Source organism: Porphyromonas endodontalis ATCC 35406 (assembly GCF_000174815.1).
Classification (GTDB): Bacteria; Bacteroidota; Bacteroidia; order Bacteroidales; family Porphyromonadaceae; genus Porphyromonas; species Porphyromonas endodontalis.
Window position 1 is genome coordinate 115,344 of the sequence record NZ_ACNN01000020.1, and the last position, 57,266, is coordinate 172,609.

Below are 57,266 nucleotides of genomic sequence, written 5' to 3' on the forward strand. Positions count from 1 at the left end.
GTAGTCGCTTGGGGTAAGCACTACTCGGCTCTAAGTTGTCTCTCCAAGTTTAAGCTTTTATTCTTTTATGCAGCTATCATACAGATATATTGCACGTCTCGTCTCTTTGGGAGTTTTGCTCCTTTCTCTTGTGGCTTGTAGCCCCAAAGGGGAGGAGACGATAACGTTACACATCTTGCATACTACGGATGTGCATGGCAATTTCTTGCCTTTCGACTATGTGAAGGAATGCCCCACGACCGGCTCTATGGCTCGCCTTGCTTCTTATGTGGGAGCCTTGCGAGCTGGGGGAGAGCAGCCTATTCTATTGGATGGGGGAGACCTATTGCAGGGAGAGCCTATTACCTATTACTACAATTATGTAGACACCACAACAAAGCACGTTGCGGCTCGTATGCTCGACTACTTGCAGTACGACGCGATGGCTGTGGGCAACCACGATGTAGAGACGGGGCACCGCGTGTACGACCGCTTTGTAAGGGAGACTGTGTGCCCTCTTTTGTCTGCCAATATTTTGCGAGACCCCAAAAATCCCGAGGCAACCTACTTTACGCCTTATACAATGGTAGAGCGTAGTGGAGTACGTATCGCCATCCTAGGGCTTACCACTCCGGCTATCCCTCAATGGCTCCCTAGTGAGCTTTACGAAGGGATGTACTTTGCCGATGGGCTAGAGACGGCACGCCATTGGCTCCCAATTATCCAAAAAAAGGAAAACCCCGATGTGGTTATTGCTTTGCTACACGCAGGGCGCGTGGATAAAGAGGGGGAGAGCAATGAAAACTTTGCTACTGCTCTTGCGGATTCCGTTGCAGGTATTGATCTCATACTCTATGGGCACGATCACCAGCAGCACGCCGAGCAGCGTGTAAACCCCAAGGGTGATTCTATTTTCATCATCAACCCTGCTAATCATCTCGATAGGGTGAGTGATGTCTCCATTACGTTGCACAAGAAGGATGGCAAGGTGGTCAGTAAGAAGGTCGAAGCTCGCTTTACGGAGCTGGATGCCTACGATCCGGATGAGGAGTTTATGAAGCAGTTTGCTCCCGATGCTACGGCTCTTGAGCACTTCGTTAAGCAGCCTGTTGTCAACCTCCTTACGGCTATCCGCACGGAGGATGCTCTGTTTGGTTTTTCGGATTACCTTGCCTTGATACATGATATTCAACTCACCATTACAGGGGCAAAGATCTCCTTTGCAGCTCCCCTCTCTGTTACCCAAACGCTTCCGCGAGGGGAACTAACGATGGGGCGGATGTTTGCTTTCTACCCTTATGAAAACTACCTCTACGTGATGAAGTTATCGGGGCAGGAGATCAAAGATTATCTGGAGTATTCTTATAGCCACTGGGTGAATCAAATGAAGTCGGCAAGTGACCATATCCTTCTATTGGAGGAAAATGCGGATTCTTCTTCCCGATTCAAAACAAAATACCCCACGTTCAATTTTAGTAGTGCTGCGGGGATTGACTATACAGTGGACGTGAGTAAGCCCGCAGGTCAGCGCGTCAAAATAGAGAAGATGTCGTCGGGAGAGCCTTTTCTTTTGGATGATATTTACACAGTCGCTCTCAATAGTTATAGAGGGAATGGCGGAGGCGGCTTGCTTACAAAAGGGGCAGGTATCCCCAAGGATCAGCTGGCAGATCGCATTCTCTGGTCTACAATAAAAGAGGTGCGTACCTATATGATCGATATTTTACGCTCCAGAGGCTCAGTTCTTCCTCCTCTTGCTGCTCGTCCTAATTGGCACTTTGTTCCGGATTATTGGGCTGAGAGTGCCATCGTTGCAGATCGGCAATTCCTCTTCGGTAAGCAGTAATTTTTTCTTTCCATTGCGCTGTGGCTAATGCACTAAAAGGTCTGGTAAAAGACACTGCCGTATATGGTTTGTCCAGTATTTTGGGGCGCTTCCTCAACTGGGCTTTAACTCCGCTCTATACCCGTGTCTTGGTCTCCACAGGAGAGTTTGGTGTGCAAACCAACCTCTACGCCTGGACGGCTCTTCTTATGGCTATCCTTACCTATGGTATGGAGACCGGCTTTTTCCGATTTGTAAATAAGGAGCCCAATCCTCAGCAGGTCTACTCTACAACCCTTATCTCGCTGGGGACTACCTCCTCGCTCTTTGCCCTCTTGTCCCTCCTCTTTTTAGCGCCGATTAGTTCGCTATTGGGGTATGCCAATCGGAGCGACTTGGTGGCAATGCTCATCTTTATTATCGCCACAGATGCCTTTATGGCAATCCCCTTTGCCTACCTTCGTTACAAGAATCGCCCTTGGCGTTTTGCTACCATAAAACTGACTTTTATCGCTCTTTCCATTGGGCTTAACCTCTTCTTTTTCTTGGTTTGCCCTTGGATTTGGAGAGTCGCTCCCGAGTTGATCTCTTGGTTTTATGACCCCGAGTTTGGCGTTGGGTACATATTTGTTTCCAATCTCATCGGCAATGGCGTTATCTTTTTGATGCTGCTGCCGTATATATTGCCCGCAGGATGGCATTTTTCATCACCCCTGCTCCGTCGGATGCTTGCCTATTCGTTGCCTCTTCTCCTCTTGGGAATTGCCGGAATCTTCAATCAAATGGCGGACAAAATACTCTTCCCGATTATTCTTACTGACCGCGTGGAGGCTGAGGCGCAGCTCGGAATCTATAGCGCTTGCTTCAAGATTGCTATGGTTATGGTGATGTTTACACAGGCCTTTCGCTACGCATACGAACCCTTCGTCTTCAACAAAAGAGAGGAAGATGAGGCTGAGAGACGACGCTCGTACGCCTTGGCTATGAAATACTTCCTCATCTGTAGCCTATTCGTTTTTGTGGGCGTAATGGCGGGGATGGAGATCTTGCAATATCTCGTAGGAGCCGACTATCGGGAGGGCTTGAAGGTCGTGCCTCTGGCCATGTGGGGCGAACTGATGATGGGGGTTTACTTCAACCTCTCGCTCTGGTATAAGCTCGTAGACAAAACTTGGTGGGGAGCTCTAATCTCCTCTTTGGGGTGCCTCTTTACCATTGTCATCATCTGTTGGGGGGTACCTCGCTATAGCTATATGGCTTGTGCTTGGGCAAGTGCTATCAGCAATACAGTGATGGCTGTTGTATGTTATTTGCTCGGACAGAAATATTATAAGGTGGAATATGAACTAAAAAATGCTCTATTCTATTTTATAATAGCAGGTATTGCGGTGGCTATCGTTGCCCTGAACCATCGCTATATAGCCCCTGTGATGCCGTGGCTCATGTGGGCTGTGAATATAGCAGTAGTGGGAGCTTTTCTTTTTATCATTATCAAAAAGGATGTGCCCCTTAGGGCTATCTTACAACGAATTAGGAGATAACTATGACTAATGAACCCAAAGGGCGAGACGACGAAGATCTCGACGAAATTTTCCCCGATAAGACTCCGGAGGCTCCCAAAGATAGGAGGGTAGAGATACGAGAGTATCTTGCTAATCTTTTTGACTTCCGCTCCGATAAAGAAGACGACTTCAACACGCTAGAAATGGTGCGTGCGGACGTGGACTTCCGGGGTACGAAGCTTTGGATTCTCATTTGTGCCATTTTTGTTGCCTCTCTTGGGTTGAATACCAACTCCACGGCGGTGATCATTGGTGCGATGCTTATATCGCCCCTTATGGGGCCGATCATTGGCTTTGGTACGGCTCTTGGTATCTACGACTTTGAGTTGCTCAAGAAGTCGCTCCGCAACCTAGGTCTAACGACCCTCTTTAGTGTACTTACTGCCACTATTTATTTTATCCTTACTCCTATTACCGACTCGGGGAGCGAGCTCCTAGGACGTACCCAACCCAATATCTACGATGTGCTTATCGCCTTCTTTGGTGGTGCGGCAGGGATGATTGCGGCAAGTACCAAAAGCAAAGGGCAAGTGCTACCGGGAGTGGCTATTGCTACCGCTCTTATGCCTCCGCTCTGTACCGCCGGATATGGTATTGCCACATGGCAGTGGCACTTCTTCTTTGGGGCTTTTTACCTGTTCCTCATCAACTCTGTTTTTATCGCATTGGCTACCTATCTCATGGTGCGACTTTTGCGTTTCCCCAAAAAAGTTTTCCTTGATAAGGAGCGTGGACGCAAGGTGCATCGCATCCTCATTACTATTGCCATTTGTACCATTCTCCCTTCGTTGTATTTGAGCGTTGGCTTGGTGCGAGATAGCATCTTCACGCGCAATGCCAAGTCGTTTGTAGAGAAAGAGCTTTCACTCACGAGCACACAAGTGGTTAAGTATAACCTCGGAACGCAGGATGGGGTGAGGGTGCTAGATGTTGTCCTTTTGGGGCAGCCCCTAGAGAATTCTGAGATAGATAGTTTGCAAGGTCGCCTCAAGGATTACGGACTTGCAGGCACTCGGCTTCTGATCCATCAGGGCTTTGAAGATAAAACAGACCTAGGAGAGTTGAGGAGTACCGTACTCAAAGACCTCTACGAAAATAGTGATGCCATTATACAGCGGCAGCGGCAGGAGATCGACTCCCTCAAGCAAATTATTGCAAGAAGGGACTACTATGATGAGCTTGAAGGCTCGGTAGTAGAGGAGATGAAGTCGCTCTTCCCTGGCGTGGAAAAGGCCTTTTTGGTGGTTCCGGTTCAGACGAAAAACTCGGTTGATAGTACGCTCAATGTGGTAATACGTCCTCGCATGGGTAGCGTCCTCTCCGGTGTCGAGCAGCAAAAGATGATTGCATGGCTCTCGGCTCGTACTAAGGCTAAGTCCATTGATCTAATCATAGAAAGTCGAAAGAAATAATCGTTAATAATAAATTCTCATGAAGCTAAAAAGAATTCTACTCTCAGTAGCTCTTCTCTGTGGCATCGGCACAACGGCGATGGCAGACAAGGGGATGTGGCTACTCAATGAGCTCAATCAGCAGAACTACGAACGCATGAAGGAGCTGGGCTTTAAGTTGTCTCCCGAGCAGCTCTATAGCCTTGGTCAGCCCAGTGTGGCAAGTGCTGTCGTGATATTTGGTGGGGGCTGTACCGGTATTACGGTATCTAACGAAGGTCTTATCTTCACCAACCACCACTGTGGTTTTGGTGCTATCCAGAGCCAAAGTACGGTAGATCATGACTACCTCCGTGATGGTTTCCGATCTAATAATCACGTTGAAGAACTCCCCATCCCGGGGCTTAGCGTTCGCTATCTCCGCGAGATTGTGGATGTAACTCCTCGTATCGAAGCTGCCGTAAAAGGTGCTAAGAGCGAAATGGAGCGTATGCAGATCATCGAAGAGTTAAGCCAAAAAATCAATGCAGAGTACACCAAGGGGTCTACTGTTGTGGGTGAGGTAACTCCCTACTATGCAGGCAACAAGTACTATGTAGTTGTGTACAATGTATTCCAAGACGTACGTCTTGTAATGGCTCCTCCCAGCTCTGTGGGCAAGTTCGGGGGTGATACCGACAACTGGATGTGGACACGCCATACGGGCGACTTTAGCGTGTTCCGTGTGTATGCTGATGCCAACAACAATCCTGCACTTTACAGCCAAAACAACAAGCCCTACAAGCCTATTTCGTATGCACCGGTTTCCCTCAATGGCTATCGCGAGGGTGACTATGCTATGACTATCGGCTTCCCCGGAAGCACAAACCGTTATCTCACTTCTTGGGGGGTAGAAGATGTGGTAAATAACGAAAACTCTCCCCGTATTGAGGTACGCGGCATCAAGCAAGCTATCTGGAAAGAAGCAATGGAAGCCGACCAAGCAACACGCATCAAGTACGCTAGCAAATATGCCCAAAGCTCTAACTATTGGAAGAACTCTATTGGGATGAATCGTGGGCTTAAGAACCTCGACGTAGTAAACCGCAAGCGTGCCGAAGAAAAGGCTTTTGAAGCATGGATTGCCAAGAACAATTCGCAAAGCACCTATGGCCATATCCTTCCCGGTCTTAAGGCTGATTATGCTAAGAGTGCTGCCATCTCCAAAGACATTAACTACCTATACGAAACACTTTGGGGCGGAACGGAGATCGTTCGTTTGGCTCGTGATGTAAACTCTGTAGGCCGTATCCAAGCTGCGGACATGCCTAAGTATAAGGGCCGTCTCGAAGAGCTCTACAAAGACTATCTCCCCTCTCTCGACGTGAAGGTACTTCCCGCCATGCTTGACATTGTACGTCAGCGTGTAAGTGCAGATTGTCAGCCCGACATCTTCAAGTTCATCGATAAGAAGTTCAAGGGTAGCACAGAAAAGTATGCTCAGTATGTATTCGAAAAGAGTATCGTACCCTATGCCGATAAGGTAAAAGACTTCCTCAACCTCCCTGCCGACAAGCAGAAAAAGATCTTGGATAAAGACCCTGCTGTTGCTCTTTTCAATAGCGTACTCCCTGCCATTATGCAGGCACAAGATAAATCTGAGGAGATGATGCTGAATATCGAAAAGGGTAAGCGTGAATACTTCGCAGCCTCTCGCATTATGGATCCCAACCGTCAGATGCCTTCTGATGCTAACTTTACCATGCGTATGAGCTACGGCTCTATCAAGGGATATGCTCCCAAAGATGGTGCTTGGTACAACTACTATACAACGGAACAAGGGGTATTCGAGAAGCAAGATCCTACAAGTAGCGAATTTGCCGTACAACCCGAGATCCTCTCTCTCCTCCGTAGCAAAGACTTTGGTCAGTATGGCGTTGGTGATCACCTCCGTCTCTGCTTCCTCTCAGACAACGACATCACCGGTGGTAACTCTGGTAGCCCCGTCTTCAATGGCAATGGTGAGTTGATTGGTCTTGCTTTTGACGGTAACTGGGAAGCTATGAGTGGGGACATCGAGTTCGAACCCGACCTACAACGTACCATTAGCGTAGATATCCGCTATGTACTTTTTATGATCGATAAGTGGGCTAAGATGCCTCATCTTATCAAGGAACTCAACCTCGTAAAGGGAGACCAACGCGATCTAATGCCTGCGGGTAAGGGCGGTAATTGTTCTCACAAGAAGGCTCAGACTTGTGCTAAGAAAGAATGTAGCAAGGGAAAGAAGTGCGCCGAAAAGTCGGCTACTTGCATCTCTGCAATGAAAGACGGCAAGCCCTGCAAAACTGAAAAAGCTTGTGCTGCCGGTCAAAAGTCCGCTGAAAAGAAAGCGAATTGCTGCTCTACGATGAAGGATGGTAAGCCTTGCACCGGTGACAAAGATTGCGCTAAGTCTGGTAAGGCTTGCTGCGGAAAGAATAAGGAAGCTGCTGCAAAGAAAGCGTCTAAGAAATAATCATCTTACTCTCATAGCCTGAGGGCGAGACGATTAAAGATAAGGGGTGATAGGCATTGCCTATCACCCCTTTTTATTTCCAATGCCCATCTAGGACTTTTCTTTTTTCAGCCTATTCTTTTGGGGAAAACTGCCCTAAAAAGATTTGGAAATTAGCTGGTTTGTCACTGCATTTCTGACTGAAAAATAAAGTTTTTCTGCCTTAAATCGATTTCTTTTCTAGGCAGATCGGATTTGCTTGCTTCACGAGGAGGTATTTGCCTCCTCCCTCAGGAGGGAAAGAGAATCCCCTTTGGGACGAACGCCTTGTGATGCGGACCTGTAAAATCAGGTAGAGATGTAGTACCTTCGCTCCATGGAACAAGGGAAAAGCATCCAAACAGAAGACGAGCGCGCCATGCGTGCCGCTCTAGATGAAGCGTATCTTGCCAAAGAGGCGGGAGAGGTGCCTATTGGCGCCGTTGTGGTCTATCAAGGAAGAATTGTAGGGCGAGGACGTAACCGAGTGGAGCAATTGCAAGACCCTACGGCACACGCTGAAATCCTTGCCATCACGGCAGCAACGGAAAATTTGGGAGCAAAGTACCTTACTGATTGTACTCTGTACGTTTCGCTCGAACCCTGTGTGATGTGTATGGGAGCTCTGCGATGGGCACAAGTGTCGCGGATTGTGTATGCCACCTCCGACCCCAAGGCAGGTTATCACGTATTAGCCCCTAAGGCTCCGCATCCTCGCGCGGTCATTGAGGTCGGTCCTTTTGGCGACGAAGCCGCAGGCCTTCTGCGCAGCTTCTTTTCGGAGCGTCGCTAGCGCACCTCGATAATTACGCTTTCTCCGGAGAGTAGGGTAGTACCGATTAGCCGATGGCTGCTCCCGGGGCGAATCTTCGTTTTCTTGTAAAAATCAACAGGCTTGAGGGGGAAATTGCGTTGCGAGAAATCTGCCTCGGGGTACACTTGGTTCAGTCGTTTCAATTCGCTGGATTTAGCAGGCGTCACGCGCACTACTTCGTAGCATTTGCCTAGGAAGAGGCTAGGCTTTTGATCCGTGGTATAGATGTGGCTATTCGGGTGCAGAGGGAGGGCGTGATAGGCTATGCCGATGGAGTGATAGAGACCACTCTTTTGTAGGGCAGCCCCTGGGAGTAGTAGATACTGCCCTAGGGCTGAGGCAAAGTGATGGGTTTGTTCGCTTTCTTCCGCCGGAGTTCCACAAAATCTGTTTACTACGAGCCCCTCTGGGGATAACTGTACTGCAATGAGAGAGGGCGGAGTGGCTTCGCTCTGAGTAGAGAGTGTCGGGATGTAGAGCAGTAACTCCTTTACCTCGTCGCCACTCTGCACAATGTGTACCTCTTGTACGGAGGGGAGTTGCCGCAACACCTCTCTAATGTCCTCCATCGGAGAGACTTTGATGAGGATTCGACCTTGATACTCAAGTCTTTGTAGCGTGTGGCAGACCTCAATAGGGGATGGCTCCGTATCGGCAAGAGCGTAGGTGCGAGCTCCCCCCTGAGCGCGTCGAGCCGGATCGAAATAGAGCATCTCCATCCCGTTTGCTACCAGTCGCTCCAATTCGTCCAATAGGGAGCCCTGTTGTATTTCTATCCGAGCTGGGGAGTAGCTCTCTCCCATAATGCGAGGGATATTGTATTGAGCTGCCGTGGCAAAATCCTCGTTTCGCTCTAGGTAGATAGCGCGTTGGGCTCTCCTTGCAAGGTGTGAGAAGTCAATCCCTAATCCCCCTGTACCATCGACCAGAAAGGGGGCTGGTGCAAACGTATCTGCTTTGTAGCGAGCCGTTGCTTCGCCGGAGCTTTGCTCGTAGGTAATGCCCTCGGGTAAAAAGATGCCCAGTGAAGAAAGAGAGGGGTATTTGCGTGCTATTTTTTCGCGGTAGGTGATCTGTAAGGCCAAATGTTGGCGGAGGGTGGGAGATAGAGAAGACTTCCCAAAAAGGATCCGGTCGGGGGATTTATCTCGCCACTCGCCTTTGGCTAGATTCATTATTCTCTCAATTCCTTCTAGAGTAAGCATGGAGTGATGGGAGGTAAGTTGGGCTAGAAGTCAAGTAGTTTGTAGCGTTTCCGCACCTCCGGCATGTCTATCTTTTCTTGGAAGTGCCACCACTCCCGTGTGTAGCAACGGAGGCCTACGCGGTCCATTACAGAGCGTAAGAGCTGTCGATTGCGCTGTGCTTCTTTGGTTATTTTGCCCTCTTTAACGAGCCTTGCCTCTTGGTCAGTGTGAGCTTCCTCTCCAAAGAAATCGAAGTCGGTACCCATATCCAGTAATGTGCCCTCGGCATCGGCAATGGAGAGATCCACTGCCACACCATAATTGTGTCGCCCACCACGCGCTCCATTAGCTACATAGACTTTGAGAGGCGTATCGCGCACAACGGCATACATGGTTCGCTGTACACTTATGGGGCGCGAAGCATCAAAAATTACGAAGTGATAGCCAGGGTGCTCCTTACTTAGCAGGCATTGTGCCTCTGCTATACGTTGGGCAAATTTAGGTTGGAAATAGGCTCGAGAGAGCCCCTTGTAGAGCTGTTGCTTCGTGAAGTTTTGCGTTGTGGCATATCGAAGGTCAAGTTGAATCTCGGGAGCCAAATTGCATACATTCACAAGTCCTGCAGCTTCCATTTTACGGTCAATAGTGCCCTTATCTTCTTGAGAAGATTGAGTGCGGACTTTTAACAGCGGGAGTGCGGCACTATGTGCAACACAAACCAGCGAGAGTAAGAGGGTGAGGATCTTGTGTTTCATCGAAGCGTAAAAAGAAAAACCCACCTAGGCAACCCCCAAAGAGGCGGGCTAGGCAGGTTTTATTCAGTTCTATAGAGGTTTATTTTATGCCCAAACGTGCACGTACTTTAGCCGTGAGGTCGATGGCATCTTTGCCTGCATGGAGGAATGCACCATACTCTAGTACATAGGTACAGCCGGCTTCGTCCCCTGCCTTTTTAATGGCATCGAGTACTTTTTGTTGGATGGGTGCAAGAAGCGTTTCTTGTTGCTTTTGGAGGTCTTGCTGCATTACCTGCATAGATTGTTGTATGCGGTTTTGCATGTCCACAAGCTCTTGCTGACGGCTTTTGCGGATAGCTTCGGAGAGCGAATTTTGCTCCTTAGTAAAAGCTTCTACCTTGGTAGAATACTCTTCTTGCATCTTCTGTACTTCTTGCGTGTACTTGGCATCAAGTTCTTGGAGGCGCTTCTGAGCTGTTGCAGTCTCGGGCAGAGCTGCCATGATCTCTTGCGTGTTTACCATGGCGATCTTTTGCTGAGCTACGAGTGCTAGGGGGCAGAGAGCCACCACCAAGCTGATGATAATTTTCTTCATACTGAGAATATTGTTGAGTTATTAATAATTGATTTTATGCTGTTGGTTGGGTTGCTGTCTTAGGTTACTTGCTGTATCCCATTTTTTTGAGTACCTGATCGCTGATGTCGATCCCGGGATTGGCATAGATAATACCGGAGGTGCCTCTATCAAGAACGAGTTGGAAGCTGTTGGCTTTTGCGATCTCTTTGATAGCTTCCCATATCTCGTCTTGGATCGGTTTCATCATCTCATTGCGTTTCTTGTACAGCTCTCCTTCGGGACCAAAATACTTCGTTTGCAATTCGGCTGCTGCTTGCTCCTTCTTTACGATCTCGTCTTCGCGAGTTTTCTTTTGAGCGGCAGAGAGGAATACAAGATCCTTCTGATATTTCTTGTAGAGGGTCTCGGCTTCGGTCTGTACCTTCTGAACTTCTTGTTGCCACTTCTTGGAGACAGACTCGAGTTGCTCGTTCATCATCTCGTAGTTAGGGATGTTTTTGAGGATGTACTCCATATCTACAAGAGCATACTTTTGGGCAAAGGTAGTCAGCGTAGTGGCCGCTGCAAAGAGGAGTGAGATTACTAGTCGTTTCATGTCAATTAGGCTTATATTGTACTTATATTCTGTTGGAGCCCCAAAAGGGGCTTAGGTTTATTTGCTATACGTTATTAGAACTCTTTGTTAAGCACGAAGTGCACATTGCTTCCCCCTCGATCGGTGCTGTTGTTGGGGCGGTCGAAGCCGTATCCCCAGTCGATACCCAAGAGCCCCACCATGGGTAGGGTAATGCGAACGCCCAGCCCGGCAGATCTTTTCAGATTGAAGGGGTTGAGGTCTGAGATATTTGTCCAGGCGTTCCCTGCTTCTATGAATGCAAGTGCCCAGATATTGGTCTGCCCCTGGAAGACAATAGGCATACGAAGCTCGGTGGTGAGACGCATAAAGGCCGTGGCGTAGTCGTAGTTGCTACCTGCGATAGTCCCGTTTTTGTACCCACGTAGCCCGATGGTTTCGTTCATGTAGCCTCCTACATAGCCACTCATGCCGTCACCACCCATGTAGTAAGTGCCAAAGGGCGAACGCTTATAGGGGTTATACGAACCTAAAATCCCGAGGTCGAGACGATTCATCAGCACGGGCGTATATTGTACCATTTGGGGGTTGGCAAGGGGGGTAAACACGCGCCCTGTAAAACGCCACTTGTGGTATTCCACAAACTTGTAACGCTTGTTGGCCGAGAGTCTGGGGTCTGAATAATCGACATTGTCGAAGAGAGAATAGGGCGGAGTGGCCGTAACACTCAAAGAGAACTCAGACCCACGACGTGTGTAGATGGGGTTGTCGAGCGAGGAGCGAGAGAACCTAAGTTGTAGGTTTATATCGTTGGCAGAGCCATTGTGGAAGCCCTCAAATGTATCGTAAACCCAGTCGTTGAGGTGGTAGTAATTGTAGTTGAGGGAGGCATAGAACATAAACCAATTGTCGGGCCAATTGAGACGCTTACCATACCCGATAGACCCTCCTAAGATGGAGAGAGATTGGTTGGGGTTGTACGCCTTCTCCATGAGAGCACTTCCGTCGTATCCGTAGCCGCCCCCATAGTTGCCGTAGCCTCCATATCCTCCGTAGCCGTATCCCCCGTACCCATAGTAGGGGTTGTAACCTCCGGATCGAGACGATATTTTGTTCTTGTAGAAGCGTGTGTCTAGAGCCGTTTGGCGTGAATAGAAGATACTTGCAGAGAAATAATTGGGTCGTTTGCCCCCAAACCAGGGATCGACAAAGGTGAGACCATATTGCTGGTAGTAGCGACCATTGGTGGAGACATTGAGCGAAAGTGTCTGACCGTCTCCCTGTGGGATAATTCCCTTGTACATGCTGGGATGGAACAGGTTGTACATAGAGAAGTTGGTAAAGCTAAGCCCTACACTCGCGATAAGGCCGGCTTGGCTCCATCCTAGAGACATCTCAAACTTGTCACTTCGTTTGGGCTCCAAGTTATACTCAATATCCACTGTCCCATCTTGTGTATTGGGCACAGGTTTGGGGACGCTTTTCTCCGGGTCGAATTGGTTGAGTTGGTTGAGCGCCATGTACGAATTCATCAAGTCCTCTTTACTAAAGAGCTTGCCCGGTTTGGTGTAAAGCTCACGACGGATTACGTTTTCGTACACAAGGTCATTCCCCTTGATGAGTACTTTGCTAATGGTTGCTTGGGGACCTTCGGTGATTCGGAGGTCTAGATTAACAGAGTCTCCCCCTACAATCCCTGTCTCTATGGGGTCTATGTGGGCAAAGATGTAGCCGTTGTTGTAGTAGAGGTTGGCTACAGCATCTTCGTCTACGGAGAGTCTGTTCTCGAGTCGTTTTTGGTTGTATACTTCCCCCGATTTTATGCCGAGCATGGCATTGAGGTACTCTGTAGGATACTTTGTGTTTCCCACAAATCGGAGGCTTTTGATGTAGTATTTCTTCCCTTCGTCCAGCTTGATTCGGATTTTGATACGCTTGGGATTCTGGGGGTCTTTTACAATGGTGTCGGAGAGGATTTCGGCATCGCGATACCCTGCTTCGTGGTAGCGCGTCAGTAGGTTGTTGAGGTCTTCTTTGTAGTCCTTTTCGATGAATTTTTTTTGACTGAAGATCTCTAGAATGCTAGACCATGCACGGCCCTTCCCGAGGGAAAAGGTCTCATTGGTCTTCTTCATGGAGGCACGTAGAGCGTTATTACTTAGTTCTTTATTACCAACGAATTCAATCTGACTTACTTTGATTTTGCTCTTCTTGTCAATAACAACCGTAACGAGGGCATGATTTTGTTTCGAGAGGTCGTTTTTCTGCTCTACCTCTACGGTCATGTCGCTATAGCCCTTCTCGTCGAAGTATTTCTTGACAAGTTGTTTGGTGCGATCGATGATATTAGGGGTGAGCTGCATCTCGGCACGTAACCCGGTACGCTCCTCTAGGTCTTTTCGTTCACTCTTGGTAACTCCGGTAAAGGTAACCTGGGAGATTTTGGGGCGTTGCTTGAGTTGGATCTCAATCCAAATCTGATTGCCTTCGATTTTCTTTGCTATGATGCGAGCATTATCGAAGTATCCATTGCGCATAAAGCGGCGTACAGCATCGCTAAAGGCAATTCCGGGCACCTCTACGAGATCACCAACATTAAGTCCGGAGAGGCTGATGAGAACGGCGTTGTCGTAGCCCTCTCCCCCTGTTATCGCTATGTCGGCAATTCGATAGTTCGTGGGGCGTGCATAGTTGATTTCTACCTTATCACTTTTGGGAGGCTCGGGAGTATCTGTTTGAGCCCGGAGCTGAGAAGACAGAAGAGATAGCCCCGATAGGAGCAGAATCTGAGCTAGGAATTTACGCATCATAGAGTATCTTGAGGGGCTGCATTTGCTGCCGATGTTACTTTGTTTTCGTTGGGATGAATGGGGGACTGCCCCTCCACAAGTCCGAATCGTCTGTGGCGTTGAGAAAATTCGTAGAGCGCCTTTTGGAGGTCTTCTTCGCCAAAGTCCGGCCAGAGGGTCGGGCAGAAGTAGAGCTCGGAATAGGCTATTTGGTAGAGGAGGAAATTGCTGATACGGAATTCGCCTCCCGTGCGAATGAGGAGGTCGGGATCGGGTATGCCGTAAGTGGAGAGATAGGGAGCCAAAGGCTCGTCTCCCGATAGATCTTCCGGGGAGATTTTGCCCGAAGCTACGTCTTGTGCCAAGGTGCGGACAGCATGGTTTAGCTCCCATCTTGAGGAGTAACTAAGGCACACAACAAGGGTAATAGTGCTATTGTGCGCTGTTTGCTCCATGGTGCGCTCTACGGCTTGGCGTGTGCTCTCGGGCAGGCGATGGAGGTCGCCAATAGCAAGGATGCGCACGCCCTCTGAGGCAAATTCGGGGGCATAGTGCTCCATACTCTGTGCCATAAGGGCCATAAGTGCATCCACTTCTGCCGTTGGGCGTGCCCAATTCTCCGAACTGAAGGCGTAGACCGTTAGCGTATTGATGCCTACTTTGGCGGCGGCTGCCACGGTGCGTCTGAGAGCTGCTACCCCCTCCACATGACCGTAGGAGCGGTCTTTGCCTTGAGCTGTAGCCCAACGCCCGTTGCCGTCCATGATGATGGCGACATGCTTGGGTACTGCCTCGCAAGGCATGTTGGATCCGTTATTATCGTGCAATTTGCTCATTTATGTTGCAAGAAGAGCCTCGGGAAGAAAATTCGTACGTGAACCCCAGGGTTATTAGCAGCATTCCATCCCCTCCTTTATACCAAGACGATTGAAGGTGGTATGGGTTGCTAAGAAAAGAGGATTCATTACTGAGTGCATCCAGTCTGTCGGTAAAAAACTGTCGCCCTCCGAGGGAGGCAATGAGATTGAGGCGGTTCGCTATTTTATATTTGATGCCGAGAGCTCCCTCTATCCCCGGCATAAATGTGTGAGCGTCTTTGCCAAAAGCGGCGCCTACGGATAGCCCAAGGGCAAGGTAGGGACTCCACCTACGTGTGTGGAGAAATGGGTATTTATCGCTATAAGCAAAGAAGTTATATTCCCCTTTTATGGAGAGTAATAGGGCGTGAGCCGCAAAGTTGACTTTGCTTGTTTGTTGGGGATAGACTTGGTTCCGTATTCGGCTATTACCATGAATGTAGTTGTAGGAAAGATCTCCCGAGAAGGCAATGCGGAAATTGTGATTATAGCGCATTTGTGCCCCCAGCCCTCCACCTACGGATGCAAAAGGAATTACCCGATTGGCGTCGCCTAGGTAGCTATTAACCGAGGCAATCCCACCCCATTCTAAGCGATACTCTTGCGCATTAAGGGCAGAATGTATCCCGCCCAAGATGAGCAACAAGAGCCACCAAGGATACTGAGAGAGCCTCTTTCCCTCCGATCTGTTCGTGCAAAACTTCCGCATTGAGAGGGGGCTGTTTTTAGTTTAAGATGGAAGATCTCCCTTCCCAAATGGTTCGGTCGAGTGAACCATCGGCCTTCTTCCCGCCAAAGAGGAAGAAAATCAATTCATCTCGTGCGAACCCAAAGAGTTTTCCATATCCTCCAAAGGGGAGTGTTTCGTGAGGTAGCATGAGGGCGGAATTACGCGCCGTCCATGTGACCCCTTGGTCTTTGGAGCTGTAAATTGTAGCCCCTCGCTGAGGAGAGTGGCTAGCCGGATAGACGCAGTAAAGTAGTCCCTTGTTGCTCGATGTTGAGATGAGAAGTGGAGCCCCTGCCCCCTCAAAAGGAGGGAGTAGATCCTTGTCGCTTTGAGGCGTGGGCGTGAGCCAATCGAGACCGGTTGTCGTAGTCCAAGTAAGGCGAGATGGCTTGCCACTAGCTGTTTTTGCACCTACCAAGACGAGGAGGGGATGGTGTGCAACCTCAAAGAGGGCTGTGCTGTATCCGCTCATGGGGAAGTCTTCCGGCACTTCCTCGCCCCGCTTGTATACCCCATTGCCGGGGAGGTATGCGAAGTAGTTTTTGCCCGAAGGGTCTTGCTCTATCATGCAAATAGAAGGTTGGCTTCGTCCACGTTCTGTGAAGGCGCCAAGCAGTATGCTACCATTATTGTAGCGATTTTCTTCGAGCCATTGCTTTCCTCCGTCCAGGCTCACAATGCAAGTTTGGGTAGGAGCTGTTCCTAGAATGGCATAGAGGACGCCTTCTGAGGTGGCGATGGCACTTGTGACGGGTTTCCCCGATAGCCCTGTTGGCACTTCTTCCCATACGAGGGTGTTGGCAGGAGCGTGATAGAGCTGAGTTTGTGCTCCCTGAGATGCAAAGATGTAGAGATCCTTGTCTGACCGGCAGAAGATGGTTTCTTTGCCGCTTAAATCGGGAAGTTTACCTGCGATAACAGGCATCCAATAATACGAATCAGGGTTGTTTATTTCCTTCAGGATCTGTACCGTATAGCTTTTCTTTAGCGCTTTTTCTTTGTTCGTAACCTCTACAGTAATTTCCTTATTCCAGCGGTCGCGAAGGTAGATAGAGTCCGCAGCACTACGCTCAATCTCCTTCCCGTCAATGAGCAACTTGAAGGTAGCCGGGGTTTGTATCCCAACCTTGATTTTTACCGAATCAATCTGAGTGCCATAGGGAAGAGGCTGAGCATTGTAGATTTTTCCCTTCGCATGATCGATAGAAAAGAACACTTTCTCTAGGGTAGGATTGGACTTCGATGTGAGTACAAAACTCGACACTTGTACCGTGGTTAGCTCGGGGTTTTGGATTTCCTTGTTGCTGATACAGCTTGAGGCAAAGAGGAATATGAGCAGCCCAAGTGCGGAGCTAAGGGTGTGTTGTATACTGCGATGTTTCATTGTGCACACTATATATTACGACACAAAGATAGCCTTTCTCCGTGAATACGACACTTCTACAGCGAAGAGAAAATGCAACAAAATGCCCTTTTGCCGTGAGCACTTATCTCTCTAGGGGTGCCTGATTTGCGCCGATCTTTTGCGCATTGCAGAATCAACCCTTGCCTTGGGCAATATTGGTTGCAGACCTTGCGCAATTTTTCTCCCTTCCAAACGGGCAAAAAAAATAGCCCTGTATCCAAAAAAGTACAGGAACTATTCGAGGAAAGGGCATTATAGAGAGGATGAGAGGTAAGTAGATGGAAATGAGAGGGATTTGCGCTATATTTCTATGGTTTGCGTATTGAGATAAAGAGCAGAAGATGTGGATTTATGCAGAAGTTCCGTTACCAAACCGTTAGTCCATTCCTCGAATGGTAACGAAGAGGTAGGAGAAGGTAATCGACAGAAGAGTATTCGGTAACTCATTTTTCTGCGATTACGGTTCTTATGCTCTGTACCACAATGTTTTGCGTAGCTGAAAACGCTTCAAAATCGGGTAACTTTGCCCATAAAAAAGAAGCGTATGGAAAAAGACAAAATGAAGGTTTTGCTCTACCTGAAAAAGAGCGGATTGGACAAGTCGGGGCAAGCTCCGATCATGGGGCGGATAACCTACGAGCGAACTATAGCCCAATTTAGTTGTAAGCTCTCGTGCGATCCCAAGTTGTGGAACGCTCGTGAGAGCAGATTGAATGGCAAGAGTCGTGAAGCAGTGGCAACGAATGGCAAGTTGGAACGCTTGCTTCTCTCGGTACAGTCAGCTTATCGAGTCCTTTGCGAGCGAGGAAAAGTCTTTACGGCAACTGATATCAAAGAGCAGTTCCAAGGAAGTATGCAAACTCAAATCACCTTTTTGGAACGATACAACCGAATGGTTGAAGATATGGCACAAAAGGTAGGCATCGAAATAAAGGCAGCGTCTTTGAATAGTTACTATACTATTCGCAAGCATCTGCAAGCCTTTATAGGGGAGAAGTACCACACGACAGATATTTCTTTCGGACAAATGGAAGAAGATTTCTTGGAGTGCTTGCAACATTACTCTGTCGGAAAGTTGAGACATTCGCAAGGTTATTATCGTAAGATGGCTTTGGCGGTTAAAAAAGCCTGTCGCTTGGCGTATCATGAGGGTTTGACAGAGCGACAACTGTTTGCTCACATACAGATTGAACGAGGAGAGAATAAACAACCTCGTGCATTGGACAGAGCTTCATTGGATAAGTTGCAAGCCTTGACCTTTGAGCCGTATGAAGTGGAGTTGGAAACCGCACGCAACCTCTTTCTCTTTTCTTGCTTTACGGGTGTTGCCTATTGTGATATGGTAGTACTTAATCGAGAACACCTCTTTACGGATGATAAGGGGGCGTGGTGGCTGAAGTTCCGCAGACAAAAGACCGATACACTTTGCCGTGTGAAGCTCTTGCCTGAAGCCGTTCATTTGATAGAGCGTTATCAATCTGACGAACGAACCACGCTATTTGCTCCCATTGTTTATTCGGCTTACCTTATCCAACTCAAAGCCCTACAACTTCGGGCGGGTATCTCCATTACCCTTTCGGCACACGTCGGTCGCCATACTTTTGCGACCTTGATTACCTTGGAGCGTGGCGTTCCCATCGAAACGGTAAGCCGTATGTTGGGGCATAGCAACATCCAAACAACTGAGCGATACGCCTATGTTACCCCGAAGAAGCTCTTCGATGAGTTCGAGCGATTTCTCTCTTTCACTGAAAATCTAACCTTAACCCTATAAGAGCTATGCGCAGTACATTCAAAATCCTGTTCTATATCAATAAGAACAAGACTAAGGCGGACGGCACAACGGCAATCCTTTGCCGTATCACCATAGACGGAGCGAACGTAGTGATAACCACAGGGGAAAGTGTCGTTCCGCACTATTGGAGTGTGAAGCGAGGGGAGACAACGGACAAGAATACCAACCAACGCCTGCAAACCTTTCGGGAAGAAATCGAACAGGGGTACAATACCTTGCTCTACAAATATGGAGCAGTGAGTGCCGAACTTCTGAAGAACTACTTGCAAGGCATCGGGAGAACTCCAGCGGCACTACTTGCCCTTAGTGCGGAGGAACTCAAAGCCCAACGAGAAACCAAGAGCGAGGGAACATATAGTAACAATCGGTGTTCCGACAGACAGCTTAACGCCTTTGTGCGAAGTCGTGGCGAGGAGGATATTCCCCTAACGGCTATCACGATAGATTTCTTTGATGATTACCGTTTCCATTTGAAGAAAGAGGGCTATGCCCCTGCAACGATAAACAGGCATTTGTGTTGGTTGAGTCGGTTGATGTACCGAGCCGTCAGTCAGGGAACTATACGCTTCAATCCGTTTGAAGAGGTGAAGTACGAAACCGTGGAGCGTAAGCCTCGTTTCCTGAGCAAGGGCGATGTGGCAAAGTTCTTGGCGTTCCCATTGCAAGACGAAAGGGCGGAACTAAGCCGAAGAATGTTTCTTTTCTCCGTCTTTACGGGGTTGGCATTTGCCGACTTGCAGAGCCTGCGAGCTTCGCAAATCGAAACGAACAGCGAAGGGAAGCGGTATATCCGCAAGGCAAGACAGAAAACGGAAGTGGAGAGTTTGATACCCCTACACCCGATAGCGGAGCAGATACTTTCGCTCTACACGAAGAAGAATAGCAAAGAGGATTACAAGATATTCCCCGATACGATGAGCAAGGGCAAACTACTGACCCATCTCAAAGCCGTGGGCTTGGCGTGTGGTGTTCGTACTCCGCTGAGCTACCATGTTGGACGACACAGTTTCGGCACGCTGACCTTGGAGGCAGGCATTCCGATAGAGAGCATTGCCAAGATGATGGGACATTCGTCCATTGCCAGCACGCAAATCTATGCCCAAATCACCGACCAAAAGATTGCAAGGGATATGGACATGTTGATACGATAAAGAAAGATGTAGGCTTAAATAGAAAAGAGTTTGCTCTACGCTAATGGAGCAAACTCTTTTTTCTTATTTGTGCGTTGAATCGATTAGTCAGCACACACCTATGTGCTGATATTACATTTCTTATTGTAATAAAAGGTGGCTACTACTTTCCTTTACATAATTCAATTCTTGTCATTATATGGATGCAATAAAAATAATGAGCAACTTTCTTTAGAGAATCAGATAATTCTGTCAATAATTCCTTTTGTTGTCTGTATGCCTTTATAATTTCATTATTATCATTTTTTATAGCCAAAATAACATTTCCTCCACTCTCTTTTTCTTTCATGGATTCTTGCTGTTCAAATATCTTGCGTAATGTTTCAATATCCACTTCTTTCATTGTGAATTTCTCCAAATCCAAGTTCGGATTTTCCGTTACAGGATATCTAAAGAACGAACTTTGTTTGTCGTATTTTGCAATAATAGGAATAGCCTTTGTTATATCCTCGTATTCTTTCCAATCTCCTTTATTAGCAAGGGATTCAAGTCTTGTTATATTCTTTAGTAGCAAATCGTCTTTCCAATACCGATATAATTCATCAATCCAATGGCAACTATAGAGAGGTCGCCATTTTCCTTGACTTAGGATTTTAGGCTTTGTACTCTCACAAGAATCATTCTCGTATGGGATAGATAATTTCTTATGAAAAATAATTATCAATGATTTTAATGCTAATTCGATAGAGTGTCTATATAAGAAATTAATAGGCATTTCGATAAGTTGGAAGGCTTGAATTTTATGTCTTCCTTCATCCATATATTTAGCCGAGTTATAATAAGTTTCTGCGGTAATTCCAAAACCAAAATCTAAGTGGTCTCCAGGTGAAGTTAACCAATATTCCATATACAAATAATGTGATTATTTAGCAGGGTTCAATATTTTCGTTGCAAGTTTGTAAGTGAACAGAACTTGAGGATTGGATAAATCCCATCGCTCCACTTCCTGTCTTATCAAGTCTGTGTGTTTTTTACTTATATCCCTTAAAGCGTTTCCTACGGATTTCCGAAGATATTCGCTTTCGTGTGCCTTGTGCTTAGCAATTAGAGCAATAGCCACCGATGGATTTTCCTTGAAGTATGGGCGACTTGTCCAAATCCTCAATCCCTCCGTTACAGCACGGATAACATTCGGATTATTGTCATTTATCCACTCTTCGATAAGTGGCAAAGACGCTTCATATCCTCTGTGTTTGCAAACCTCATCAAAAGCCTTTGCAAGCATTTCCTGCACACGCCAATTTTTATCGGTGCTTACTCGTGCTTTCAGAAGACAAAGCGCATCATTATTCGTTATCGCTAATCGTCCCAATATTGTTGTTGCCAACATGCGGACTTGATAGGCTTCTTGCTCGAATGCGTCAAGAGCAAATTCAAAACATTGTTTTTCTGAATAAGCAGAAAGGATTTCATTTGCTCCATGAAAGATATGCTGAAATCCATGTTCAATTTGCTGTATCCGAGTGAGGATATTGCTTATTTCCATTATTTCTGAAGCTTTTAATATATGTTCAATCGCTGTAAATCTATGAGAAAACATTGCTTGATGCCGAATGTTTTGCTATCCATTTAATTCTTACAGCAGATAAAACATCCGATTTTATTCTCTGGTTGAGCAATACTTTAAATCCACATTTTTCATAAAATGACAAAGGTGAAAAATAGGTATCTCCATCTATTTTTTTGTACAAATCATGGTCTATAACCCATCCATTTAATTCAGACTCTTGTAATTTTAGCAACTCAATCATCATTCTACCTAAACCCTTTGAATGAATGGTGGCAGATAAGATAATGGCAAACCATTGAGCATTATCTCTATAAAATTTGAAAGCCCAACCTTTTATTTGTCCATCAGATAGCTCCTTCAATAGGAAGTGTTTGGCATTGCTTAATCCATCTAAGTAGTGATTAAAGCTATTTAGAGAGGAATGAGATAGCCCTTGAGGATATTCTCTATTCCACAAGTTAATCAGGCTCTGCTTCTCATCTAAACTCAAATCTTCCGTTTCTATTAAGTTGAAGCCGTTTGAGGTAAAAAAATCACTTATATCCTTTTTCGAGGTATTCATTTTTCCATCTTTATATTACATTGTCAGAATCCATGAGGAAAAGACTTATGATGTGAATAACGCAAATGTACTTGATTTATTGCGAAAAGATACCGAGTAATCAGCAAAAAGATACCGAGCAATGGTGAGATTGCTCAGTATCTTTTGGATGACCATTCGGCAGGTTCTTTCTGTGTGGTTGCCAAACGACAGGAAAACGCTTCTTCCAAATGCTTTATCTCCGATAGTTCTCTTGCAGTAGACTATTGATGTCGGATAGTCGATAGAGTATTTTCCCTGCGATTTGGGTGTAGGGAATAATGCCCTTGTCCCGATAGTCCTGCAAGGTGCGAGGGCTGACGAAAAGCCGTTCGCAGACCTCTCGCCCTGTAAGGTAGATTTCTCCCCCGAAGAGAGGACGGTGCGTTTGGGCAATCTCCCGAAGGCGTTTTCTTACTTCTCTAATGCCTGAGATGAGTTGCTTCATCTCGGGTGTTTCTTTGTTTACGATTTCGTGTTCCATAGTCATTGTATTTTGCGGTTGGACTTGGCAAGGAGTGCTTCCACATCCTCACGTTTGTAATAGCACTTATGTCCGATTTGGATAAAGGGCAGCACGGACGTGTCTCGATAGTGTTGGAGCGTTCGCTTGCTGATGTTCAGTATTCGGCACACGTCCCCGTTGTGCAACAGGTCGGGGACTTCGGGTTTCGTGCCAAACTCTTCTCTCATACAAAGAGCCAACTCTTCGATGCTCTTTTTCAATTCCTCCCAAGCAGAGGTATCGATGGCGGTAAATCTCATATCAAAATCGTTTTAAATTGTTGTTTTTTCTCTTTTTGATGCAAATGTACGCAGGCGAAATTCTTGTTCCTAACCTCGATGAAATAGAGGGAAACAGCAGGAAGTCTGAGGCAAATGTACAAGCACAAACCACCTGTTCCATTCCCTTTTCTCTAAGTGCGTACTTGTGGCTTCGATATGGTATGAAGTGGCTCTATCGCCAATGAAAACAGACACTCATTTTTCATCCGAGGAAAAAGGATGCAGGCTTTGGCAATCCGATGAAGTCGCTTTCTGAGTCGTTCTCCTTTCTGTTCGCTCCTTTTGAGCCTTTTCGTCCCAATTTCTCCTGCTTGTGTCGTCCATTCTCGGAGCATTTCTCTGTACCTCGAAGCAACAGACACACTAACCTTGGGACTCTGTGTTCGCCTCTGTAACTTGGTTTCAGCATCCCGTTTCGGATGAAAGTTCAAAACCAAGCAAACAGAAGAAGTACGAACAATGAAAAGAACCAAGCGAATAAGAAACGCCATAGATACTTTCTTCTTTCACTGTGAAAGGAGATATACAGTGAAAGAGAAAAAGCAGAGAAAGACTTTTTGCTTTGAGTGCAAGAAAGTCCGTCCTCCGTAAGAAAAGAGCTTTTTCCTTTCACCGTTTGAACCACTCTTTTTATTCACTCAATAATCATCGAATCAACTTATGAAATCAAGATTTTACGATCTACAATACATCAAGGCGATACCGATAGCAGACTATCTGCACGCCTGCGGTATCAAGCCTGCCAAGCGTTACAACGGCTATGCCCTTTATCACGCACCCTACCGAGAAGACCCGAATGCCAGCCTGAAAGTGGATTTTCGGCAAAACCTGTGGCACGACTACGGCACGAGCCAAGGCGGAAGCATCATCGACCTTGTGATGAAGATGCGAGGATGCAGTGCCTACGGAGCAATAGCGCATCTTGCCGAAGGGAAAGCAACAACCCTCGCCCCTTCTTCCTTTCATCGTGAAGCTCACATAGGGCAGAGAAGGGACGAACAGCGACCCAATAATACAAGGCGTATTCTTTCCATCAATGAAGCGTTACCCCTACATCTGCAAAGCTATCTCCGAGAGGTACGCAAGATAGACCTTGCCGTGGCAAGCCCCTATCTCCATCACGTTCGCTATGAGGTAGGAGGAAGAGAATACTCCGCCATCGGCTTTCCCAATCGTGCAGGAGGGTATGAGCTTCGGGACGACAAGATATTCAAAGGCACAATCGCTCCGAAGGATATTTCCGTGATTGCAGGACAAGCGAACAACGCCCCTCTGTGCATTTTCGAGGGGGTTATGGACTTCCTTTCCCTTCTCACGATGAAAGGGAAAGAAGCCATTTCGCCTTCCATCGTTCTGAACTCCGTGAGTAATATCCATAGAGCCGTTGCCTATCTCCACGAGAAAGGCATCGACTCCGTTCGGGCTTTCTTCGACAACGACCCTGCGGGACGGCAGGCTCTTCAAGCTATCCAATCGACAGGCATCAAGGTAGAGGATATGAGCCGACACTATTCCCGATACAAAGACCTCAATGAGTACCACATTGCCCAAAGAACAGGGCAAAAACAGGTGATACCACCTCGTAAACGAGGACTTAGACGATAAGGCAAAAGAGAGCAAACAACATTATTCTATCATCAGGTATTCAAAGATGCAGGAAATAAAATGTATGCGAATAAACGGCTTTGTTTCGATAGCTACGGCAGTTCCTCAGAACAGCAAGTTTGCAGAGCCAAACTTAGAAACAAAGCGTGCAGGCATTCACAGAATGCAACTCAACAAGAAAGAAGTACGAGCAGGGCGGAGCGGACATTTCAAAAAATGCCATAGCTCATTAGGGTATTTCTTTACGCTGCACTCCGTTATCGCTAAAAATACCCTCCTGAGCCAAGGGGCGGTGCCCCTTTGGATACCCCTAAATCAATCTTCAAGCAATGGGCTACGCCGTTTTACATATAGACAAGGCGAGAGGAAACGACTCGGCAATGACCGCACACATAGCGCGTACATTCATGCCGAGTAACGTCGATTCCTCCCGCACACACCTCAATCGAGAGCTGGTGCAATTCCCTGCAAATGTAACTAACCGTACCGAAGCGATAGAGCATCGCATCGCCACGGCAGGTATCTACCGAAAGGTGGCACAGAACCAAGTCAAAGCCTTACGCTTTATCCTGTCAAGTTCACCAGAAGATATGGCTCGCATAGAGCAAGAAGGACGCCTGTACGAATGGTGCAATGAAACGATGGATTGGCTTCGCACCACTTTCGGGGCGGACAATGTGGTCGCAGCCACACTGCACGCAGATGAGGACACACCTCATATTCACGCCACAGTTGTCCCGATTGTCACGGGTGAAAGACGGAAAGCCAAAGAGGAAGCCAAGAACGGCAAGCGGAAGTACAAGACAAAGAAGAATAAGGTACGACTTTGTGCAGATGATGTGCTCACGCCCAAAAAGTTGGAAGACTATCAGACGAGTTATGCCAAGCGAATGCAACGGTTCGGATTGGAACGGGGCGTACACGGTTCGGAAGCCAAGCACCGCACCACGATGGAGTATTACAAGGAAGTCCTAAAATCCACGAAAGAGAAAGGGGCGCAAGAAGCAGAACTCACTGCCAAGATAAAAGAGTTGGAGAAGCAGGCAGGCAAACTCCGAATGAAAGGTACGTTTTATTCTATATTTGGCAACTCTGAACTCGACAAGGCAGAAAAACGCATCGCAGACTTGGAACAGGAAGCCGAACGACAGCGGTATCTTTCGGAAAAGGAGAAGAATGAAATCCGAAAGGAGATTGTTCTCTTGCAGGACACGGTTAAGGGAAGAGACAGAGCCATTGCCGAACTGAAAGAGACCATGCAGGTTTACGAGGAAGAGCGGAATTGGATAAAACGCTTCTTCAATGGTTTCTACCAACTCTTAAATATCCGTCTGATGCTCCGAAAGATGAATTTCTCTGATGACAGAATTGCAGAAATGTATCGCACGGAAGCTCCCCAGCGAGGTACGGCTAAAGCCTATTCGGGACTATACAAGAGAGAGTTTACGGAAGAGGGTTGTGAAATCCGCATCGCTAAGGATGAGAAGAAGCGACCGCTACTGACTATCAACGGACTTCCTGTTGCCGATTGGTGCGAACAGAAATGGAAACAGCTTATCAATCGTAATCGCTCGCAACGGCTATAAAACCGAAAGACCTCCTTCTCTTTCATCGTTGTATTTCAGTTGCGACAAAACTTTTTAAGAAGAAAATCACGTAAGAACGCTCACTTTCGCTCGCAAATCTGTACCTTTGCAAGTGATAATAGTGAGCGTTCTTTGGTTATTCAAAACAGTGTGCCTCAAAGCACTCCGCTCATTTCTAAATCGTTACCTACTCATCTATCTCTCAAAGGTAACACTCTATTACTCAACAAGATAGTTCGCAAGCGAAAAATTGTACAGGGCTAAATTGAAAATTTTTCTGGGTAATTTCTCTCCCACATTCCAGCCTAGAATGGAGAAAATTCTAGCGAGAAACGAAATGAAAATCAGCCTCGTTTCTTTTTCCCTCTCCGCCGAGGGCTTTTTCTAGCCGGCTACGCTATGCCGGAGAGTTGCAGGATGGTATTGTATAGCTCGCGGTCGTTGCGTAACCGAGGTATCTTGTTTTGTCCGCCCAACTTACCTTTTTCTTTGAGGTAGCGTTCGAATGTCCCTTTGGGTACAGCCTGGATCTCCAAGGGTTGCAGAGTCATTCCCGGACTGCTCTTGGCTTCGTAATCTGAGTTGATTTTGCGCAATTCTTCGTGCAGACGTTGGGCAAATAGAGCGAGATCTTGAGGGGCTTGGTCGAACTCAATAAGCCAGTCGTGCCGTCCTTTGCCCGTAGAGGCATCGAAGTAGGGAGCTGCGGTGTATTCGGTAATGGTAGCCTGCTGTTCGCTACTTACCTGAGCGAGGGCTTCGTCTGCATTGCATACCATTAGCTCCTCCCCAAAGGCATTGATATAACTGGTGGTGCGCCCTGCGATGATGAATTTATAGGGATTGCGTTGGGAAAATCGGATGGTATCCCCTATGATATATCGATACAATCCTCCAAGGGTGCTGATAACAAGGGCGTAGGTTTTGCCTACTTCCACCTCTACGAGGGGGATTGCTTTGGGGGTGGGGGAGTCCAGTTCTGCCAGCGGAATGAACTCGTAGTAAATACCATAGTCGAGCATCAGCAGCATGGCAGGGTCGTTGGGGTCATTTTGGATCCCAAAGAAACCTTCGGAGGCATTATAGGTCTCCCTGTACTGCATACGTGGCGAGGGAATGAGGCGTTTGTACTCCTCTCGGTAGGGGGCGAAGCTGATCCCTCCGTGGAAGAATACCTCCAATTCGCTCCATACTTCGCTTAGGTTATCCGCCTTGGTATCCTCAAGTAGTCGTTTGATGAGGGTAAGCATCCAAGAGGGGACGCCCGAGAGGCTCCCCACGTTAGCGTCTCTTGTCTCGGCTATGATGGCAGGGATTTTCTCCATCCAGTCCTCAAGGAGGAGGGTTTCTTTGGAGGGAACTCGTATGGCGCTGCCTAAGCGTGGCATTTGTTCGATGAGAATCGAACTCAAGTCTCCCCTAGAAATATCGGGTGTGAGGGGAGTGGGCTTTTGGCTTCCTCCGAGTACAAGACCCTTTGTCTTGAAAAAACGGCTGTTGGGTCGGGTGGCTAGGTAGAGCCATAGGGCATCCGATCCCCCTTTGAAGTGGCACATCTGTAGATGTAACGGGTTCACAGGGATGTATTTACTGCGCCCTCCAGAGGTACCACTAGAGACAGCAAAGCGATTGCATCCCCCACGAACGAGCACGTTACTCTCGCCCTGGATCATGCGATCTGTGTATCCTCGTAAGTCTTCGTACTGCACAAGAGGCACGATGGAGGCGTACTGATCGGGTGTGGAGACCGCTGCAGCGCGTGTAATCCATCCGTACTCCGTGGCACGGAGGCAGCGCATAACGCGTTGCCATTGGCGGTATTGTAGCTCCTCGGCTCGCTGTGGATAGTAATGATGGATAGTAGCAAGACGGGGGCGCATGGCCGTGTAGATAGTACGAGTTAGAGCATCCATATAGAATATTTTGCTGCTATACTTATTTAGTGACACTGTGTTACCCCAACGAGCTTGTGGTATCTAGCCCCTAAGGGGTGGTAGTATACAAATAGCGTATATTGGTTGTGGGTGGGGTAGTGATTGCCCTCAATGGCTTGGGCTGTGTAGGGGCGGCTTCCCTCCTCTTTTGCTGCGAGGTAGAGGTAGGATAGGTAGCCCCCTTTAAGGAGTAGCTCTGCGGTATAGGCTCCCTCTTGGTCGGAGTAGTGCAGAAGACGCTCTTCGTAGGGGAGATAGTCGAATGCTTCACCTTCGAGAATAGGTTGCAATCCATCGGCTAGAGGCTCGCTTTCGAGTCGGAAGCAGACTCTGTAGTAATCGGTAGCAGTGGCAATATCGCCATCGAGATTGCGAGAGCGGATTACGTATTGCCCCATAGCCCCTTGGTCGGTACTATGGAAGTCGCTTTGGGATCGGTTGTAGTTGGTGTAGAGGATGAGCCTATTCGCCTCCTTCTCCACTGCGGAGCGTTCTACCCCCAGGGAGGGGATATACGGACTAAGGTATTCCATGGCGTGGTATTCGTTTCCTGCCTCAAAAGCGAGAAGTTCGCGCCGGTATTGGAGTTGGTCCAGCCCCCTAAAAGAGGGACGGCAAACCCATAGTACATTGTCGCGTCGGCTATTCTGTGCCACCACCAGCGTGAAGTCGAGGTCGGAGGTGCTTCCACCCAAATGCTCTGTGCCCACACTTACTTCTAAGTGTTGCTTGTGTGGGTCTATTCCCCAAGTCTTATCTACACTCCCTACGAGGGTGGCAAGGGGCTCTACTACAGCGAATGCCGCTTGCACGAGAGGCCGTTCTGGCTCCATGGCATCGTAAACAGTCAGGAGGTAGTTGCCTGATAGAATGGGATGAGGAGAACTCGCTTGGGATAGCGTGAGTGAGTAGTGCCGGTAAGAGACCTTGGTAAGAGAGGAGGGGATGGAGGGAGGGAATTCGCCTTCGGAGTAGCCTGATTGGAATTCTGTTTTAGCGAGACCGGAAGGGTTCCACTCGGTATCGCAATGCTGTAGTTGGTAGCGAAGGGTGTGCGGTTCGTCGTCTAGGAGGTCGAAAGAAATTAGTAACCCCTCCTTTCCGCCTAGGGTGTAATAGGGAAAGGGTATCCACTCTTTGCGCTCGGGGATGGGTTTGATTTGTAAAGCGTTCACTCGCCCATCAAGCATGGTAGAGGGGAAGAAGCTTTGAGCACGAGCCCCTCCTACCACCAGACTTGTCAGTAACAAGCATAGAACGATACGTACAACTCTATTCATACGCCGGCAAAGGTACATAACTCTTGCTACTAGGGGAGCCTTTGGACAGGGAAGCCAAAAGTGGTACGCCAAGAGCGAGGGAGGTAGCGATTGAGTAGGCGAGCGAGAAGAAGCGGTAGGAGCAGGTTGGAGACAAAAGAGGCGATCATGGCGAGGTTAATAGCCCATGCACTGCCCGAGACTAACGGGAAAATCCAGAGCCTAAAGACGAGTACGTTGGGGAGCATCAGTAGGGCTATCGGGTAGCAGAAATGTGCGAGATCTCGCCATAGAGGGCGTTCGATCCATTTACCCACCTTAGAACTGGCTCCGTAGATAATGACGAGTAGGAAGGTAAAATAGGGAAGCGTAAAAAGAAGGATCCAAGGTTGCTTGTAGGGCGTCAGGATGCGCGCCACCAGCACTACATGGAAAAGCAACAATGCCATTATCGTAACACGACCGGGCACGCCCCTACGGTAGATCTTTTGCACCAAGGCTCCGAGAATGAAAAAGTGGGCATTTCGGATAGTCCAGACAAGGGCAAGAGGATCTTGATGCGCCTCAACCTCGAAGAGCGTGCCTAGTGCGTAGAGCCCGAGTGCCACTCCATAAGCTACTATTGTTTGCTTGAGACTTAGTTGCTTAGGGATCACAAGGGTAATGCAGTGCAGCCAAAAGAGCGCGGGTAAAATCCACAGGTAGCCGATACTTTGTGTGCGAGGGAAGAGCAACCATTGCATATAGCTCGTAAAAGGGCAGCTCCCGGCCAAATAATTGGGCAGGCCAACAGCCACAAAGTAAAGGAGCGTGGTAAAGAGCCAATAGGGGAAGAGCAGGCGATCGGCTTTGCCTAAGAGAAGGGAACTTTGCTTGCGGTTGGGGGATGGCGACTCCCCTCGAACACTCCAGAGATACCCCGAGAGGGAGAGCAGGAGAGGTAGCCCTGCAAAAAGTTTGTTTACATAAAAGGTGTACCAAGCAGGCACGGAAACACCCCCGAAGAGGGCATCTCCGCCACTGGGTGCCGCTAGCGCGAGCGCAAACTCAAGTATGGCAATAAACGATACAAACGAGAAGTCTCGTCGTTGGAGGTGCTCTGTATTGCCCACCTTAGTAAGAAAAAGGGTTGGTTTGGGTTGAGACTAGTACTGTTCTTCGCTATTGGGGAAGTCTCTTGTCTTCACATCCGTAATGTATTGCCCCACCGAGGCGCGTACAGCTTGCCCCATCTCGGCGTAGAGGCGCAGGAAGCGAGGACGGAAACCCTCGTTCAGTCCCAACATGTCGTGCAGCACGAGTACTTGCCCGTCTACGTTACCCCCGGCACCGATACCAATAATGGGGATGGAGAGTTCACTCGCTACGCGCTCTGCAAGGGTGGCAGGGATTTTTTCCAAAACGATGGCAAAGCAGCCGAGCTCCTCGAGCAAGTGGGCATCAGCTATCAGCTTCTTGGCTTCCGCTTCTTCCCGGGCACGTACATTGTAGGAGCCGAATTTGTTGATAGACTGAGGGGTAAGACCGAGGTGCCCCATTACGGGGATCCCTGCCGAGAGTATGCGTTGTATGGATTCGCTAATCTCGCTACCCCCTTCTACTTTGATGGCATCCGCATGGGTGATCTTCATCACTTTGATGGCGGAGTCTAGCGCCTGCATCGGGTTGCCTTGGTACGATCCGAAGGGGAGATCCACTACGACCAAAGCACGCTTTACCGCCTTCATTACAGACTTCCCATGGTAGATCATCTGATCAAGAGTAATGGGCAGGGTGGTGGTGTTGCCCGCCATAATGTTGGAGGCAGAGTCTCCTACCAGTATTACATCCATGCCGGCACTATCTACAAGGGTAGCCATGGTGTAATCGTAGGCTGTGAGCATGGCGATTTTTTCTCCACGCTCTTTCATCTCCCGCAGTCGGTGCGTTGTTACTTTACGAGAGTCTTCGGGTTGATAAGTAGACATTGATTTTCTATTGGATTGGTACCATTTATTCCTCCCTTCGTAGGTGGAAGAGGGATACTCTTGATGTTGTCTTTGGGAAGGGTTTACTCTTGTTGAGCCTTTGTGGGTGCGAAGAGAATGGGTGACGAAACAAGCCCAAAGGAGGAAGGTATGAGACAGTCCTTTTCTATCTATACGTTTCGGTAGGCGATAGCACCTTCCGCCCTCAGCTTAGGTATGAGACAGTCCTTTTCTATCTATACCCTACTCCTTAGGAGGCGTTGTGCTAGTTCTTAGATATACGTTGGGTTATTCCCACTCAATGGTGCTGGGGGGTTTGGAGGAGATATCGTACACAACTCGATTTACCCCTTTCACCTTGTTGATGATCTCATTGGAGACTTTTGCCAAAAACTCGTAGGGGAGTCGGCTCCAGTCCGCGCTCATGGCATCTACACTCGTTACGGCGCGTAGGGCAACGGTGTACTCGTAGGTGCGCTCGTCTCCCATCACCCCTACACTCTTCACAGGTAGTAGGATGGCTCCGGCTTGCCACACCTCGTTGTAGAGCCCTTGGCGGCGCATTTCGTTCATGTAGATAGCATCCGCTTCTTGTAGGATACGTACTTTCTCGGGGGTGATTTCCCCTAGGATACGAATCCCCAGCCCCGGTCCGGGAAAGGGATGACGCTCCAAAAGGTGGTCTTGCATCCCGAGAGCACGACCCACACGGCGCACTTCGTCTTTGAAAAGGGCACGGATAGGCTCTACGAGTTTGAGCTTCATACGCTCGGGGAGCCCTCCCACGTTGTGGTGGCTCTTGATGACCATACCCGTAATGTTGATAGACTCAATAACGTCGGGATAGATAGTCCCCTGTCCGAGCCATTTCACATCTTTTATTTTGGCAGCTTCGGCTTCAAATACATCGATGAAGCCCTTGCCGATGATTTTTCTCTTCTGCTCGGGATCGGTTACTCCGGCTAGGGCGTTGTAGAATTGCTCGTGAGCATCTACCCCTATTACGTTGAGACCGAGGCAGCGATAGTCCTGCATCACTTGGGTTGCTTCGTCTTTCCGCAGCAAACCATGATCCACAAATATACAAGTGAGGTTGCGCCCGATTGCTTTGTTTAGGAGCACAGCCACCACCGAACTATCCACGCCTCCACTAAGGGCGAGGAGTACTTTGTCGTTTTGGAGTTGCTCACGCAGCTCTGCTACGGTGCGCTCGATAAAGGCGTCTGGTGACCAGTTGCCCCCAATCCCCACGATGTCAATAAAGTTGGCAAGTAGCTTGGTACCCTCTTCGCTGTGGAAGGCTTCGGGGTGGAATTGTACGCCCCAAGTCTCTTCCCCTTCGATGTGGAAGGCGGCATTCTCCACCTCAGGTGTGCGCGCTATGGCACGGAAGCCCTCGGGGAGTCGGGTGATGGTATCCCCATGGCTCATCCACACAGTATTGCCTTTGGTTAGCCCTTTGAGAAGAGGATCTTCTGGAGCTGTAAGCTCTAGCGCAGCGGGGCCGTACTCCCGAGTTGCGCCCGGCTCTACCATCCCTCCGGCTTGATAAACGAGACTCTGCGCCCCATAGCAGATGCCAAGGAGAGGGCAGCGCCCACGCAGTGTAGAAAGGGTGGTCTTAAAGGCTTTGGGGTCATATACTGAGTAGGGACTACCCGATAGTATAATGCCGCGCACTCCCTCTAGCCCCTCAGGTAGCTTGTTGTAGGGAACAATTTCGCAGTAGGTGTTGAGGTCGCGGATGCGTCTCCCGATCAATTGAGTCGTCTGGGATCCAAAGTCGAGGATGAGGATTTTCTCTTGCATACTTTAGTCTCTAATAACTTTGGTGCAAAGGTAGCGTAAACTATCGGTCAATCGCTGATAATTCGCTACTTTTGCCCTAAGTATTGCAAGGAGGAGGTCTCTTTCCCCTCTTTTGCTGAGTAATGCCTCTGTAGTTCAACGGATAGAATAGAAGTTTCCTAAACTTTAGATAGGGGTTCGATTCCCCTCGGAGGTACTCCTAAATCTCGGTAAGACTTGAAATCCTCTAGCCTTGTCTCGAACCCCTTTTCCTTCGTTTTATACAATGAGTTACAGAGAGCCTCTGTCTATAGCGGCATGTCGGTGCGGAGTGTTTTGCCGTCTTTGAGGGTCACACGCACCTCTACCCGATCAAACTTACCCTTTACTTCACTACCATTGCACAATAAGATACTTTCTGTAGGAATCCATAGGTAGTCGTTGGGTGTAAGTGTCGCTAGGGATTTCTTCTCTTTCTTTACAAAAGGTCCCGAAGGGTTTTTATATCCACCGCGAATAAAGTCTTCGATACTATCGTATGTAATCTCTACTTTGGATGTGAGTTCGGTCTTATCGTTGCCTTTCACCCCAAAGACTTGTATCTTTTTCATTTTATAAATGAGTTTCGTGCTCATGGGGAGGGGGATGCAGGTCATAAAGCCACTACCATCCTCTCCATGCTCAAGGGCAACCTCTGTAAATTCCTTTTTGTTTTTGGGGAGGGAGATATAGCTCTCGCTACCACCTTCATTACCTAATAGGAACTCCCATTTCAATTCTGGCTCTTTTTGCTCATTTGTTAGTGCTCTTAGACTGCACTTTGTGGGAATATGATAGCGATCTATGGCATAGGGAACGTGGAATGGTTTCGTTTTTCCTATAAGCTGAGTTTTATTGCATGCTACAATGCAAAGGGCTAGTAGAACAGCGGCTACTCCCCAAGAATATAACTTTTTCATAACTCTGTGTTGTTGGTAAATGTGCTTATGTTTATTGCGAATCAATACTATTGAGATTGAGCTACAGCGGCATGTCGGTACGGAGAGTTTTGCCGTCTTTGAGGGTCACACGCACCTCTACTCGATCAAACTTCCCCTCTACATCGCTCTTGTCGCACGAGAGAAGAAATCCACGTCCCTCCATAGGGAATGGGAAATAATCATAGTTGGTAATACTCTCCAAAGATAGATCTATAGGGGTCCATATCCCATGAAAATCCGTTTTATATCCTCTTTGGATGAATGGTTCAATATTATAACTCGAAAGAAAGATGATGTGAGAGAGTGAGGTCTCATTCTCTTTATTGTAGCCTGCAACCTCAATCTTTTGGACTCCATATAGACATGGTAACATGGGAGGAAAGGCATAAAATCCTACTCCCGTTTCGCCATGCTCTCGTGCTATCTTTTCAAACAATTCTTTATTTGTCTTCTCCGTGATAGAGGATTCTTCAGAACGACTGAACCAAAGATTCCAATAGAGTTTAGAAGGGTCTTCTGACCTTTCTGCTTTCACTACATAAACATAATTTGGTACGTAATAGGCTTCAATAGCATATTTATGCCATTTCGCTTTATCACATTCTGTCTTTGGTGTGCAGGCATGAAGAAGGACTACAGATAGTAACAAGGTCAGTGTGTTTAGTTTTTTCATAATGCCAATAAGTATTTAATGCTTCTGATGCATGTGAGAAGGTGTTGGTGACAACTTGATGCTTTTTCTATTGTTGTCCCCTTTCGCTTGTAAAGGTATAAATAAAATTCTAAATAGATATGTTTGATGTGTGCTTTTGATCTTTTCTTGAAGAATGAGCTTTCGAATTGTGTTTTATCCATATCGCTTGCTGTCTATTTGTTTTTGCCTCCTTTTTGGGTGTCTGTGGGTTGCAGTCCTATCTCCCTCTCTAGATTTTATGTGTTACGGAGGAATGCAGTACTTTTGTTCCAGTGATGGGAGCCTTTTTTAGGGTCAAATGTCTTGAGAGAAAAGAGCCCTCCTAATTTTATGGAAGAAGCTAAGCGCGTAACGGAGCCGCACGAGAAAGTATCCTACAAAGGGCAGCAATGGTTTTTGCTCCTTCTACTTCCCCCTCTCGTTTGGGGGATTGTTTTTGCCTGCTATCCCCTGGTTGCTGAGCAGATTCGCCCTCAGATTATCTTCAATCTGGTTGAGGGGCTGAAACCTTTAGGGCTCCCTCTCTATGCTGCACTAGCTGTGGCTTTTCTCATTACCGTCCTCTATCCGCGTACATTACAAGGGAAATCTCTTTTCTCTCGCCTCAGGCATGAGAAGGGAAGCAAACTGCTACGCCAAGGGGCGATTGCCTGCTGGGTGCTGGGGTATGGCAACCTTTTGTTTGGTGTTATCCCCAGCGTCATAGGTACGATAGCTCCATTTTTTGTGGGAATGGTGCTCTATGTCGTCCGAGCTATTCGCTTAGGCGAACGCCCTTTGTGGCAACCTCGTGGCTATATCCTCGCCATTGGGATTTTCTTATTGTACGACCTTTGTACCCTCTTTTGGTCTCCCAATCGATCCGTTTCTCTAGAGTGGTGGATACGCGAAGCCAGCCTACTGCCCTCGATTTTCCTACTGCTGATGTACCCTCCGCATCCTCGTGATATACGTGTCTTTATGCACTATGCCCTCCGCATTAGCTACCTCTACCTCCTCAGCATTGTAGCGATTTATGTAGTAGTGTGTTGGGCTACTGATACCTCTTTGGGGGCGGCTTTTGGGCTTGAAAAAATGTATTTTGTGTTTAATGGGACGCCGATGGGGACGCTCTTTTTGGGTTCTCTTTTTGGATTCCAACACTACACCTACCTTGGCTTTATCATGCTAGCCCCCATTCTCTACTGGCTGCTGGAGCGGGAGCGTCTGCCCGAGGTTCGGAACCTCCTAGTGGGGTCTCTTGTGGGGTTCCTCCTCTTCGTGTTCATATTCCAAAGTAGGATTTTGATGTTAGTCTTGTGCGGAGCTTTTTCCCTTGGGCTTCTCTACTTTTTTTCCACCCTTGTCTTTCCCCAAAAAGGGGCTTACAAGAAACGGATTTTGCTCCTACTCCCTATCATCGCGGTGGCCTCTCTTCTCCTCTTTTTGTGCTATCCATCAGCCTTGAAATACCTCATAGATGAGCACCGTCTTAACCTCTTTGAGACGGCCATTATGTATCTAAAAGAGAACCCCCTTTGGGGTTATGGACTAGGCTCTGCAGAGGCTCTTATCTCTCCTTTCTATCAGGGAGAGTATGCCACACACTTCCACAATCAATATCTTTTGTGCTACGTAGAGGGGGGGATTATGAGCCTATTGCTTTGGGTCGTGATATTCTTTTTCTATCTAAGATATGCCCTGCGCAGCCGCAATTATGCCGCCCTTATCTATGTGGTGATTATGCTGGTTGTCATGCTTATTGAGGTGATTACCTGCTTAAGTCAATACCTTATTGCTATGAGCCTTATGGCTGCATTCTTAATTTCTACACACCCCTATCTTCGGAAAAAATGACCATTGCAAACGAGATTTTTGAGCAACTCCGCGCTCAGGGCGGAGAGGAGAAAGCACGGCATCTGAGCCGATTTTTCAAATGTAAGGCGGGGGAGTATGGCGAAGGCGATCGCTTCTTGGGGGTAACGGTACCCGAGGTGCGCTCCGTAAGTAAGGCCTACAAAGAGAAAGTGAATTGGCAGGATCTCGAAGAGCTACTCGCCAGCCCTTGGCACGAATGTCGCCTTGCAGCTCTTCTTACTTTGATGGAGAAATACAAACAGGAGCCTGAGGCGGTATACAACTTTTACCTCAAGCATACTTCGGGAATTAACAATTGGGACTTGGTAGACCTAAGTGCTCATAAAATAGTGGGAGCCCATCTGCTCCGACGCGATCGCTCGCCTCTCTATCACCTTGCCGGTAGCTCTAATATGTGGGAGCAGCGCATTGCTGTTGTCTCCACTTGGGCATTTATCCGTGAGGGGGACTGCAATGATACCCTTTGCCTTGCTGAAAAATTATTGCACCATCCCCACGATCTTATGCACAAAGCTGTGGGCTGGATGCTGCGTGAGGTGGGGAAGAAAAGGCTTGATCTTCTTCGAGATTTCCTCAATCGCTACGCCCATGTTATGCCTCGTACCACGTTGCGCTATTCGATAGAGAAGCTCCCTACAGAAGAGCGGCTTCGTTATCTAGGGAAAAAGACGAAATCAAAATCCTAATCCGAGAAGAGAGTAGGCGAACTACGCCTGCTCCCCAAGAATGGTGCGGATGAGTGTGATAATCTCGCCAACAGAGCTGATGCCCGAAAAACGTACCATGCGAAGCCCTTTCTTGCTTTCTTCTAATCTACACTGGCGATGGTGGAACGAAGCATAGGCAATAAGCTGTCCAAAAAGGGACCCCTGATAGTAAGGTGAATCCGGATCCTCGGGTAAGAAAAAGTAAAGAACCCCCGACCGTAGTACAATGCGTTGCACGCCGAGAGATCGACCCCAGCGGCGCAAAATGGGTACCAAGATAAGCTGCTCCACTTGCGAGGAAAGTCGTCCGAAGCGATCTTCGAGCCGCTCACGGAATTCCTTTACCTCCTCTTCTGTCGTAAGATTGTCTAGCTCTCGGTAGAGGCTGATGCGCTCAGAGTCTTGAGGAACGTAGTCGGGAGGTAACGATAAATAGAGATCGCTCTCGAAGGGGCAGTCCTCCTCGGCGGCAAGTTCTGCGCTCTCGTCTCGGAAAAGCTCCTCAAACTCCTCTCGCTTTACCTCTCGCACCGCCTCGTCGAATACCTTATGATAAGCATCGAATCCTAGGTCGGCAATAAAACCGCTCTGCTCGCTACCGAAGACATTGCCAGCCCCCCTAATATCGAGATCTTGCATGGCAATTCGGATGCCGCTGCCGAGGTCTGAATAGCTCTCAATGGCTCGTAAGCGACGCTGCGATGCCTCCGGCAGGAGATCCATGGGAGGGGTAATAAGGTAGCAAAATGCCTTTCGAGAGGAGCGCCCCACACGCCCTCGCAACTGATGCAAATCGCTCAAACCAAAATGGTGCGCACTGTCTATTATGATGGTATTGGCATTAGAAACATCAATGCCATTCTCCACAATGGTGGTAGAGACGAGCACATCAAACTCATGTTGCGAGAAGGAGACAAAGAGTTGCTCCAGCTCAGTTTGGTTCATGCGTCCATGCCCTACGGCAATTCGGCAATCGGGGATGCGCTGCTGTATCATGCGTGCAATTCCCTCTATATCGTCAATGCGATTATGGACAAAGAATACCTGTCCATTGCGGCTTAGCTCGAAGTTAATGGCCTCGGCAATGGCCTCAGGGTCGAAGCGAATTACCTCTGTAGCTACGGGGTAACGATTGCGAGGTGGAGTGAGGATGTTGCTTAAGTCGCGCGTGCCCATAAGGGAGAATTGCAGGGTACGTGGGATGGGGGTTGCGCTCATGGTAAGGGTATCTACATTGACTTGCAGCGAGCGCAATTTCTCTTTTACGGCTACCCCAAATTTTTGTTCTTCGTCAATTACAAGTAGTCCGAGGTCTTTGAACTGCACATTCTTCCCCACAAGCCTATGGGTCCCAACCACAATATCTATTTTCCCCTCCTTGAGGTCTTCTAGCAATTGCTTCGATTCCTTTGCCGACTGAGCGCGTGAGAAGTAAGCGACACGCACGGGCAAATCTTTGAGTCGCTCCGAAAAGGTGCGATAATGCTGGTAGGCAAGAATGGTGGTGGGCACGAGTACGGCCACCTGTTTGCTATCCGCTACCGCTTTGAATGCCGCACGTATGGCGATCTCTGTTTTGCCGAAGCCCACATCGCCACATATGAGCCGATCCATGGGTCGCGGCTGCTCCATATCCTGCTTCACGGCCTCCATCGCCTTGAGTTGGTCGGGCGTCTCTTCGTAGATAAAGGAGGCCTCCAACTCATGTTGTAAGTAGCTATCGGGGCTAAAAGCGAAGCCCTCGGACTCCCGGCGTGCTGCATAGAGCCGGATCAAGTCTCGCGCAATATCCTTTACTCGCTTCTTGGTGCGCTCCTTTAGTCTGTTCCACGCTCCTCCGCCTAATTCACTCAGTTTGGGAGGTTCGTCATCCCTGTTTCGGTACTTCGAGAGCTTCCTGAGGTTATGTACACTTACCAGTATGTAGGCGCCATCTCGGTAGTCAATTTTCACCACTTCTTGCTGCTTCTCCCCGTCGCGTTGGGTGAATAGTCCTGCAAAACGCCCGATCCCGTGGTCGTAATGCACGATAAAATCGCCGGGGGTGAAGCTCTTGAGTTCTTTGAGGGAAAGCGAGACTCCGCCTGTGCGGATGCGGTCGCTCTGTAGACGATACTTGTGATAACGCTCAAATATCTGGTGATCGGTCAGGAAGACCATGGCGCTATCGGCGTCTTCGAATCCTTCGTGTAGGGTCAAAGGGAGTGGCTCGGGCATCAGAGAGGCTTCGCCCAAATCGCTCAAGATCTCCCTCAAACGCTCTGCTTGTGGTATGCTCTCGGTGAGGAACCATACCCTATATCCCTTCTCTTTATAGTGCTTTAAGCCCTCAATAAGGAGATCAAAATTCTTATGGAATAGGGGCTGGGGAAGGGTGGCAAACTCTACTATTTTGGTAGCTTCCATGCCCGAGGGGAGCATCCCCAAAATCAGGCGATGGCCGTGGATCTCTTGGGGCAATGTCTCGAGGGCGATTAGCTTGGCTCTCATCTCTTCGGTAGAGGAAAATCCCTCTCCTTCTACAAGTACGGCCTCCTCTTGGTATAGCTGAGTTATTCGCCCTAATGCCGCCTCATAATCGGTAAAGAGTAGCGTATAGTCTTGGGAGAGAAACGAGAAAAGCGATTGTCCACCCCTTGCCATATTGGCAAGATTAGAGGAGAGGGTAACCTCTTCTAGCTTTTCGTGCGAGAGTTGGGTGTCTATATCAAACGAACGGATACTCTCTATCTCGGTGTCGAAGAAGTCTAATCGGATGGGTCGCTCTGCGTTGTACGCAAATATATCTACGATGCTACCACGGAAGGCTACCTCCCCGGGTTGGTACACATAGTCCGTTATGGTAAAACCTTCGTCCACGAACCAAGTTCGGAGCTGCTGCCTGTCCACCTCCTGTCCCACACGTAGGGAGCGGACATGCGTCTCCACTTCGTTGGCATTGGGGATCCCCTCCGCCAGCGCAAAGGGGTGGGATACAATAATCGGACAATCGCCCAAAGAGAGGCGTGCAATTAGCTCCGAACGAAGCACCTCGCTCCCTGCATCGGTATGCCCATATCGGATATGACGGCGGTAACTAGAGGGGAAGAAGAGAACGGATTCGCGTCCTAAAATCTGAATCAAGTCGCTGTAGAGATAGCCTGCACTCTCCTCGTCATTGGCTACAATCAGCAAGGGTTGTTTTGTCTCCTGTATGTGAAGCCCTGCCACAATCACCGCAAGAGCCGAACCCGTTACCCCCTTATAGCGTATCGCCTCCCCGGTCTGAATGGAGGATAGAGTCTGAGCTAGAGAGCCAATAGAGGGGTGCTCACGAAGAGAGGTGAAAAGAAGCTCCGTAGGGTCGGAGGTTGGGGGCAAAGGTTGTTTCATAAGGGGATAAAGAAAAATCTACCTAGGCTCTAAAGGCCTGCGGTATGGGTCGCTATGTCGCAAGGAGAGAGGCGTGAGACCTCTGAGTCGAGAGTCGCAACTTTTTTCGATTGGGACAAAAAAAGGGTGCCCAAAAGGCGAGGCTTCTCAAGATCCCTCACCTCTCTATGGGCACCCCGTAGGTCGGATTACTTACGAGCGATTACTTCAATCTCGATAAGTCCGTTCTTGGGAAGCGTCTTTACGGCAACTGCAGAGCGAGCCGGGAAAGCGCCTGAGAAGTTCTTTTCGTACACGGCATTCATAGCGGCAAAGTCCGCCATGTCGGCCAAAAAGCAAGTCGTTTTGATAACGTGATCGAAGGTGTATCCGGCTTCGTCGAGGATGGCTTTGAGGTTGCGGAATACCTGTTCCGTTTGCTCCGTTACGCCTCCTTCTACAAAAGCACCGGTCTTGGGGTCGAGCCCCAACTGACCACTTGTTATAAGCATGTTGTCGAATTCTACAGCTTGACTGTAGGGACCAATGGCTGCAGGAGCATTGGTTGTGCTAATTACTTTCTTCATATCTCTTCTCTATAATTAGGTGATATTCATTTCGTTTGCTTCTGACGGAGAGACTCAAAAAGGAGTATCCCTGCGGCTACGGATACGTTGAGGGAGCCAATCTCTCCCACTTGGGGGATGGCTACCGATAGCGTGGCAAGTCGAGCCACTTGTGGCGAAACCCCTTCGTGCTCACTCCCCATCACGAGAGCCAGAGGCCCCGTAAGATCGGCCGTGTAGTAGGTGTTTTCCGCCTTTTCGTTGGCGACAACAATCTGGAGGCCGCACTCGGCGAGGTAGCCTACAGCTCCGCTTATTGAGGGTACTCTGCACACGGGAATACGCATCAAAGCTCCGGCGGAAGCATTCACGGCATCCGCGGAGACGGAGACGCTCCCTCGCTCGGCAATCACAAGGGCATGAGCACCTGCACACTCGGCAGAGCGCGCTATTGCCCCGAAGTTGCGCGTATCTGTTACCCCATTGAGTAGCACGATAAGGGGATCTTCTCCTCGCTCAAAAATCTGAGGAACCAGCATCTCCAACGGAGTGTAAGAGACCTGTGCAATGATGGCAACACAGCCCTGATGGGCACCTCTTGTAAAGCGATTGAGTCGCTCCGCAGGCACCTCTAGGACGGGGATTCTTTGCTCTCGTGCCAATCGTTTGATGGCGCGAATCTCCTCCGAAACGAGCGCACGGCGCAGGTAAATCTTATCAATCTCCTGACCGGCCTCTAGGGCTTCTTGTACGGAGTGGATGCCAAATATGATTTTTTCTTTAATCATTGTTTTGTAGTAATTCTTGGGCAGCAGCAATGGCTACCGGGGTAATAACGGAACCGCTGATGAGGCGTGCCACCTCTTCTTCGCGCTCTTGGGGCGAGAGGGTACGTAGCTCGGTAGAGGCTCTTTCTGTCTCTTCGTTGTAATGCTTCGAGATGGCCATTTGGGCTTCGCTACGTGCTGCAATCTGCGGCAAATGGGTGATGGCAATCACCTGTAGGTGGTGCCCCATGGATCGGAGTACCTGCCCCATACGATCTGCCACGCGCCCGGAAACTCCGGTGTCGATCTCGTCAAAAAGAATCGTTGGGAGGTGATCACACGCAGCAAGCATCGCCTTGATGGAGAGCATCAAACGAGCCATTTCTCCTCCGGAGGCAACGCTCCCCACGGGTTGTAGTTCGGCATCCCCATTGGCACTAAAGAGCACTTCTACGCGATCGTAACCCGTGGGCGAGGGAGCATCTAGGGGCGTTACCCTAAATTCTACTCGGGCATGGGGCATCTCTAGTAGCCGTAGTTCTTCCGACAATTTCTTGCCTAGTTTTAGGGCGGTACTCTGCCTGGTTTTCGATAATTTTTCACCCAGAAGTCGTACCTCTTTTAGGGCAGCAGCGGATTTTTTTTCAGCCTCTAGGAGAAGGTCTTCTTGCCCATCACAGAATTGCACCTTCTTGTGAAGCTCTTCGCGGAGGGCGATAAGTCCTTTTGTATCGGAGTGATGGTACTTTTGACACAGCGTATTGATGAGGTCGAGACGAGCCGTTACGTGAGCAAGAGCCTCCGGATTGGTATCTACCTGCTCGGTAAAAGAGGCGAGGTCTCTAGCCACATCGCGCATATCTATGGCGCAGGAGCTCAACCGCTCGAGGTGGCTTTCTACTCTGGGGAACTTGCTTGTAATCTCTTCGAGTTGGCGAATGGCTCCTGAGAGCTGACTGATTACATTTGAGGATTCTCCGTCAAGCATCTCTTGTACTTGGTAGAGCGTGCTCTTAATTTCGTCGGCATGACGCAAAAGGGTCTCCTCCTCAAGCAATCCCTCTTCTTCGCCCTCTACGAGTTGGGCGTCGCTCAACTCTTGGTAGCGGAATAGATTGTAGTCATACTCCTCTCTGCTGCGAGCTATTTGGCTTTTTAGCTCCTCGAGAGCGTGGGTGGCCTCTTCGTATTGAGTGTATGAGGCCTTGTAGGCGGAGAGGAGCTGAGGATCGTCCGACATCCTGTCTACTATGTGCAGTTGGAATTGGTTGCTCGAAAGCTGAAGATTCTGGTGTTGCGAGTGAATATCGATGAGCAGAACGCCTAGCTCAGACAGCGTAGCGAGGGAGACGGGTGTGTCGTTGATGAAACATCTACTGCGCCCCATTGCGGAGATTTCTCTCCATACAACGCAAGCGCCATCCTCCATCCAGAGATCTCTCTGGCGCAACCATTCTTCCACATGTGGGGGGAGTTCGACAAAAGTTGCCTCTATAACGCTTCGCTTTGCCCCTGCCTTGACGAGACTACTATCGGCACGGCGGCCTTGCAACATCGAGAGCGCTCCAACAAAAATACTCTTACCTGCACCCGTCTCTCCCGTGATGGAAGTAAAGCCGGAGGCAAAAGAGACCTCCAAGAGATCGATGAGAATAAAATCTTGAATCCTGAGGAGTTGGAGCATCAGTGTCTATTGTTTTTTAGAGACTTAGGGAACTTAACGCTTGAGTGCATCGAGCGTATTACCCTCTGTGGGATATATCTTGTTGAGGAGCTTGTAGGCCGCTTGCTTCTCTTCGGCGGTAGCTTTCTCTGCCACTTTGACCAATTCAGAAAGTTTGGTTTGGGAAAAAAGGATCAGAAGCGGAGTGCGAGGCGTGTTTTTCCAGACCTCCTCTAGTTGGTTAAGAGCCTCTAAAAGGGAGGTTCGCCCTCGCTGCACGTTGGCAACAAGTTCGTCCAGTCCTTTTCGGTGATAGGTGTACCACATTTGGCGGAATGGCTCTTGAGTGGGGTCGTTGAGGGCCTCTGCTATGGCGTATCTGTTGTAGTCGTTGTCGTAGGCTTTCCAGCCTTTCCACTCCGTGCTTGCCTGCCCGGCAATATTGACGAGCTGTCGCATTTCGTCACGAGCCACGTTGCCTCCCAAGGGGGAGAAGCTATCGAGGTCCAGAGCGATTATGTAGTATGCGTAGAAAACAATGCTGGCAATGAGGTTACTTCCTATGTCATTGGGGGAATAACTTAGGACGTCGAAAGATTGGTATTCGAAGTTAAGTTCTCGGTCGCGCCAAACGAGAAGAGGGGATTGGTAGGAGCTGTTAAAGACAGGGCGTTGTGCCGTGATGTAAAGCTCTCCGGCGTACTTACGCTCCTCTTCTACAGCTGTAAGGTTGATGGCAAAAGCGCATTCGATACGCTCTGCAGGGGAGTATTGTAGCGAAGTCCAACGCGTATTGTTGAGCATGTCGGTTAGTTGGCGTTCCATTTCTGCGAACTGGCTGGCATTGACCGACCCCAGTCGCTCGGTATTGATCGTTACTTTTGCTTTGAGCTCTTGTGCAGAGACTTGTTTTGCTCCCAGCAGTAAGCAAAGCAAAATCAGAAACGGACGGACAACCTTCATTGCTGCAAATAATGGTTTGTGAGGTAGTTGAGAATATCCTTTGCCACCTCTTCTTTGCTCTTGAGGGAGCACTCCAAAGGCTCTCCCTCTTGGGGAATCAAGGTTACCTTATTGGTGGGGGTGCCAAAGCCGGCTCCCCGGTCGTTGATGGAGTTGAGCACCATAAGATCCATGCCCTTACGTGCCATCTTGCGCCTTGCCTCCTCGTAATCAGAAGAGGTTTCCAAGGCGAAACCTACCATGATTTGCTTCTCCTTTTTTTCTGCTCCCAGCGTGGCGGCGATATCCGGATTCTTTACAAGAGAGAGCGACATGGAGGCGCCTGTGCTTTCCCGTTTCATCTTGCCTTCCGCTTTATGCTCGGGGCGATAGTCTGCCACAGCAGCGGAAAAAATGGCAAGGCGGCATGAGTTTGAAACTTTTTGGCAGGCGGCTAGCATCTCGCAAGCCGTTGATACTCTCTCCACATGCACCCCTTGAGGATCGGGCAGAGAGGAGGGGCCGGAGACGAGATGAACTTGGGCTCCTCGGCGAGCGCACTCAGCAGCGAGTGCATATCCCATTCGTCCGGAGGAGTAATTCCCGATAAAACGAACAGCATCAATCGGCTCGTAGGTGGGGCCAGCTGTGATGAGAACTTCCATCTCGGCTAGGCTATTCTCTTTACATCCTTGCGCCTCTGCCTCAAAGTGTTGAGCTACGGCCTGTGCGATTTGCTCGGGCTCTTCCATACGCCCTTTGCCCTCCAGCCCACTTGCTAGAAAGCCGTCTCCCGGCTCTACGACGTGCACTCCTCGCTCGCGGAGGGTCTGTAGATTACTCTGTGTTGCAGGGTGGCGATACATGTCTAGGTCCATGGCAGGAGCCACCCAGACCGGAGCTTTCATAGAAAGATACGTGGTGAGTAACATGTTGTCGGCAACTCCTGTTACCATCTTGGCGAGGGTGGCTGCCGAAGCCGGTGCGATAAGCATGAGATCTGCCCACAGTCCTAAGGACACATGGCTGTGCCAAGACCCATCTCGGCGATCGAAAAACTCCGAGACTACAGGCTTTTGTGTAAGAGTGGAGAGGGTAAGGGGAGTAATAAATTCTTTGCCCGAAGGGGTAATGACGACCTGTACTTCGGCCCCCATTTTTATGAGAAGACGAATAAGCGTAGCACTCTTATAGGCTGCAATACTGCCCGTGATGCCTAAAACAATATGCTTACCTTGAAGGCTCATAAAAGGCTTGATGGAGGGATTGATTAGTTGTTTTCGGAAGCAAGTTTGAAGCGAAGGCGCGTAAGATGCCGCTTGGTGTCTTCGGGGAAGTCGGCCTTCATCACCCAGTCGTAATAACCCGGTTCTTTTTTGAGCACCTCGGCAACGGGTACGCCTTTGTGCTTGCCAAAGTTAATCACGACCTCGTCTTTTTCGTTGTAAACGAAGCGTCCTGCCAAGTCAAGATTCCGCTGCTGCATTGTAAAAGAAGATAGGAACTCAACATCGTTTTGCAGATCTTCGGGATAGCGGTCGAGTTGAGCCTTGAGCACTTCGAGCGTGGCGCGCGTGTCGGCTTCGGCAGAGTGTGCCTCGGTCAAGTCCTTATCGCAATAAAATTTGTACGCAGCCTCTAGGGTACGACGCTCCATTTTATGGAAGATCGTTTGCACATCAATGAAACGGCAGCGCGAGAAATCGACCTCTACGTCGGCGCGGAGGAATTCTTCTCCTAGGAGGGGTACGTCAAAGCGATTGGAGTTGTATCCCGCAATGTCACACCCTTGAATCATAGAAGCCAAGCTCTTAGCCACTTGTCGAAATGTGGGACAATCGCGCACATCATCGTCGGTAATGCCGTGGACTGCTGTGCTCTCCTCGGGGATGTGGCACTCCGGGTTAAGACGACGCGTGCGCACCTCTTCGTGCCCATCGGGGTAGACTTTGATGAGGGAGATTTCTACGATACGATCTTTCTCGGGACTGAGCCCCGTAGACTCAATATCGAAGAATACAAGTGGACGCTTGAGCTGTAGTTCCATAGAAGAAGGGCAATTTTAGCGAGCCGTAGTAATGGGCATGATCACATTGGTTAGCTCCGTATCCTTGGGGTTCTCGGAGGGGATGATAACCATTGCTCGAGAGGCATCGGCAATCTCAAAGACGATGTTGCTCGACTCAATTGTATTGATAAGGGCAATGAAGCTATGTACCTTGAAGCGGAGCTTCATGCTGAGGTTAGAGGGATTCTCTATGGGGAAGCGTTGCTCCGCCTGCCGCACGTCTTGTACATCCATGCTGACTGTCATCAGATTACCTTCGATAGACATCTGCATCACTAGGGGATGATTGGGGCTGCTCATAAAGGAGTTCATGCGCTTGATGGCAGGCACAAACAGACGCCCTTCTATGGAGATGCGGTGAGGGTTGTCCCTAGGGATTACAGAATCGTAGGGTGGATAACGGCCCTCTACTAGGCGAGTAGAAGCCTCGATGTTACCAACTTTGAAGAACGCCTTGCGGTCCGTGTGCGAGAGAGTTACCTCTTCGTCTGTAAAAGACGCCAAGAGAGCGCGCAAGAAGTTCGCCATCTTTTGAGGCAGACAGAACTGATAGGGCGATTGTACTCGCACGTCGGCCGGCTCTACAATAGAGGGATCCACCACGGTAGAGTCTGTATATTTCGTAAGGATCTCGGTAGAGGTGGCTACCATTGCGAGGTACTTTGCTTTGAAGTCGAAGCACACAGAAGCAAGAATGGGTCGCCTAGCATCCTCTGCCATAGAGCCAATGGTAAGATCCAATCCACGACGCATGGCAGAGGCAGACATAGTGGCTACGTGTGCCGTTTCGGCCTCTTCTCTGTCTTTGTCGTCCTTAGGATAAAGCTCTCCATCGCTCGTTGCGAAACGGATATAGCCCCCTTCGAAAGTCATCAGTAGGGTAGAGGTCTCCGCTTCGTAGTCGAAAAGGAGGGGTTGGTCGGGCAATCCCTTTACGTATTCCAATATATCCTTGGGATGAACGGCGAAGGTGGCGTTCCCTTCTGAGGTGATCACAGGTAACACCCCGCGGCTTCGCATCATGCCGTCAGAGCCTGTTACGTATAGGTTGTTGTCTTGTATTTCGAAAAGGAAGTAGGTGAGTACTGGCATCTCATTATAGACGGTAGGCACTACTTTACTTTGGTTCTGAAGGAGGGTCGAAAGCTCTCCGGAGGCTATTTTAAACTGCATATCAGAGGTTGTTGCTATAGTTATTCTTCGTAGGCAAAAGTAGCCATTTTTCTTGAAGGCTCTCTAGGGATTAGGAGGGATAAACAAGATTCTCTTCTGTTGCCACGTCAAGTACTTCTCGGAGGTACTTCTCGGCTTCGTAGCGTGCCATGGGGAGGTTGTGCAGGAGACAATTTCCGCAATCTCTAGGCTCGGTGCCGGGTACTACGCCCTCGAAGTCGCGCACAAAACGGAAAGTGGCTCGCATTAAGTCCAGGATGTCGTGAGAGGAGAGATCTCCCTTGATGAGGAGGTAGTTGCCCGTAAGGCACCCCATGGGTCCCCAGTAAACAATGCGATCGCGCCACTCGGGATCGTTACGAAGGTAAGTGGCTGCAAGGTGTTCGATGGTATGCAACTCGGGTACGCCCATCACGGGTTCCCGATTGGGTTCCTTCATGCGAATATCGAAAGTGGTAATTACCACATCGCCAAAGCGGTCTTTGCGGGAGACGTAAATGCCTCGCTTGAGGCGGATATGATCGAGTTGAAAGCTAGGTATTTTCTCCATTTTTAGGGTTCGTATTTGATTATACTAGATTGCATTAATGAGTTTATGGATGGCTGCAAACCGCTCGGAGCGGAACGCTTTTTCTCCCCAGAATCGACGGTATTGCGCATAGCCGTCGGCTCGATCCGGGGTGTCGCTGATGAGCCGGATCACCATCAAGGGGAGGCGGTGGATGTAGGCTGTCTGCGCTACCGCTGCGCTCTCCATGTCCAAAGCCAGGGCGTCGGGGAAGTTGGCTTTGATAAAGGAGAACTCGGCAGGGGAGGATAAGAATCGATCTCCACAGGCTACCCCTCCTAGATGGAAAGGAACCTCTGTCTCCCTGAATTTCTCAACGAGAGAAGTCTCTACAGGATAACGCAGAGGGTAACCCTGTACTTGCCCATAGGGGATTTCTGCCCCGCAGTAGACGTCGTGATAGCAAACCCAATTAGCCACCACGATATCGCCTCTCTCTACACTTGTGCTGAGGGTGCCACTTACTCCAATATTGAGGATTAGGGAGGGGGCGAATAAATGAATCGCCTCTGTTGTGGCCACTGCTGCAGAGACTTTGCCAATGCCTGTGGTCAGGACAAGTAGAGATTGCCCTTTGTGCGTGGTGCCTTTCCAGCCTTCGAAGCCAAGAGGTGATACCTCCTTTTTCGGGGGCTCAGAGAAGAGGGGGAGAAGCTCTTGCACCTCTTTGGGCATAGCTGCTACCAAGAGTATTTTGGTGGCACCCCCGTATCGTAAAGGCTTGTTCGTATCCATCGTTACAAAGATACAACAAAAAGCCCATCATCTACGCCTCGTGTGAGAGGGAGATGGTGGGCAGTATAGAAACTCTTTTTTATCCTTTAATCCCTAAGAAATAACTTCTTAAAGCTCTGTCTTAGCGAGTTCTTCGTCCAAGAAAATTAGGTTTTGTTCCTTGGAGAGATTGATGCGATCGATGATGCTGCAAGCGGTGTCTTCTTCCTCTACTTGCTCGCGGATATACTTCCAGAAGAAGTCTTGAGAAGCCATATCGTGCTCAGCGGCTGCCACCTGAACAAGCTCTTCGATCCATGCCGTTACCTTGCATTCGTGCTCGTATACTTGTGTAAAAGTGTCTGCTACGGAGCCAAATTCTGTGGGAACCTCCTCAAGGGGAAGAATGGTCACACGGCCTCCGCGGCGGTTTACAAAGTTCATCATATCGTAAGCGTGCTCCATCTCTTCTTTAGATTGAGCCATAAGCCACTTAGCCATCCCTGCATAACCTTTGTGTTGTAGGTACATAGACATGGAGAGATATAGGTTAGAAGACCACATCTCGCGGTTGATTTGTAGGTCGATGGCTTTCGTTACTTTTTCGTTGATTTTCATATCTTCAAGTGCATTTTTTTCTGTTACTACTGATAAAACAGACGTGCCTTACTTTGGTTCAATGCGTACGACGCTCTTATTCGTAAGGGGGAGAAATAAAAAAAGCACCTACCCTCAATATCAAGGATAAATGCTTACAGGGAAGTACGCGAGATGAGATTTGAACTCATACACCGTAACCGGCACTACCCCCTCAAAGTAGCGTGTCTACCAATTCCACCACTCGCGCAAAATGTTTCAAGTTTTATGAGGTCTCCCTCAAAGCTGTCGTCGTGCCCAAGACAGGACTCGAACCTGCACGTCGCGAAACACTCGCACCTGAAACGAGCGCGTCTACCAATTCCGCCACTTGGGCTTCTTTGTTACTCTCTTCTCTTGGCATCAGGCCCAAACGAAAAGAGCCGCACACAATCGACTTCTATCTTATTCTCTAGCACTTGCTCCGTATTTCGCGGTGCGGACGGGACTCGAACCCGCGACCCCCTGCGTGACAGGCAGGTATTCTAACCAACTGAACTACCGCACCAAAACTCGAAGCGTGCTCCGACCGTCTTTGTCAAGAGCTGTAGAACAGCCTCTGCCGTTCTCGTTTAACGCTCTCTCAACTCGAAAGCGACAGCAAAGGTACTGCTTTTTTTTAGTTGTGCAATAGCCGGCGATAATTTTTTCTGTTTCCAAAGTGATTTTGATGTGCCGATTTTTTGTGGTTTGATTCATAAGTATCTGTAATATAGTGTGATTGTAGAGCTTTAGAGGGGCGGTGGAATCTTCTTGTGGGAGTATGAAGATTTTTCATCTTCGCCCGCCTTTAATCTTTCGCTGCGTTGCAAGAAGAGGGAAAGAGAGTTATCTTTGTAGTCGTATTCAATTAGACCTTGGTAGTATGACAGACAGACATAAAGAACGTATCCTCATGGCATTCGATACCATCGAAGAGGGGTTTGAAGAGCTTGAAGAGCGCTTTGATCTTGTGCGTCCTCCCCACGGGCGAGACTTTTCGCGGCAAGAGATTATGGAGCAGATTGCCTCCGCCACCATCCTCTGTTCGGTATTCGACATCCCCATAGATAGAGAGATTATCGATAAGGCTCCCAATCTAAAGCTAATTGCCAACTATGCCGTTGGCTTCAATAATATAGATATTGAGTATTGTAGAGAGAAGGGGATCGCTGTGGCCAATACGCCCGAGAGTGTAATTGCCCCCACGGCGGAGCTTGCTCTTGCTCTCCTGCTGTCACTTTCGCGCCGAACGGCGGAGTGGGATCGCACTTTGCGCACGATGGGTCGAGATCTTAAACCCTCTAGGTTAGACCGATTGGGCTTGGATCTCCTTGGCAAGACGATCGGGATTGTAGGCTTTGGTAACATAGGTCGAAGTGTGGCCGTGCGCTGTCAAGCCTTTGGGATGAAGGTGCTGTACTACAAACGCCATAGGCTTTCGGAGGAGATGGAGCGGCAGCTCGGTGTGACCTATTGCGACCTCGATACTCTATTTGAGACGGCCGATGTGGTCTCTCTCCACACGCCTCTCAATGAGGATTCTCGCCATCTTGTGGATGCCGATAGACTCGCTCGGATGAAGCCTTCGGCTCTCCTCGTCAATACCGCCCGTGGGGCAGTGGTGGACGAAAATGCCCTAGTGGAGGCTCTTACCTCCGGGAAAATTGCCGGTGCAGCGCTTGATGTATACGAAGATGCCGACAAACCCAATGCGGCCCTCTTCCGCTTAGACAATGTGGTCATGACCCCTCATGTGGGTACGCAAACCTACGATGCGCGACTTATGATGGCGTGTGAGCTAACAAATAATGTACTTGGCTTTGTGGATGGAGACCGCCCTGTAGCTTATGTGGTGCGACCTGCCTAGATGGTAGTTCTCCCCGTAGGGGCTCGAAGTAAGTAGCGCTCCTCTCTTCTGATTTTCCCCATGGACGGGAAGGAGGAAGAGGGGAGCGTTCTTTTTTTTGTTCCTTGAAATGAGACAAAAATGCAGGCTAAGAAATTTAGAGCCACTGCCCTATACTTTTTTGTTTTTCGGGCAGAATGCTCCCTCCTAATCAGCCTATTTCTGAAAGAATTCTACCTTATAACGTTGTAGATTCTGGCCGGAGGTTGTTCCCTTATAGACTTTTTCCTAAAAAAGAGCCTCTGTGCAGAATATAAAGCGTATATTTGCGATAGGAATTGATACCTCCTGTGCATTACATAGTGATGATGCAAGGAAAGAATCACACAGGAATAGAAATCTAAAAAGCAGTTTGCACATGAAAATCTTAGTACGACTATCAGCGGTAGTGTGTTCCCTCCTTATCGCCCTCTCGGCGGGAGCACAAGAGAAGACTCCTCTCTCCTTTGGCTTGTATACGACCCTGGGTGCTCCCGAGGGTTTGACGATAGGGGGCTCAGTCTGCTTTATGCCCGAACTTTCGCTCCGCGCAGGGCTTGGCTTAATGCCTAGTCTGTCTTACTCTTCGCGAGTAGATGTTGATAAGGTAAAGGCTTTTGCCTCTTATGCGCAGAAACTTGAGAATCCTGTTGATCTGGATATCAATATGAAGTCGGGTTGGGTGCGAGGTCAGTTGCTTCTCGATTATCACCCATTTAGAAATCCATTTAGGGTCACGGCTGGTTTGTTCCTAGGCCGCTATCAAGCTCGTGGATCGGTACAGCTCGTAGATCACAAGACGGGTAAGTCGGTAGCCGAAGAGATGAGAAGGAAGGGAGTGTTGAACATGCCTCTAATTCGGCTAGAGGAGAATGGGGAGACTCTTTTTACTCTCCAGCCCGACGAAGATGCCTCTATAAACGCTTCCGTTGCGTCCCCTTCTTGGGTACAACCTTATATCGGGATTGGCTATGGTTTTGCTGTGCCACGCTCTAGAGTGTCGTTCTTTGGGGATCTGGGATTCCTCTACAATGGGCCTCTAAAGTTGTCTTCCCCTAACCTGAGAGAGGGTAACCTTAATAGCCTTGTGCCCCGTGATGAAACATTAAAATCGATTGATGCTTGGACGCGGCTTTTTGCAATTCTCAACTTGGGCGTCTCTATACGGCTATAAAGTATTCCCTATTGTCCATCTTTTAGTAGGGGAGAAGTATTATCTGCTTCATGTTGTCTACCACTCTCTTATTGCAAGGGGGTGGTAGTGTTTTGTGCGGATAGGGAACTCAAGACGAGAGGTTTTGATTCTTAATACCGAGGGTTATTCGAAATGAAAAGAGAGGGCTCCTCTTCGTTAATTCGTTACTAATCACTTGGCTGCGGAGCGATAACAAAGGTCGTGTCGCCTTCTTTTGCCCTCCTTTTGTAGTACATTTCTGTACTAGTAAAGAATACGGATTACCTATAAATGGGTATAAAATGAGTTTGCATCTAATATTTAATACCTACTTTTGCACAAAGAAATAAGTATAAAACAGACAAATAAGAAGACCAAACTATGGAAAAGTCGATCAAAGGAACTCGCACAGAGAAAAATCTACTCGCCTCTTTTGCCGGAGAATCTCAGGCACGTAATAGATATACATTCTTTGCAAGTGTGGCAAAGAAAGAGGGCTATGAGCAGATTGCTGCCATCTTCCTTGAGACTGCAGAGCAGGAGCGTGAGCATGCCAAAACGTTCTTCAAATTCCTCGAAGGTGGGATGGTAGAGATTACTGCCATGTACCCTGCCGGGGTTATTGGCACCACGATGGAAAATTTGGCTGCCGCTGCCGATGGTGAAAACGAAGAGCACACCGTGTTGTACCCCGAGGCTGCAGACATCGCTGAGGAAGAAGGGTTCCCTGCAATTGCAGCAGCATTCCGCCAGATTGCTAAGGTGGAGGCAGAGCACGAGCGTCGCTATCGCATCCTTCTAGAGCGAGTAAAAACAGAAACAGTATTCTCTCGCGAAGAAGAGATTATGTGGCAGTGCCGTAACTGTGGTTATGTGCTTACCTCGAAGAAGGCACCCGCAAAGTGCCCCGCTTGTCAGCATCCGCAGGCTTACTTCGAGCCCTGTAAGCAGAACTATTAATCCTACTTCTCAAGCGGAGAAGCCCCAAAAAGTAGCGAGATACGAAGCTGCTTAGAAAAGAACCCCTACACTCTTTTATATTACAAGAAGGGTGGCAGAGAATAGTGAGATGGGGGATTGACATATTTGAGAGACGAGATAAAAGGAGCCCACATCCTCTCGTTTCGTAAAGCGCATGGTAGCTATACCGCTCCATGTATTACCTCTAGTTTCTATCCCTAGCCGGGGTGCGAGTTGAGGGGTGCGGATTGAGCCAATGCGTTTTATTTGTTTGTGGGGTTGCCCCCTCGGAGCTCAAAAGGCAAAGGATCCTTCCTTATGTCTATGGTTTGATCTCCGGGGGGCAACTTTTTATATCCGAAGGAAGATCTCGTTGTACCACTTGGTGGGGTATGTTGGGGAGAGCTAAAAAGGATGGCGAGGCGCCCTTGTCAAAGAAAAATGTTGTCCTCTCGTGGGGGTGAAGTAAGGGCAATATTTGTGTGCATAAGTATCGTTGTTTTTGGGGTCTTATTTGGGAGGAATTTTGTATTTGTCCTTTCAAAAGGGTTATGGATCGGCAAGAATGAGCTATTTTTGCAGGGCTAATGCTGCCCATAGGTAGCACAAAAGATACAAACGACACCAATAGGCAACTGATGAAAGTTCACCACGAAGGGAGAGGAATCCTGATTAGTTTCTTTCTTATATTCTTAGTTATAGACGTTCTCGCATTCCTGACTTCTCCTTATATTGCCATTCCTGTTTTCTTACTAGTAAGCACTCTTACTCTTATGGGTTTGGCGTTTAATTTCTTCCGGAGTCCCAATCGGCACAATGAGGGCGAAGGGCAAGAAGATATTATTGTAGCTCCTGCCGATGGTAAGCTCGTGACTATAGAAGAGGTCTATGAGGGAGAGATTTTGCAGGCACAGTGCCTCAAGGTTTCTATTTTTATGTCTATCTATGACGTTCATGCCAATTGGTTTGCATGCAATGGTGTTGTGCGCCACGTAAGCCATACGGAAGGGAATTTCTATAAGGCTTTCCTTCCCAAGAGTAGTACCGAAAACGAGCGGAGTGCTGTGGTAATAGAGACCCCTCAGGGGCATCGTGTGCTGGAGCGTCAGATTGCAGGCGCTGTTGCTCGACGTATCGTTACCTATCCACAAGTGGGAGAGGAAGGTACTATTAACGACTTTGTGGGCTTTATTAAGTTTGGTTCGCGCATTGATCTCTATCTTCCTCTTGGCACAGAGATATTTATAGCACCGGAGACAAAAGTAAAAGGAAATACTACCGTTATCGGTAAACTGCCCTCTCTATAATGATGAAGAGCATTCGCTACTATATCCCCAATTGCATCACTCTTGCTAATCTTATAGCAGGTTGCCTTGCCATTTATCAGGTCTTGGTCAATGGGGATAGCAATGCCGCCGCTTGGTGTATTGTGGCGGCCGGTGTTTTTGATCTGTTCGATGGCTTGGTGGCTCGTCTGCTCCATGCTCAGAGTGTTATTGGAGCAGATCTCGACTCTTTGAGCGATGTGGTTAGCTTTGGTGTCGCTCCGGCATTTCTTCTTTTTTCCTATTTGGGAAAGGAAACTCCCTCTATATGGGCGGCGCTTCCGGCTTTTCTGATTGCCGCATTCTCAGCTCTACGTTTGGCTAAGTTCAATAATGATACGAGGCAAACTAGCTCCTTTTTGGGGCTACCGGTACCAGCCAATGCTCTATTATGGATTGGTATCGTGGCTACACTCTCCCTTTTGCAGCTCTCTACGGCTCTCCTATTGAGTATTGTGTATCCCTTGATATTGATAAGTTGTATCTATCTAGTGGCCGATATTCCTTTGCTTGCATTTAAAATCCACTTCCCCCTAACGGAGAAAAAAGATCGCATTCTTCTTTACATCGCGTTAGTGTTACTTGCTCTTGGCATACTGTTTGTGTCTCTCTTGGGGTGGGCTGGGTTGCTTCCTTTTGTCGTGAGCTACCTTATCAGTTCTGCGTTCTACCGTCTTTTGTGGCGGTCTTATAACAAGTAGTGATCAGTTGGTAGTATGACTTTTTTCCTCATAATCCTCCTTATAGGGATACTCTTTTACCTCTTCCGTATTCAGATCCTGAAATGGTTTTTGCGCCGTGCAGGGATGTATAATGCCTCCCAAGAGGCCTCTCGTTCTCAGAAGAGAAGAGGAGAGAGGGAGCCACACCGCTCGCCCGGAGAAAAGGTGGATATCACGACTGTGGATAAGCGTAAGTTTGATAAGGGTCAGGGGGAGTATGTAGACTTCACAGAAGAGAAAAACACGAATCCTGAGCAGTAGCTTAGGGGGCTTCTGTGTCATAAAGTTTTTTTCTGTCGTTGGATTAGTGCCCGCTAGTGGTCTAATCCTTGTTCATATAGCTCTGCTTGCGAGCAGATTTCGTTGTTAAAGGTCGTAATATTCCATCCTAGTAGGGTACCTATTTGATGGGATTTGACTACTTTTGCAAAACTGAATTTGTAGCAACGACAGAGATTGTAGTCATGGCTAAATCGATAAAAATACGAAAGGGCCTCTCCTTGAATCTGAAAGGGAAAGCCCCGCTGGAGCATTTGAGTGCCCCTAAGCCAAGCAGTACCTATGGGTTGGTCCCCGATGACTATGTGGGTGTAACCCCAAAGCTTTTGGTACATGTAGGCGATAAGGTAGAGTGCGGTACGCCTCTTTTTTACGATAAAACTTTTCCCGAAATTAAGTTCACAAGCCCTGTGGCTGGCGAGGTTGTCGCTGTCAATCGAGGGGCAAAACGTAAGATCCTGAGCGTGGAAGTTCGTCCCTCAGGGGAGGATACTTCAGTCTCTTTTGCCCCCTATAAAAAGGAGAATACCTCTCGTGAGGCTCTCCTTGAGATGTTGCTTAGCTCGGGAATGTGGGCATTTTTCAAACAACGCCCCTATGATAGGATTGCCAATCCTCGGGAGATGCCGAGAGACATCTTTGTAACGGCCAATCTAACAGCCCCCCTCGCTCCCTCTATGGAGTACCTATTAAAGGGAAGAGAAGAGGATTTGCAAGTCGCTCTTTCTGCTCTACAGACGCTCACTAATGGCTCTGTGTATTTGGGCGTCCCTGCGAATTTTGCTTTTACAGCACCTCAAGGAGTGGAGGTCGTTTCCGTAGAGGGACCTCACCCTGCAGGTAATGTGGGAGTCCTTATTAACCATATCCGCCCCCTCAACAAGGGTGAAGTGGTGTGGACCTTAAAGGCCACGGACTTGCTCGTTGTAGGGCGTTTCTTGCGTACCGGTAAGGTAGATTTCTCTCGTACGATAGCCATTGCCGGCTCCGATGCTGCGCAACGTGGTTATGCGACTATAACTCCGGGAGCAAGAGTGCTAGATCTGTACGGCTCCGATCTCTGTGTCAAGAAAGAACACGAACGGGTTATCAATGGAGATGTCCTTACGGGGGTGCGTATTTCGGATGAGCGTCCGTTTGCTTCGCTCAACATTGATCTAATAAGCATTATCCCCGAAGGAGACGATTACGACGAAGCCTTTGGTTGGATCGCTCCTCGCTTTAAGCAGTTTAGCGTTAACCGTAGCTACTTCTCGTGGTTGCTTGGGAAGAAGCGAGAATATGCCTTTGATGCTCGTATCAAGGGAGGCG

Annotated in this window: 50 protein-coding genes, 4 tRNA genes and 1 pseudogene (2 of these 55 cut by a window edge); 21 read left to right on the forward strand and 34 right to left on the reverse strand. The window is 48.6% G+C overall.

The window, feature by feature from the left end; all coding sequences use genetic code 11:
- The 6 genes and pseudogenes from metG to POREN0001_RS04945 all read left to right on the forward strand — a co-directional run.
- On the forward strand, positions 1-17 hold the final stretch of the coding sequence (gene metG, locus POREN0001_RS04920; protein ID WP_040580758.1) for a methionine--tRNA ligase. Its footprint begins 2,041 nt before the window's first position; only the last 17 of its 2,058 coding nucleotides appear in the window; its start codon lies beyond the left edge, outside the window; it ends in the stop codon at positions 15-17.
- Between the two features lie 50 nt (positions 18-67).
- Complete coding sequence (locus tag POREN0001_RS04925) at positions 68-1,825, forward strand: bifunctional metallophosphatase/5'-nucleotidase (RefSeq protein ID WP_004333753.1); 1,758 nt, start codon at positions 68-70, stop codon at positions 1,823-1,825.
- Between the two features lie 20 nt (positions 1,826-1,845).
- On the forward strand, positions 1,846-3,345 hold the full coding sequence (locus POREN0001_RS04930) for an oligosaccharide flippase family protein (RefSeq protein WP_004333569.1): 1,500 nt from the start codon (positions 1,846-1,848) through the stop codon (positions 3,343-3,345).
- A gap of 2 nt (positions 3,346-3,347) precedes the next feature.
- The gene (locus POREN0001_RS04935) at positions 3,348-4,778 is read left to right on the forward strand and encodes a DUF389 domain-containing protein (protein ID WP_004333504.1); all 1,431 of its coding nucleotides are present in this window, start codon (positions 3,348-3,350) and stop codon (positions 4,776-4,778) included.
- Between the two features lie 19 nt (positions 4,779-4,797).
- Positions 4,798-6,927, forward strand: a pseudogene (dpp7, locus tag POREN0001_RS04940) (dipeptidyl-peptidase Dpp7); the annotation flags it as partial.
- 682 nt (positions 6,928-7,609) lie between these two features.
- On the forward strand, positions 7,610-8,065 hold the full coding sequence (locus POREN0001_RS04945; RefSeq protein ID WP_004333610.1) for a nucleoside deaminase: 456 nt from the start codon (positions 7,610-7,612) through the stop codon (positions 8,063-8,065).
- Here POREN0001_RS04945 and POREN0001_RS04950 read toward each other — a convergent pair.
- From POREN0001_RS04950 to POREN0001_RS04985, 8 genes are all read right to left on the reverse strand, one after another.
- Positions 8,062-9,291, reverse strand: coding sequence for a THUMP-like domain-containing protein (locus POREN0001_RS04950; RefSeq protein ID WP_004333561.1), 1,230 nt, complete (start codon positions 9,289-9,291; stop codon positions 8,062-8,064). The two genes, POREN0001_RS04945 and POREN0001_RS04950, sit on opposite strands and share 4 nt — an antisense overlap.
- Before the next feature lie 23 nt (positions 9,292-9,314).
- Positions 9,315-10,028: a M15 family metallopeptidase gene (locus POREN0001_RS04955; RefSeq protein ID WP_115321309.1), complete on the reverse strand. Its 714-nt coding sequence runs from the start codon at positions 10,026-10,028 to the stop codon at positions 9,315-9,317.
- A 79-nt stretch (positions 10,029-10,107) separates the two neighbouring features.
- Positions 10,108-10,605: an OmpH/Skp family outer membrane protein gene (locus POREN0001_RS04960; RefSeq protein WP_004333630.1), complete on the reverse strand. Its 498-nt coding sequence runs from the start codon at positions 10,603-10,605 to the stop codon at positions 10,108-10,110.
- A gap of 64 nt (positions 10,606-10,669) precedes the next feature.
- Positions 10,670-11,182, reverse strand: coding sequence for an OmpH/Skp family outer membrane protein (locus POREN0001_RS04965; protein WP_004333541.1), 513 nt, complete (start codon positions 11,180-11,182; stop codon positions 10,670-10,672).
- 74 nt (positions 11,183-11,256) lie between these two features.
- Positions 11,257-13,968: a BamA/OMP85 family outer membrane protein gene (locus POREN0001_RS04970; protein ID WP_004333636.1), complete on the reverse strand. Its 2,712-nt coding sequence runs from the start codon at positions 13,966-13,968 to the stop codon at positions 11,257-11,259.
- Positions 13,968-14,786: a polyprenyl diphosphate synthase gene (uppS, locus tag POREN0001_RS04975; RefSeq protein WP_224208863.1), complete on the reverse strand. Its 819-nt coding sequence runs from the start codon at positions 14,784-14,786 to the stop codon at positions 13,968-13,970. The genes POREN0001_RS04970 and uppS overlap by 1 nt, the downstream gene beginning before the upstream one ends.
- Positions 14,767-15,516, reverse strand: a complete 750-nt coding sequence (locus POREN0001_RS04980) for a hypothetical protein (RefSeq protein ID WP_004333612.1) — start codon at positions 15,514-15,516, stop codon at positions 14,767-14,769. The genes uppS and POREN0001_RS04980 overlap by 20 nt, the downstream gene beginning before the upstream one ends.
- 16 nt (positions 15,517-15,532) lie before the next feature.
- On the reverse strand, positions 15,533-16,921 hold the full coding sequence (locus tag POREN0001_RS04985; RefSeq protein WP_004333587.1) for a DUF6242 domain-containing protein: 1,389 nt from the start codon (positions 16,919-16,921) through the stop codon (positions 15,533-15,535).
- A gap of 565 nt (positions 16,922-17,486) precedes the next feature.
- Between POREN0001_RS04985 and POREN0001_RS04990 the strand changes: the two genes are divergently transcribed.
- Both POREN0001_RS04990 and POREN0001_RS04995 read left to right on the forward strand, forming a co-directional pair.
- On the forward strand, positions 17,487-18,716 hold the full coding sequence (locus POREN0001_RS04990; RefSeq protein WP_040580764.1) for a site-specific integrase: 1,230 nt from the start codon (positions 17,487-17,489) through the stop codon (positions 18,714-18,716).
- A 5-nt stretch (positions 18,717-18,721) separates the two neighbouring features.
- Complete coding sequence (locus POREN0001_RS04995; protein ID WP_004333625.1) at positions 18,722-19,888, forward strand: site-specific integrase; 1,167 nt, start codon at positions 18,722-18,724, stop codon at positions 19,886-19,888.
- 142 nt (positions 19,889-20,030) lie between these two features.
- On the opposite strand, the gene POREN0001_RS05000 is transcribed toward POREN0001_RS04995, so the two are convergent.
- The 5 genes from POREN0001_RS05000 to POREN0001_RS05020 form a co-directional block, all read right to left on the reverse strand.
- The gene (locus tag POREN0001_RS05000; protein ID WP_040580766.1) at positions 20,031-20,774 is read right to left on the reverse strand and encodes a hypothetical protein; all 744 of its coding nucleotides are present in this window, start codon (positions 20,772-20,774) and stop codon (positions 20,031-20,033) included.
- Positions 20,775-20,789: 15 nt separating this feature from the next.
- Entirely contained in the window at positions 20,790-21,413 is a 624-nt protein-coding gene (locus POREN0001_RS05005; protein WP_004333664.1) for a DNA alkylation repair protein, read from the reverse strand.
- Positions 21,414-21,453: 40 nt separating this feature from the next.
- The gene (locus POREN0001_RS05010) at positions 21,454-21,999 is read right to left on the reverse strand and encodes a GNAT family N-acetyltransferase (protein WP_004333755.1); all 546 of its coding nucleotides are present in this window, start codon (positions 21,997-21,999) and stop codon (positions 21,454-21,456) included.
- 214 nt (positions 22,000-22,213) lie between these two features.
- Positions 22,214-22,501 (reverse strand): helix-turn-helix domain-containing protein, encoded by a 288-nt coding sequence (locus POREN0001_RS05015; RefSeq protein ID WP_004333557.1) that lies wholly within the window; start codon positions 22,499-22,501, stop codon positions 22,214-22,216.
- A 2-nt stretch (positions 22,502-22,503) separates the two neighbouring features.
- The gene (locus POREN0001_RS05020; protein WP_004333702.1) at positions 22,504-22,782 is read right to left on the reverse strand and encodes a helix-turn-helix domain-containing protein; all 279 of its coding nucleotides are present in this window, start codon (positions 22,780-22,782) and stop codon (positions 22,504-22,506) included.
- 681 nt (positions 22,783-23,463) lie between these two features.
- Between POREN0001_RS05020 and POREN0001_RS05030 the strand changes: the two genes are divergently transcribed.
- The 3 genes from POREN0001_RS05030 (at position 23,464) to mobV (ending at position 25,994) form a co-directional block, all read left to right on the forward strand.
- On the forward strand, positions 23,464-24,408 hold the full coding sequence (locus tag POREN0001_RS05030; protein WP_004333671.1) for a toprim domain-containing protein: 945 nt from the start codon (positions 23,464-23,466) through the stop codon (positions 24,406-24,408).
- A gap of 64 nt (positions 24,409-24,472) precedes the next feature.
- The gene (locus POREN0001_RS09555) at positions 24,473-24,826 is read left to right on the forward strand and encodes a hypothetical protein (RefSeq protein WP_224208864.1); all 354 of its coding nucleotides are present in this window, start codon (positions 24,473-24,475) and stop codon (positions 24,824-24,826) included.
- The gene (mobV, locus tag POREN0001_RS05040; protein ID WP_004333609.1) at positions 24,738-25,994 is read left to right on the forward strand and encodes a MobV family relaxase; all 1,257 of its coding nucleotides are present in this window, start codon (positions 24,738-24,740) and stop codon (positions 25,992-25,994) included. The genes POREN0001_RS09555 and mobV overlap by 89 nt, the downstream gene beginning before the upstream one ends.
- A gap of 392 nt (positions 25,995-26,386) precedes the next feature.
- Here mobV and POREN0001_RS05045 read toward each other — a convergent pair whose 3' ends face one another.
- The 5 genes from POREN0001_RS05045 to guaA form a co-directional block, all read right to left on the reverse strand.
- Complete coding sequence (locus POREN0001_RS05045; RefSeq protein WP_004333819.1) at positions 26,387-27,907, reverse strand: GH3 auxin-responsive promoter family protein; 1,521 nt, start codon at positions 27,905-27,907, stop codon at positions 26,387-26,389.
- 26 nt (positions 27,908-27,933) lie between these two features.
- On the reverse strand, positions 27,934-29,208 hold the full coding sequence (locus POREN0001_RS05050) for a type IX secretion system plug protein (protein ID WP_040580770.1): 1,275 nt from the start codon (positions 29,206-29,208) through the stop codon (positions 27,934-27,936).
- Between the two features lie 29 nt (positions 29,209-29,237).
- A complete protein-coding gene (locus POREN0001_RS05055; RefSeq protein ID WP_004333563.1) occupies positions 29,238-30,299 on the reverse strand; it encodes a hypothetical protein in 1,062 nt (353 codons plus the stop codon).
- A gap of 33 nt (positions 30,300-30,332) precedes the next feature.
- Complete coding sequence (gene panB / locus POREN0001_RS05060) at positions 30,333-31,154, reverse strand: 3-methyl-2-oxobutanoate hydroxymethyltransferase (RefSeq protein WP_004333550.1); 822 nt, start codon at positions 31,152-31,154, stop codon at positions 30,333-30,335.
- A 288-nt stretch (positions 31,155-31,442) separates the two neighbouring features.
- Complete coding sequence (gene guaA, locus POREN0001_RS05065; RefSeq protein WP_004333739.1) at positions 31,443-32,963, reverse strand: glutamine-hydrolyzing GMP synthase; 1,521 nt, start codon at positions 32,961-32,963, stop codon at positions 31,443-31,445.
- 124 nt (positions 32,964-33,087) lie between these two features.
- Here guaA and POREN0001_RS05070 point away from each other — a divergent pair.
- Positions 33,088-33,159, forward strand: a tRNA-Arg gene (locus POREN0001_RS05070).
- Positions 33,160-33,250: 91 nt separating this feature from the next.
- Here the strand turns inward: POREN0001_RS05070 and POREN0001_RS05075 are convergent.
- Positions 33,251-33,901 carry a hypothetical protein gene (locus POREN0001_RS05075; protein WP_004333808.1) on the reverse strand — a complete coding sequence of 217 codons (651 nt, stop codon included), beginning with the start codon at positions 33,899-33,901 and terminating at the stop codon, positions 33,251-33,253.
- 61 nt (positions 33,902-33,962) lie between these two features.
- Positions 33,963-34,595: a hypothetical protein gene (locus tag POREN0001_RS05080; RefSeq protein WP_004333725.1), complete on the reverse strand. Its 633-nt coding sequence runs from the start codon at positions 34,593-34,595 to the stop codon at positions 33,963-33,965.
- A 351-nt stretch (positions 34,596-34,946) separates the two neighbouring features.
- Between POREN0001_RS05080 and POREN0001_RS05085 the strand changes: the two genes are divergently transcribed.
- Positions 34,947-36,452 carry an O-antigen ligase family protein gene (locus POREN0001_RS05085; RefSeq protein ID WP_004333632.1) on the forward strand — a complete coding sequence of 502 codons (1,506 nt, stop codon included), beginning with the start codon at positions 34,947-34,949 and terminating at the stop codon, positions 36,450-36,452.
- A complete protein-coding gene (locus POREN0001_RS05090) occupies positions 36,449-37,159 on the forward strand; it encodes a DNA alkylation repair protein (RefSeq protein ID WP_004333841.1) in 711 nt (236 codons plus the stop codon). Before POREN0001_RS05085 ends, POREN0001_RS05090 begins: the two co-directional genes overlap by 4 nt.
- 21 nt (positions 37,160-37,180) lie before the next feature.
- On the opposite strand, the gene mfd is transcribed toward POREN0001_RS05090, so the two are convergent.
- The 14 genes from mfd to POREN0001_RS05160 form a co-directional block, all read right to left on the reverse strand.
- Positions 37,181-40,552 (reverse strand): transcription-repair coupling factor, encoded by a 3,372-nt coding sequence (gene mfd / locus POREN0001_RS05095; RefSeq protein WP_004333593.1) that lies wholly within the window; start codon positions 40,550-40,552, stop codon positions 37,181-37,183.
- A gap of 188 nt (positions 40,553-40,740) precedes the next feature.
- The gene (locus POREN0001_RS05100; RefSeq protein ID WP_004333684.1) at positions 40,741-41,118 is read right to left on the reverse strand and encodes a RidA family protein; all 378 of its coding nucleotides are present in this window, start codon (positions 41,116-41,118) and stop codon (positions 40,741-40,743) included.
- A 26-nt stretch (positions 41,119-41,144) separates the two neighbouring features.
- A complete protein-coding gene (rlmB, locus tag POREN0001_RS05105) occupies positions 41,145-41,885 on the reverse strand; it encodes a 23S rRNA (guanosine(2251)-2'-O)-methyltransferase RlmB (protein WP_004333512.1) in 741 nt (246 codons plus the stop codon).
- Positions 41,878-43,548, reverse strand: a complete 1,671-nt coding sequence (recN, locus tag POREN0001_RS05110) for a DNA repair protein RecN (RefSeq protein WP_004333766.1) — start codon at positions 43,546-43,548, stop codon at positions 41,878-41,880. Before recN ends, rlmB begins: the two co-directional genes overlap by 8 nt.
- A gap of 33 nt (positions 43,549-43,581) precedes the next feature.
- Complete coding sequence (gene porD, locus POREN0001_RS05115; protein WP_040580773.1) at positions 43,582-44,490, reverse strand: type IX secretion system protein PorD; 909 nt, start codon at positions 44,488-44,490, stop codon at positions 43,582-43,584.
- On the reverse strand, positions 44,487-45,716 hold the full coding sequence (gene coaBC, locus POREN0001_RS05120; RefSeq protein WP_004333651.1) for a bifunctional phosphopantothenoylcysteine decarboxylase/phosphopantothenate--cysteine ligase CoaBC: 1,230 nt from the start codon (positions 45,714-45,716) through the stop codon (positions 44,487-44,489). The genes porD and coaBC overlap by 4 nt, the downstream gene beginning before the upstream one ends.
- A gap of 23 nt (positions 45,717-45,739) precedes the next feature.
- Entirely contained in the window at positions 45,740-46,516 is a 777-nt protein-coding gene (locus POREN0001_RS05125) for a 3'-5' exonuclease (protein WP_004333599.1), read from the reverse strand.
- A 15-nt stretch (positions 46,517-46,531) separates the two neighbouring features.
- Complete coding sequence (locus POREN0001_RS05130; protein WP_004333805.1) at positions 46,532-47,710, reverse strand: DNA polymerase III subunit beta; 1,179 nt, start codon at positions 47,708-47,710, stop codon at positions 46,532-46,534.
- Between the two features lie 70 nt (positions 47,711-47,780).
- Positions 47,781-48,260, reverse strand: coding sequence for an S-ribosylhomocysteine lyase (locus tag POREN0001_RS05135; RefSeq protein WP_004333581.1), 480 nt, complete (start codon positions 48,258-48,260; stop codon positions 47,781-47,783).
- A gap of 24 nt (positions 48,261-48,284) precedes the next feature.
- The gene (mtnN, locus tag POREN0001_RS05140) at positions 48,285-49,013 is read right to left on the reverse strand and encodes a 5'-methylthioadenosine/S-adenosylhomocysteine nucleosidase (RefSeq protein ID WP_004333763.1); all 729 of its coding nucleotides are present in this window, start codon (positions 49,011-49,013) and stop codon (positions 48,285-48,287) included.
- A 108-nt stretch (positions 49,014-49,121) separates the two neighbouring features.
- On the reverse strand, positions 49,122-49,610 hold the full coding sequence (locus tag POREN0001_RS05145) for a ferritin (RefSeq protein ID WP_004333706.1): 489 nt from the start codon (positions 49,608-49,610) through the stop codon (positions 49,122-49,124).
- Between the two features lie 145 nt (positions 49,611-49,755).
- A tRNA-Leu gene (locus tag POREN0001_RS05150) sits at positions 49,756-49,839 on the reverse strand.
- Between the two features lie 44 nt (positions 49,840-49,883).
- Positions 49,884-49,965 (reverse strand) — tRNA-Leu (locus POREN0001_RS05155).
- A 97-nt stretch (positions 49,966-50,062) separates the two neighbouring features.
- Positions 50,063-50,136 (reverse strand) — tRNA-Asp (locus POREN0001_RS05160).
- 357 nt (positions 50,137-50,493) lie between these two features.
- Between POREN0001_RS05160 and POREN0001_RS05165 the strand changes: the two genes are divergently transcribed.
- The 7 genes from POREN0001_RS05165 to POREN0001_RS05195 form a co-directional block, all read left to right on the forward strand.
- Complete coding sequence (locus POREN0001_RS05165) at positions 50,494-51,477, forward strand: NAD(P)-dependent oxidoreductase (protein ID WP_040580835.1); 984 nt, start codon at positions 50,494-50,496, stop codon at positions 51,475-51,477.
- 397 nt (positions 51,478-51,874) lie between these two features.
- Complete coding sequence (locus POREN0001_RS05170) at positions 51,875-52,669, forward strand: hypothetical protein (protein WP_004333660.1); 795 nt, start codon at positions 51,875-51,877, stop codon at positions 52,667-52,669.
- A 381-nt stretch (positions 52,670-53,050) separates the two neighbouring features.
- Entirely contained in the window at positions 53,051-53,629 is a 579-nt protein-coding gene (gene rbr / locus POREN0001_RS05175; protein WP_004333850.1) for a rubrerythrin, read from the forward strand.
- Between the two features lie 638 nt (positions 53,630-54,267).
- Positions 54,268-54,936, forward strand: coding sequence for a phosphatidylserine decarboxylase family protein (locus POREN0001_RS05180; protein ID WP_004333666.1), 669 nt, complete (start codon positions 54,268-54,270; stop codon positions 54,934-54,936).
- The gene (gene pssA, locus POREN0001_RS05185) at positions 54,936-55,655 is read left to right on the forward strand and encodes a CDP-diacylglycerol--serine O-phosphatidyltransferase (RefSeq protein ID WP_004333778.1); all 720 of its coding nucleotides are present in this window, start codon (positions 54,936-54,938) and stop codon (positions 55,653-55,655) included. The genes POREN0001_RS05180 and pssA overlap by 1 nt, the downstream gene beginning before the upstream one ends.
- A gap of 15 nt (positions 55,656-55,670) precedes the next feature.
- Positions 55,671-55,937 carry a hypothetical protein gene (locus POREN0001_RS05190; RefSeq protein ID WP_004333661.1) on the forward strand — a complete coding sequence of 89 codons (267 nt, stop codon included), beginning with the start codon at positions 55,671-55,673 and terminating at the stop codon, positions 55,935-55,937.
- A 203-nt stretch (positions 55,938-56,140) separates the two neighbouring features.
- Positions 56,141-57,266: the 5' portion of a Na(+)-translocating NADH-quinone reductase subunit A gene (locus POREN0001_RS05195; protein WP_040580840.1), read on the forward strand. The gene runs 233 nt beyond the window's last position; only the first 1,126 of its 1,359 coding nucleotides appear in the window; its start codon is at positions 56,141-56,143; its stop codon lies beyond the right edge, outside the window.

Excerpts from the sequence above, each read along its gene's own strand:
- POREN0001_RS04925 (WP_004333753.1), top strand. The coding sequence starts at position 68 with ATGCAGCTATCATACAGATATATTGCACGTCTCGTCTCTTTGGGAGTT.
- POREN0001_RS04935 (WP_004333504.1), top strand. The coding sequence starts at position 3,348 with ATGACTAATGAACCCAAAGGGCGAGACGACGAAGATCTCGACGAAATT.
- POREN0001_RS04945 (WP_004333610.1), top strand. The coding sequence starts at position 7,610 with ATGGAACAAGGGAAAAGCATCCAAACAGAAGACGAGCGCGCCATGCGT.
- POREN0001_RS04950 (WP_004333561.1), bottom strand. The coding sequence starts at position 9,291 with ATGCTTACTCTAGAAGGAATTGAGAGAATAATGAATCTAGCCAAAGGC.
- POREN0001_RS04955 (WP_115321309.1), bottom strand. The coding sequence starts at position 10,028 with ATGAAACACAAGATCCTCACCCTCTTACTCTCGCTGGTTTGTGTTGCA.
- POREN0001_RS04960 (WP_004333630.1), bottom strand. The coding sequence starts at position 10,605 with ATGAAGAAAATTATCATCAGCTTGGTGGTGGCTCTCTGCCCCCTAGCA.
- POREN0001_RS04965 (WP_004333541.1), bottom strand. The coding sequence starts at position 11,182 with ATGAAACGACTAGTAATCTCACTCCTCTTTGCAGCGGCCACTACGCTG.
- POREN0001_RS04970 (WP_004333636.1), bottom strand. The coding sequence starts at position 13,968 with ATGCGTAAATTCCTAGCTCAGATTCTGCTCCTATCGGGGCTATCTCTT.
- uppS (WP_224208863.1), bottom strand. The coding sequence starts at position 14,786 with ATGAGCAAATTGCACGATAATAACGGATCCAACATGCCTTGCGAGGCA.
- POREN0001_RS04980 (WP_004333612.1), bottom strand. The coding sequence starts at position 15,516 with ATGCGGAAGTTTTGCACGAACAGATCGGAGGGAAAGAGGCTCTCTCAG.
- POREN0001_RS04985 (WP_004333587.1), bottom strand. The coding sequence starts at position 16,921 with ATGAAACATCGCAGTATACAACACACCCTTAGCTCCGCACTTGGGCTG.
- POREN0001_RS04990 (WP_040580764.1), top strand. The coding sequence starts at position 17,487 with ATGGAAAAAGACAAAATGAAGGTTTTGCTCTACCTGAAAAAGAGCGGA.
- POREN0001_RS04995 (WP_004333625.1), top strand. The coding sequence starts at position 18,722 with ATGCGCAGTACATTCAAAATCCTGTTCTATATCAATAAGAACAAGACT.
- POREN0001_RS05000 (WP_040580766.1), bottom strand. The coding sequence starts at position 20,774 with ATGGAATATTGGTTAACTTCACCTGGAGACCACTTAGATTTTGGTTTT.
- POREN0001_RS05005 (WP_004333664.1), bottom strand. The coding sequence starts at position 21,413 with ATGGAAATAAGCAATATCCTCACTCGGATACAGCAAATTGAACATGGA.
- POREN0001_RS05010 (WP_004333755.1), bottom strand. The coding sequence starts at position 21,999 with ATGAATACCTCGAAAAAGGATATAAGTGATTTTTTTACCTCAAACGGC.
- POREN0001_RS05015 (WP_004333557.1), bottom strand. The coding sequence starts at position 22,501 with ATGGAACACGAAATCGTAAACAAAGAAACACCCGAGATGAAGCAACTC.
- POREN0001_RS05020 (WP_004333702.1), bottom strand. The coding sequence starts at position 22,782 with ATGAGATTTACCGCCATCGATACCTCTGCTTGGGAGGAATTGAAAAAG.
- POREN0001_RS05030 (WP_004333671.1), top strand. The coding sequence starts at position 23,464 with ATGAAATCAAGATTTTACGATCTACAATACATCAAGGCGATACCGATA.
- POREN0001_RS09555 (WP_224208864.1), top strand. The coding sequence starts at position 24,473 with ATGCGAATAAACGGCTTTGTTTCGATAGCTACGGCAGTTCCTCAGAAC.
- mobV (WP_004333609.1), top strand. The coding sequence starts at position 24,738 with ATGGGCTACGCCGTTTTACATATAGACAAGGCGAGAGGAAACGACTCG.
- POREN0001_RS05045 (WP_004333819.1), bottom strand. The coding sequence starts at position 27,907 with ATGGATGCTCTAACTCGTACTATCTACACGGCCATGCGCCCCCGTCTT.
- POREN0001_RS05050 (WP_040580770.1), bottom strand. The coding sequence starts at position 29,208 with ATGAATAGAGTTGTACGTATCGTTCTATGCTTGTTACTGACAAGTCTG.
- panB (WP_004333550.1), bottom strand. The coding sequence starts at position 31,154 with ATGTCTACTTATCAACCCGAAGACTCTCGTAAAGTAACAACGCACCGA.
- guaA (WP_004333739.1), bottom strand. The coding sequence starts at position 32,963 with ATGCAAGAGAAAATCCTCATCCTCGACTTTGGATCCCAGACGACTCAA.
- POREN0001_RS05075 (WP_004333808.1), bottom strand. The coding sequence starts at position 33,901 with ATGAAAAAGTTATATTCTTGGGGAGTAGCCGCTGTTCTACTAGCCCTT.
- POREN0001_RS05080 (WP_004333725.1), bottom strand. The coding sequence starts at position 34,595 with ATGAAAAAACTAAACACACTGACCTTGTTACTATCTGTAGTCCTTCTT.
- POREN0001_RS05085 (WP_004333632.1), top strand. The coding sequence starts at position 34,947 with ATGGAAGAAGCTAAGCGCGTAACGGAGCCGCACGAGAAAGTATCCTAC.
- POREN0001_RS05090 (WP_004333841.1), top strand. The coding sequence starts at position 36,449 with ATGACCATTGCAAACGAGATTTTTGAGCAACTCCGCGCTCAGGGCGGA.
- mfd (WP_004333593.1), bottom strand. The coding sequence starts at position 40,552 with ATGAAACAACCTTTGCCCCCAACCTCCGACCCTACGGAGCTTCTTTTC.
- POREN0001_RS05100 (WP_004333684.1), bottom strand. The coding sequence starts at position 41,118 with ATGAAGAAAGTAATTAGCACAACCAATGCTCCTGCAGCCATTGGTCCC.
- rlmB (WP_004333512.1), bottom strand. The coding sequence starts at position 41,885 with ATGATTAAAGAAAAAATCATATTTGGCATCCACTCCGTACAAGAAGCC.
- recN (WP_004333766.1), bottom strand. The coding sequence starts at position 43,548 with ATGCTCCAACTCCTCAGGATTCAAGATTTTATTCTCATCGATCTCTTG.
- porD (WP_040580773.1), bottom strand. The coding sequence starts at position 44,490 with ATGAAGGTTGTCCGTCCGTTTCTGATTTTGCTTTGCTTACTGCTGGGA.
- coaBC (WP_004333651.1), bottom strand. The coding sequence starts at position 45,716 with ATGAGCCTTCAAGGTAAGCATATTGTTTTAGGCATCACGGGCAGTATT.
- POREN0001_RS05125 (WP_004333599.1), bottom strand. The coding sequence starts at position 46,516 with ATGGAACTACAGCTCAAGCGTCCACTTGTATTCTTCGATATTGAGTCT.
- POREN0001_RS05130 (WP_004333805.1), bottom strand. The coding sequence starts at position 47,710 with ATGCAGTTTAAAATAGCCTCCGGAGAGCTTTCGACCCTCCTTCAGAAC.
- POREN0001_RS05135 (WP_004333581.1), bottom strand. The coding sequence starts at position 48,260 with ATGGAGAAAATACCTAGCTTTCAACTCGATCATATCCGCCTCAAGCGA.
- mtnN (WP_004333763.1), bottom strand. The coding sequence starts at position 49,013 with ATGGATACGAACAAGCCTTTACGATACGGGGGTGCCACCAAAATACTC.
- POREN0001_RS05145 (WP_004333706.1), bottom strand. The coding sequence starts at position 49,610 with ATGAAAATCAACGAAAAAGTAACGAAAGCCATCGACCTACAAATCAAC.
- POREN0001_RS05165 (WP_040580835.1), top strand. The coding sequence starts at position 50,494 with ATGACAGACAGACATAAAGAACGTATCCTCATGGCATTCGATACCATC.
- POREN0001_RS05170 (WP_004333660.1), top strand. The coding sequence starts at position 51,875 with ATGAAAATCTTAGTACGACTATCAGCGGTAGTGTGTTCCCTCCTTATC.
- rbr (WP_004333850.1), top strand. The coding sequence starts at position 53,051 with ATGGAAAAGTCGATCAAAGGAACTCGCACAGAGAAAAATCTACTCGCC.
- POREN0001_RS05180 (WP_004333666.1), top strand. The coding sequence starts at position 54,268 with ATGAAAGTTCACCACGAAGGGAGAGGAATCCTGATTAGTTTCTTTCTT.
- pssA (WP_004333778.1), top strand. The coding sequence starts at position 54,936 with ATGATGAAGAGCATTCGCTACTATATCCCCAATTGCATCACTCTTGCT.
- POREN0001_RS05190 (WP_004333661.1), top strand. The coding sequence starts at position 55,671 with ATGACTTTTTTCCTCATAATCCTCCTTATAGGGATACTCTTTTACCTC.